This is a genomic window from Bizionia paragorgiae (assembly GCF_900107625.1).
Taxonomy (GTDB): domain Bacteria; phylum Bacteroidota; class Bacteroidia; order Flavobacteriales; family Flavobacteriaceae; genus Bizionia; species Bizionia paragorgiae.
This window is the reverse complement of sequence record NZ_FNQK01000014.1, coordinates 22,230-79,197: the sequence shown is the minus strand read 5'-3', so window position 1 is coordinate 79,197 and position 56,968 is coordinate 22,230. Positions and strand designations below refer to the sequence as shown.

Below are 56,968 nucleotides of genomic sequence, written 5' to 3'. Positions count from 1 at the left end.
TTTAGTATTAAACTCTTTGTCAAAGAACATTGTTTTAACAAAACAAAAAAGTAGTTTTACAACTACTTTTTTGAATTATTTCTTCTTTTTGTGTCGATTAGCGCGTCTTCTCTTTTTACGCTTATGCGTTGCAACCTTGTGTCTTTTTCTTTTTTTACCACTTGGCATAAGATCTTGGTTTTAAATTAATAATTCGTTTATATGTTACTTTACGTCTACATTAGTTTTTACACCTTCTACAAATACTTTTGCAGGTTTAAATGCAGGTATATTATGTGCAGGGATTTTGATGGTAGTATTCTTAGAAATATTTCTACCGGTTTTCTCAGCTCTAGTTTTAATAATAAAACTACCAAAACCTCTTAAATATACATTGTCACCACTTTCTAAAGACGTTTTTACTTCTTCCATAAAAGTCTCGATTGTAGCTTGTACATCTCCTTTTTCAATTCCTAATTTTTCAGAAATTTTTGATACTAAATCAGCTTTAGTCATTTTCTTTTCGTGTTTGCGTTACTATTAATTATAAGGGAAGGCAAATATATGAATTTAATATTCAATATTTCAAACCTAATCCATTAAAATTTAATGCTATAAACGATTACATTTGTGCATCGTATTTATTTATATAATGAACCTACAACAAACTCTAATAAACTGGTACTTAGTTAATAAGCGTGACTTGCCATGGCGAAACACTACCAATCCCTATTACATTTGGCTATCAGAAATTATTTTACAACAGACACAAGTTGCTCAAGGTTTGCCTTATTACACGTCATTTGTGACCAATTTCCCTTCCGTTTTTGATTTGGCGAAGGCCGATGAAAGCAGTATTTTAAAATTGTGGCAGGGTCTCGGTTATTACTCTAGAGCACGAAATTTACATGCTTCTGCTCAATATATAGTGAGCGAATTAAATGGAGAGTTTCCAAACACCTATTCAGAACTCTTAAAACTAAAAGGCGTAGGTGATTATACCGCTAGTGCCATTGCCTCTATTAGCTTTAATGAGAAAACGGCGGTTGTCGATGGAAATGTATACCGATTCTTATCGCGTTTTTATGGTATAGACACTCCTATTAATATATCAAAAGGATTTAAAGAGTTCAAGGCCCTTGCTCAAGACCTTATTCAGTCTGTCGATCCTGCCACCTTTAACCAGGCGATTATGGAATTTGGGGCGCGACAGTGTAAGCCTAAAAGTCCCGATTGTACGGTCTGCCCTTTTAATCAAAGCTGTGTGGCGTATGCAAAAGGAACTATCGCAAGTCTGCCAGTTAAAATTAAAGCTTCCAAAGTGAAGAAAAAATACTTTAACTATCTCGTTGTGCTTTCTAATGATAATAAAACACTGCTCGAGCAACGTCAAGGAAAAGGGATATGGCAAAATTTATATCAGTTTCCATTAGTAGAAACTGATAAACCGGCAAATTACGACATGATAGTAGATACTGTGAAATCCTTAGATTATGTAAATGAAGAGACCTTTGAGTTGTCCTTATATAATACGAGTGATATTGTGCATAAATTATCTCATCAACATTTAAATACCAAATTCTGGATTCTTACCTTAAATAGTAACTTACCACAGGGCGTTCCTGTGCAAAAAGTGGAAAGCTTTCCGGTTCCTATATTAATTGGTAACTTTATAGAGGACTTTAATTTTTAAAGGTTTAACATGGCGAATCATATTTTTTTATTAAATTTAAATTTATGAATTGGAAAGCCGTAATTTTGCGGATTAAATTAAATACTATTTATGTCAGGAACGTTAAATAAAGTGATGCTTATAGGGCATTTGGGTGATGAAATTAAAATGCACTATTTTGAAGGCGGTGGTTGCGTTGGTCGATTTCCATTAGCTACTAACGAGACGTATGTAAGTAAACAAACCAATGAGCGCGTTACCAATACCGAATGGCACAATATTGTATTGCGTAATAAAGCTGCTGAAATTTGTGAAAAATATTTAAGTAAAGGCGATAAAGTGTATATCGAAGGCCGACTTAAAACACGTAAGTGGCAAGACGACTCCGGAAACGATCGCTATTCGACCGAAATTCAAGCAACAGATTTCACTTTTTTAAGCACTAAAAAAGAAAGTGAGCAAAATGCTGCTGCGTCTCAAGAGACGAAACAAGAAACTAAAAGTAACGTGCCGAAAAGCACGGAGCCTACTTCAGCTTCACCATTGACTTCTACTAATGATGGTGAAGACGATTTACCATTTTAATACTAAATTTTAACGCATTGGATCCCGAACCCACGAGCTTATTAGCATTTATTTCATCAATTGACTTTTCGATTGTTTCAGGTTTTGTATTGTTAATAGTCTTACTTATTTGTTCTGCTTTGATTTCTGGAGCCGAAGTTGCTCTTTTTTCGTTAACCAGAACGGATATTAATAATGAAGAACACAAATCGTCTAGAGCCATTGAAATAATTACGCGACTTTTAGAGCGTCCCAAAAAGTTACTTGCAACCATTTTAGTAGCGAACAACTTTATTAATATTGGGATTGTAATTCTATTTGCCTTCCTAGGGAATTTTATGTTTGAAAGCATTACAAATTCCGTACTAAAATTTGTTGTTGAAGTCGTTGTTGTTACCTTTTTAATCTTGTTATTTGGTGAGATTTTACCAAAAGTTTACGCGAGTAGAAACAGCTTAAAGTTTGCTATGCTTATGGCAATTCCGCTACGTGTTTTAGATGTTCTGTTTTCGCCATTAAGTTTGCCTATGCGCTCTATTACCTTAGGAATACATAGTAAATTAGGAAAACAGAAGGCCAATTTAAGTGTCGATCAGTTGTCACAAGCCCTAGAGTTAACCAGTGAAGATGATACCACAAAAGAAGAGCAAAAAATTCTACAAGGTATTGTCTCTTTTGGTAATACAGATACAAAACAAGTGATGCGACCAAGAATGGATATTTTTGCCCTTAATGTAGAGCAAAAATATACTGAGGTTCTCCAAGAAATCACCGAAAACGGTTATTCAAGGATTCCTGTATATACCGATAATATCGATAATATTAAAGGTATACTTTACGTTAAAGATTTACTGCCTCATATCAATGATGATACTTTGGACTGGGTATCTTTAATTCGAGAACCGTTTTTTGTTCCAGAAAATAAAAAATTGGATAATTTAATGGCCGAATTCCAGGAGAAGAAAGTCCATTTGGCAGTGGTAGTCGACGAATACGGGGGGACATCGGGTATTGTCTCTCTAGAAGATATTATTGAAGAGATTGTTGGAGATATCAGTGATGAGTTTGACGATGAAGATGTGATCTTTTCTAAGTTGGATGATAAGAATTTTGTTTTTGAAGGTAAGACGGCTTTAAAAGATTTTTATAAAATTATAAAGATTGACGACTCTAGTATTTTTGAAGATAAAAAAGGGGAAGCGGAAACCTTAGCAGGATTTATTTTAGAAATCTCTGGGGGCTTTCCAACCCAAGCGGATGAAATTAGATTTGAAGATTATATTTTTATTATTGAAGCTTTAGATAATAAAAGGATAAAGCGTTTAAAAGTGACCTTGCCCGATACGAGTGCAACTGAATAAAAAATTGAGGATTAAAATGAATGCTATAAAAAAGAGGAGTTTTTTAAAGGGCGGTGTGATTGCTATGGTTTTTATTAGCTTGTTTGCTTGTGAAGAAGAAGTAACACCTAAGCCCAGTGCTTTTTTGCGATTAGACTACCCTGAAGCGATCTACCAAACAGAAGAGGTCGACGCGCCTTTTAGTTTTGATAGGAATCAGTTGGCCGAAAATGTCACTATAAAAACCTTAAAAGCACCAACACGTAGTTATGGTGTAAATATTGACTACCCAAAATTAAAGGGGACGATTTATCTGACTTATAAAGACGTTGAAGGTAATGAGGACTATCTTAAAAACTACTTAATAGATGCACAGAACTTTACGCAAGAACACACAAAAAAGGCAGATGCTATAGCTGGTGAGGTTTACGAAAACAAAGCTAAGAATGTATATGGTATGTACTACGAGGTTAATGGAGATGCTGCCTCACAAGCACAGTTTTATGCTACCGATAGTACGAGTCACTTTTTAGTAGGTTCACTATATTTCTATGCCAAACCGAATTTCGATTCTATTTATCCGGCTGCTAAATACCTTCAGAAAGATATAAAACGTCTTATGGAAAGTATTACTTGGAAGGACTAATTAAGTTTATATTACACGCCTAAAACCGAGTGGGGTTTTAAGGTTGTAACCAATAAAAAAGGCTTCGCATTGCGAAGCCTTTTTCTATAAATAATGCTGTATTATGCTTTTTTTGCATCTGTAGAGCAGCACTCTTTTTTGCAATCCTTAGCACAAGCCATTGATTTCTCTGTGCTATTAGCACCGTCTTTACTGGCTTTTTTTTCACACTCCGCTTTGCAAGCCGCTTTTTCTTCAGCTGTTTTACCTTTACAACAGTCTTTTTCAGCTGTATTTTCTTTAGAGAATTCGGTAACGGTTTTTATATCTTTTACTTTATACGTGTCAGACACTCCTGTTACAGTAGACTCTAAAGAGGCTGGTGTTACCTTAGCGTCGTCGTATTCTACCATGGCTAATTCTCTGTCAAAATCAACTTTAACCGACTTTACGCCTTCCATCTTAGAGATTTTTTTCTCGATGGTTTTTGCGCAGCCCATAACACAAGTCATACCTTCAATTTTGAATTCTGCTTTTGCATAGGTAGCATTCGGGTCTAAAGCAACTGTTTCTTCTTCAGCGTTTACCGTAGTTTCTGTCCCTACCGTTTTTACTTCTGGCTGTGCTTCATTCTTGCAACTAAAAGCAAGTAATGCAAATACAGCGATAACTATACTGTTTTTTAAGTTTTTCATAATATCTATTATAGATTAATATCTCTACTACAAAATTAACATTATAATTTATTTATTGACTTAAATAACAGATTTTTGCAAAATATAAAACTAAATGCCAGTCATGAGAAATTCAAAATGGACTTACCTTATTATCTTATCTGTAATTTGGGGGACGTCTTTTATATTAATTAAAAAATCTTTAGTTGGGTTAACACCTTTTCAATTGGGGGCGCTGAGAACCTTAATTACAGGTTTCTTATTATTGATTGTAGGTTTTAAAAATATAAAAAGTATTGAAAAGGGGACCTGGAAATGGATTACCTTATCCGGGTTTTTGGGATCGTTTTTTCCAGCCTTTTTATTTGCGATTGCCGAAACAGAAATAGACAGTGCTGTCGCCTCCATTTTAAACTCTTTAGTACCCTTAAATACGATTTTAATGGGGTTTGCAATTTTTAAAATCGCTTCTACAAAACGACAAATTGCGGGTGTAATTATCGGCTTTATCGGGACGGCAATCTTAATATTAAAAGGCGCGGAGTTAAACCCTAATCAGAATTATCTTTTTGCGGGGTATGTTATTTTATCGACTTTAATGTACGCGGCGAATGTGAATATTATAAAACGGTATTTGCAACATGTTAAACCCTTAACGATTGCTGTTGGGAATTATACGACTATTATTGGTCCGGCATTAATAGTATTACTGTTTACAGATTTTTTTAGTAGTACCACCTTTGCTAAGCCAGAGCTTAAAATGGCACTCGTTTATGTGAGTATCCTAGCCTTTTTTGGTACGGCAATGGCCAAAGTATTATTTTTTAAACTGGTCCAGTTGTCAACGCCAGTTTTTGCGTCCTCAGTTACTTATATTATGCCTTTAGTCGCTTTGATGTGGGGGTTATTGGATGGTGAGGGCTTTAGTTTAGCACAAGGCTTTGGTAGTGTGTTTATTCTCATTGGAGTGTATTTAGCGAATAGAAAAAAAGCATAAAAAAAACCGATACTTGTAAAAGCATCGGTTTTAAGGTTTACTATAAGCGATTGATTAATTAAAATCGTCAGCCGAAATTTCTTCATTTATTTTAACAGTGTTTGCTTTTAAAATAATGATTTGCGGTCCGTTAGTAATTTGTTGTTGATGAGGAATCATAACACCATTCACTACCTTGTAATCAGAGATATCTTCGGTAGAGGTTAGTGATTGTCCTTGCATTTCTTTAGTCGATTCGTTACGAATTAACAGTTTGCTTTCTACATCGTAATATTTAAACGACGTGTCGTCCCCTTTAGTCACTTTTACCTTATAAGCGTCTTTGTCTTCTACGGTTACAATAGATTCTAGAGTAACTTCTGAAGGCTTAAGGTGTAATTCTTCGAACAGTCCAATTTCAGCTTTCTTTTCAGCAATTTCTTTATCCGATAAAGGTTTTCTTTGACCTTGTTGTTCTTGGTAACCTGTAGTACCGTTAAACTTTTGCTTCATTAATGTCCCCATTCCTTCTACGTTAACTTCCATAGAGAATTTGTTTGGAGTCATTCTTTTAATGATTGCTTTTGGAGCAAAAGGCGCTCCTTGGATAGTCATATCAGCTTCTACTAAAAGCGTGTTTACTTTTTCTAAGTTGTCTTTACCTCCAATAGCAGTGATATAATCGCTGATTACTGTTTGAGCGGTAACACCTGCAGGGATTGGTTTAGAAAATACGGGTTTGTCTACAGGGTTAGCGTAAGTATCGAAATACTTAATTGTTAATCCTGTTTTTTCTAAGTTTGGAATCACTTCACTACCTTTTCCTACAACAATAACTCTCGCGTTATCGGTAGAGAAGTATTTGTTAGCTACACGTTGTACATCGTCTATAGTTACCGCATTAATTTTTTCTAAGTACGTTTTATAGAAATCTTTAGGCAGGTTATTTACTTTAATGTTTAGAGCATAACGTGCTACTGTGCTTGGGCTTTCTAAAGCAAGTACAAAGTCACCAACATATTTTGCTTTAGCATTACGTAAAGCTTCAGCAGTAACAGGAGTTGTTTTAATACGTTTAATTTCTTTTAAGCTTTCTACTACAGCGCTATCGGTAACAGCATTTCTTACCGAGGTACCTGCTGTAAAACGAGATGCTCCATAACGGTCTGTTCCTACGCTAGAACGCGCACCATAAGTATAGCCGTGTTCTTCACGTAAATTCATGTTTAAGTAAGAGTCAAACCCGCCACCTAAAATTTTATTAGCAATTAAAACAGCGTGGTAATCTGGATCGTCCATTTTTAGAGAGACGTTGTTTGTTACCGATATATTAGACTGAACCGCGTTTGGCATATCGATAAAGCTAATTTGGGTGTACTGTACATTGTCTAATGGCTTTGGAACAGTGGTGATAATCCCAGCGTCTTCTTCCCATTTTTTAAAGTATTTTTTAACCTGCTTTTTAACCGTATCAAAATCAATATCACCAACAATTACTAGATAAGCGTGGTTAGGGTTGAAGTATTTTTGGTAATAAGCACGTATATTATCGATAGTGATATTGTTTAGTGTTTCTTCGGTAACAAATTCTCCGTAAGGGTGGTTTTTACCGAAAGATAAAGCACCACCTACACGAGAGGCGATAGCATCTACACTTTTAGTGTTAGATTTAATGCCTTCGATAGCTTTAGCTTTTTCTTTTTCGAATTCTTCTTCTGTTAAAAGTGGGTTAATAGCAGCATCGGCCATTAATTCCATAATACGCTCCGAATATTTTGAAAGCGCACTTGCTGAGGCACCTTGCGCATTAAAGCTAAGACGCGCTCCTAGGAAGTCGATTTCTTCGTTAAAATCATCTTTAGAAATGTTTAGTGTTCCATTTCCTAGCATAGCACCTAAGATACTAGAGACTCCTGCCGTTTTACCTTCAGCGTGAGGTTTGTTATCAATACGTAATGTATAAGATACACGTGGTAGTTTGTGGTTTTCTACGACTAGTACTTTAAGTCCGTTTTTAAGTTCAAATTCACCTGGGACTTCCAAAGTGATTTTTGGAGCTGGTCCTGGTTTTGGTTGCACTGATCTATCTATTTGTGCTGTTGCAGAAAGAGATAATAAAAACAATGCTATAAGTGTTGTTATTTTAGTTTTCATTGGTGTGTTTTTGATTTAATATCAGTTTTAAATGGTGCTTTCGTTATATATAAAGGAAAGCGTCTGTTTAAAAGTATATCTTACTCGTCGTCTTTTTGAGGTAAATACTCTAAGATTAAGCGTTGGTTTGGTTTTAAGTATTTTTTTGCTGCTGCTTGAATCTCTTCTCTTGTAATCGATTTGTAGATTTCGATCTCAGTATTAATTAAATTTACATCACCATATAGCATATAGTAACGTGCTAAAGAGTTTGCGATTCCAGAAACGCTAGAGTTTGCGTTTACAAAGTTGTTTTCAAACTTATTAAGCAGTTTTTGGTGATCTTTTTCGGTGATTAATTCATTTTGGATTTTTACAACTTCTTCGTCTATTTCAGCTAAAAGAGTTTCTAGAGTTGTATCTCCTAATGGTAAACCGAATAAAATGTAAGTCCCGTAATCTTCTTGACTTAAGTTAAAAGCACCAACTTGTAATGCCATTTTTTTATCGTCTACTAGTTTTTTGTATAAAACTGAAGATTTCCCGTCACTTAAATAACTAGAAATCATATCCAATACATAAGCATCACGCTCGGTCATTGCTGGCGTTCTGTAAGCAGTCATTATCGCAGGAATCTGAATGTTACTATCGTAAGCCTTTGCTTTTATAGTTTCGGTAATAGGATCTTCTTTCGGGAAGTTTCTAACAATATCCTCACCTCTAGGAATCGGTCCGAAATAGTCTTCTATCATTTTCTTTGTTTCGGCAACATCAATATCACCAGCGACAACTAAAACGGCGTTGTTTGGTACATAGAATTTTTTGTTAAAGGCTTGAAACTCTTCTAAAGAAGCGGCATCAAGGTGTTCCATTTTACCAATTGTTGTTCCTTTATACGGGTGTTTTTTAAACATATGAAGTTTAACATTCTCAATAAACTTACCGTAAGGTTGGTTATCTACTCGTAAACGTTTTTCTTCTTTAACAACCTCGTTTTGCGTATCTACACCAATTTGGTTAATGATTGGGTGTAACAAACGCTCGGACTCCATCCATAATCCTAATTCTAAATTGTTAGAAGGGAATACTTCGTAGTAGTACGTTCTGTCGTCTGTTGTATTTGCATTATTACTACCACCATTAGAAGATACGATAGTAAACCATTCACCTCTAGGGATGTTTTGAGTACCTTCGAATAATAAATGTTCGAAAAAGTGAGCCATTCCTGTGCGTTCTGGGTGTTCATCTTTTGCACCTACGTGGTACATAACAGAAGTAGTAACTACAGGTGCAGAATTGTCTTGATGTAAAATAACGTGCATGCCATTATCTAAATCATACTCTTCAAACTTTACTTCTTGAGCGTGCATAGATATACTGGCTAAAAGCAAAGCTGCTAACGAGAATACATTTTTTTTCATTTTTGAGATTGTTTTAGTTATTCAATATAAATATAGGTCTGTAAAAGGTGCTTTTTGTTACAAGCGTTTACCAAAAATAAGAATTGTTAGGGGTTTTGAGTGGCTTAGTCCTTAAAAAATAAATAGTTATAGGTTAAAAACCAATTTATTTTCCGAACTTTAAAACACATCAAATAAAATAAACACCATTAATAGTATGAAAAACATAGCACTACCCGTAAGATTTGGAATTGTAATGAGTGCTTTATTAATAGCATTCTTTTTAATAGTATCATTGTTTGGATGGCATACCAACCCCTTGTTTAGTTTGTTTAATGGGGTCGTTACTGGTTTTGGTATTTACGAAACGATTAGGTATTATAAATTGGAGCAGGGCGAAAACTTTACCTATACAGGAGGAATTACAGTGGGGTTAGTATCTGGATTTATTGCGACCCTACTATTTACTGTATTTTTCTTGTTTTATGCCACGGAAATTGATTCTTTGTTTTTAAGTAAACTACTAGATCAATATGGTGGTGATTACAGTGTAGGGGTTGGTTTGGTTACTTTTGTGGTGGCTATTATGGGCTTTGCGACAACGGTTGTATTAACCTTAACGTGTATGCAGCTATTAAAAAACAGTAATAATATGCCGTAAATTACATAAAACGTTTGTAGATTAATTAATTAGAGTTATATTTGCACTCATTTTATCAATTTAATTAAATAAAACGTTACGCTATGTACGCAATTGTAGAGATAGCAGGGCATCAATTTAAAGTTGAAAAAGACCAAAAAGTTTACGTAAACCGTTTGGCAATAGAAGAAGGGAAAGAAGTATCTTTCGACAAAGTTCTTTTAATTGCTGATGGTGATAATGTAACTTTAGGCGCCCCAGCTATAGGTGGAGCACAAGTAAGTGCGAAAGTCTTAAAGCACCTTCAAGGTGATAAAGTTATTGTTTTCAAAAAGAAAAGAAGAAAAGGATACCGTAAGAAAAACGGTCACAGACAAGCCCTTTCTGAAATCGTAATTGGAGATATTTTAACTTCAGGAGCAAAAGCTGCTCCGAAAAAAGAAGCCAAAGCTGAAGCGAAAGCAGATGCAAATCAAGATTTAAGTAACTTAACAGTTGCTGAATTAAGAGATATGGCGAAAGCAAAAGAAATTTCAGGTTACTCTTCTATGAAGAAAGCTGAATTAATTGCTGCATTAAGCTAATTATTAACATTATAAAACCTTAAGACAATGGCTCATAAAAAAGGAGTTGGTAGTTCTAAAAATGGTAGAGAATCAGAATCGAAACGTTTAGGTGTTAAGATTTTTGGTGGACAAGCTGCTATTGCTGGAAACATTATCATAAGACAACGTGGTAACACGCATCACCCAGGTGAAAACGTATACCAAGGAAAAGATCACACTTTACACGCTAAAGTAGATGGTCTTGTAAAATTTACAAGAAAGAAAGACAACAAGTCTTACGTTTCAATCGAGCCTTTTGAAGCTTAGAAACATATTCTTTTAAATATATTAAACGCTTTTTCTTAATTGAAAAGGCGTTTTTTTTTGTTCCTATAATTGGGTTTTGGGTGTGTAATTTATACGGCTGCCTATTAGGGGCCTTGGTGTTGCGTTAGGGATTATAGCATCTGTTGGAGCTCTCCCAATAGGTATTGGGAAGCGACTGCGGAAAGCCCGACCCTTGTGGTAACGCCAAAAAAATATCCCAAACACATAGCGTGCTTGGGATATTTATAAGTATTAAACGGGCTAACTGCCGGTTTCTAGTATCTGTAGTATTCTGGTTTGTAAGGCCCTTCAACTTCAACACCAATATATTCTGCTTGATCTTGTTTTAACTCGGTAAGCTCAACACCAATTTTCTCTAGGTGTAATTTTGCTACTTTCTCATCAAGGTGCTTAGGCAACATATACACTTCATTTTTGTAAGCGTCTCTGTTTGTCCATAATTCGATTTGAGCTAAAGTCTGGTTAGTAAATGAGTTACTCATTACAAAACTAGGGTGACCCGTAGCGCAACCTAAGTTTACTAAACGCCCTTCGGCTAGTAAAATAATATCTTTACCGTCGATAGTATATTTGTCTACCTGAGGTTTAATCGTATTTTTAGTATCACCATAGTTATCATTTAACCAAGACACTTGAATTTCGTTATCAAAATGTCCGATGTTACAAACGATGGTTTTATCTTTCATCGCTTTAAAGTGCTCGCCACGAACGATATCTTTATTTCCTGTAGTGGTAATAACAATATCTGCTGTTTTTACAACGGTTTCAAGTTTCTTAACTTCAAAACCATCCATAGCCGCTTGAAGCGCACATATAGGATCGATTTCGGTAACAGTAACAATACTACCAGCACCTTTAAAAGAAGCGGCTGTACCTTTACCAACATCACCGTAACCACAAACAACAACACGTTTTCCTGCCAACATAATATCGGTAGCACGACGTACAGCATCTACAGCACTCTCACGACATCCGTATTTGTTATCGAATTTAGATTTTGTTACACTATCGTTAACGTTAATCGCTGGCATTGGAAGTGTTCCGTTTTTCATACGTTCGTATAAACGGTGAACACCAGTTGTTGTTTCTTCAGATAAACCGTTAATTCCTGCTGCTAATTCAGGGTATTTATCTAATACCATATTAGTTAAATCACCTCCGTCATCAAGGATCATATTTAAAGGTTTTCTGTCTTCACCAAAAAATAAAGTTTGCTCGATACACCAGTCAAATTCCTCTTCTGTCATATCTTTCCAAGCGTAAACCGCAGTTCCTGCAGCGGCAATAGCAGCAGCAGCTTGATCTTGAGTAGAGAAAATGTTACAAGAACTCCATGTTACTTCTGCACCCAAAGCCTGTAAGGTTTCGATTAAAACAGCAGTTTGAATAGTCATGTGTAAACACCCTGCAATACGTGCTCCTTTTAAAGGTTGTGCGTCTTTGTACTCTTCGCGTAAACTCATTAATCCTGGCATCTCTGCTTCGGCTAATTCTATTTCTTTTCTTCCCCAATCAGCTAAAGACATGTCTTTAACTTTGTTAGGTACGTATGCAATTGTTTTTGTACTCATAATGTGTTTTAAGTTTTATTCGCTTTGCAACTTTGGGTTAAACTTAAAATAGCTTAAATTCGTCAACCAAAACTGAAAAGTAGCCATTGGGCTCTATTTACTATAAAATTTCAGACTGCAAAGATAATCAATAACATTCAGAATATTAAATGCCTCTTTATAAAACCATTATTGAAAACTCACAAACTACTGTTAAAATCTGGAAAATTGAGGAGTCCTATAGTGATTTATTGGCACCAATTACCTTAAGACCAGAGAGTGCGATCCGCTTGGCTGGAATGAAAAGCGAATTGCACCAACGCGGTTTTTTAAGTGTAAGACACTTGCTTGCCGAGTTTGGGTATACCGATGCCGATTTGTATTACGACGAAAATGGCAAGCCTCATTTAAAGGATGGGAAGTTTATTTCTATTACCCATTCGTTTACTTTTTCGGGGGTGATTGTTAGTGATCGCGAGGTGGGAATTGATATCGAAATGCAACGTGAAAAAATTCAGCGTATCGCCTCGAAGTTTGTGGCTTATGAATTTGAATATCTCAACGAGAAGGATGCTGATTATATTAACCGACTGACCGTGATTTGGGGAATTAAAGAGTCGCTTTACAAGCTTTTTGCCACACCGGGGATGTTATTTAAAAGCCATTTTCTAGTCATTCCTTTCTGTATGAAGGATCAAGAAACGGTAGCTTGGATTGATTATAACGGACTTAAAAAACGGTACAACACTAAGTTTTTAGAATTTGAAGGTTTTACCTGTGCTTATGCTTTAGGGTAAAGAAGAGTATCTCTAAATGTTTTTAATTATTTTATAGATACTAAAAACAGAATACAATTTATATCATAACACGAGTTTAACATTAAAATAGTTCAAATTATTGAGCTTGCACAGCTATGGAAATATCAGTAGAATTAACATTATCACCTTTACAGGACAGTTTCGAACCCGCTATTATTAGCTTTATAAAATCCCTGAGAGCTTCCGGTTTAAAAGTTATCGAGAATCCGTTAAGCACCCAAGTGTACGGCGATTATAATGCGATTATGTCGTTGCTTACTGTAGAAATTAAAAACGCTTTCGAATTGATAGATAACGGGGTGCTATTTATAAAAATTGTAAAGTCAGACCGACGCGATTATGAGCCACATTTTTAATCTGTTATTCGATCAGTATTCCGGTTACGATACTTTAGATATTGTTTTGGAAATCATAGCCGTTGTTTTTGGGGTGTTATCGGTATGGTTCTCTAAAGAAAATAAAATTTGGGTCTTTCCAACAGGAATTGTAAGTACTTCCATTTTTGTTTATTTGTTATATAAATGGGGATTAATCGGCGATATGTTGATTAATGCTTATTACTTTGCAATGAGTATTTATGGTTGGTATATATGGACCCGTAAAATAGATAAAGATAAGTATACGCCAATCTCATTCACGACAACAAAAGAGAAGTATGTTAGTGTCTTGCTTTTTATTCTTACACTAGGTGTGGTGTATGTAATTTATCAACTTTTTGATAAGTGGACAAGCTGGACAGCGTATGTAGATACGTTTACCACCGCTTTGTTTTTTGTGGGTATGTGGCTTATGGCCAAAAGGAAAATTGAGAATTGGATTTTTTGGATTATTGGAGATTTAATCTCTGTACCGCTCTATTTTTATAAAGGATTAACTTTTACGAGTATGCAGTATATAGGCTTTACGGTCTTAGCTGTATTTGGATATTTAGCATGGAAAAAGACTATAAACAACGCGCCTCAGACATTATAAAAGTGGTGCTTTTCGGACCGGAATCGACCGGAAAGACCACGCTTTCTAAGCAGTTGGCGACACATTATAATACGGTGTGGGTACAAGAATATGCACGCGAGTATTTGCAGAAGAAATGGGATGCCGAAGGTAAAATCTGTGAGCCTAAGGACATGCTCCCTATTGCCAAAGGGCAAATAGCAAATGAAAACCGCCAAGCGCAACTTGCCAATAAAGTGCTTATTTGTGATACGGATTTATTAGAGTCTAAAGTGTATTCTGAAGTGTATTACTCAGGGTATTGCGACCCTATTCTAGAAAAATATGCCTTAGAAAATACCTACGATATTTATTTTTTAACCTATATTGACACACCTTGGGAAAATGATGATCTGCGTGACAAGCCCGAGGAGCGCCTTGCTATGTTTAACACATTTGAACAGGCGTTAAAAACACATAATAGACATTACGTAGTGCTTAAGGGCGATGAGACCACGCGCTTGCAAACAGCCATTAAGCATATTGATAAATTAATTGCACGAGAGTATGAGTTTTTCTGATAAACACAAACAAGAGATAATAGATAAGGGGTTAACCTTACAAGCTGTTAACAAGCAAATAGAACGCTTTAAGTCCGGCATGCCTTTTATGAATTTACAGTCTGCAGCTTCCGTAGGTAACGGAATTTTAAGTTTGTCGGATCTTGAGAAAAAGAAGTTTTCTGAATATTTTAGTTCCCAGAAGGACCAGTTAAATATTGTAAAGTTTGTTCCCGCTTCGGGAGCCGCTACCCGAATGTTTAAATTTCTATTTGAATTTTTAAAGTCTTACGACCCTAAAAAGGAAAGTATAAATGCCTATTCCAATAAAAATAACCAAAACGAGTTACGCTTGTTTTTTGTAGGTTTAGAGAAATTCCCCTTTTATAACCTGTTATTAGAACGCACACGTGCGATTTATCCGGATTTTGATACCTTATCGAGTGACGAAAGAGGGGTGTTGTTAGTCAGAACGCTTTTAGATGAGGACAAATTAAATTACAGTTTTTATCCTAAAGGGGTCTTGCCTTTTCATAAGTATGAAGACTCTATAGCCACGGCCTTTGAAGAGCATTTGTATGAGGCGGCATTATATGCCACAACAAATCAAGTTGCCAAATTGCATTTTACGATTTCCAAAGCGCACCAAGCGGTTTTTGAAAAGGAATTTGAGGCGATTAAAAAAGCGGTAGAAGAGCAGACCCAAATCACCTTTAAAGTGTCGTTTTCTTATCAAGACGAAACGACCGATACAATCGCTGTGACACCCGATAACCAACCGTTCTTAGACGCCAAGGGGTCTTTGTGTTTTAGACCTTCTGGTCACGGTGCCTTACTATCTAATTTAAATGCATTTGAAGGTGATTTGCTTTTTATAAAAAACATAGATAATGTGGTGGTCTCTAGTTTTGTCGATGAGGTTGCCGAATACAAAAAAATATTAGCAGGCGTTTTGCTAGAAGCACAGCAGCAAGCCTTTAGTTATTTAGAAGAGTTAGAAAATGAGCTAATCTCTGAAGAGCGTGTGATTGAAGTGGCTCGGTTTTTACAGCGTAAATTGAATGTTATTATTTCGCCAGAATTCGAGAAATATTCTCTTAAATATCAAATAGAATACTTAGAAACGAAGCTTAATCGACCAATTCGAGTTTGTGGGATGGTTAAAAATGAAGGTGAGCCTGGTGGTGGTCCGTTTTGGGTTAAAGATGAAGGGGGACACTTGTCGTTACAAATTGTAGAATCGGCTCAAATTGATACAGAGAACAAACAACAACTGAGTATTTTAAAGAATGCCACACATTTTAATCCTGTGGACATCGTCTTGGGGATAAAAAATTATAAGGGGGAGACTTTTGACTTGTCTAAGTTTGTCGACCATAATGCCGCGTTTATAACAGCGAAAACCCATTTGGGGAAACCGTTAAAAGCTTTGGAGCTCCCAGGGCTTTGGAATGGTAGTATGGCACATTGGAATACTATTTTTGTCGAGGTGCCTACCGATACGTTTAACCCGGTGAAAACGGTTAATGATTTATTGAAAACTAAACATCAGGTGGTCTAATGTTCGATGCGGATGCCTTTATAAAAGAGTGCCAGTTTAAAGCCATTCGCAGTTCTGGAAGTGGCGGTCAGCACGTAAATAAAACGGCATCAAAAGTAGAGCTGTCTTTTAATGTCGCCGATTCCCAAGTGTTTCGCGACCGACAAAAAGAGCGGCTTTTATTGCGTCTTTCCAAGCGCCTTACAAAAGATAATGTTCTTATGTTACAATGTGAAGACACGCGAAGTCAGCATAAAAATAAGGAATTAGTGATTAAACGCGCCTTGGAGATTATTAAGGATGCATTGGTAGTTAGAAAAAAACGTATACCCACAAAAACACCCAAATCAGTAATAAATAAACGGCTTCAGAATAAAAGCCGGCGATCGGCAGTTAAAAGCAATCGTAAAAAACCCGATTTAGATTAATATTCCCAAATCCGCTATTGAAATCAAAAAAACGATAGTATATTTGCAGCGTTCTCAAAAAAGGGGTGCCTATATCGGCTGAGATCATACCCAATGAACCTAGAACAGGTAATGCTGTTTAGGGAAATCCATACCAATAAACGACGTGTTTATAGGTATTCATATTAACAAGTAATGAATAATGGCCTCTTTTTATTCGATTAAGTTTAATCGTAATGAAAAATCGATTTTTAGTATTAGGACTTTTTGTGTTTACCCTTGGTGCAACAGCTCAGGAAATACCACAAGACTCTGTTAAAATTGAAGCCTTAGACGAGGTGTTACTTTCGTCTACCAGGGCAAAAAGTAAAACACCAGTAGCCTTTACCAACATTACAAAAGAGGAATTAGAGTCCTTGAATTTAGGTCAAGATTTGCCTATTCTTTTAGATCAATTACCATCGGTAGTTACGACTAGTGATGCCGGATCTGGTGTGGGGTATACAGGAATTCGCGTGCGTGGAACCGATGCCACCCGTGTTAATGTTACTATTAACGGTATCCCGTATAACGACGCTGAGAGTCAGGGGACTTTTTGGGTGAATATGCCCGATTTTGTGTCTTCAGTAGAAGATATTCAATTGCAGCGTGGTGTAGGAACCTCCTCTAATGGGTCGGGAGCCTTTGGTGCTAGCTTGAATTTAAAAACCTTAAATCCTTCAGTCGAAGGTTATGCTACAACGAGCCACTCTGTGGGTTCTTTTGGCACGCGAAAACACAATCTGAGTGTAGGGTCAGGGATAAAAAATAACTTTTATGCCGAAGCACGCCTCTCTAATATTCAGAGTGACGGGTATATCGACCGTGCGTCATCCGATTTAAAATCCTTTTATTCAGAAGCCGGATTTATTAACGATAAAACGCAAATTAAAGCTTTGATTTTTGGTGGTGATCAAGAAACCTATCAGTCGTGGAACGGTGCTCCGGAAGCAGTGGTTAACGGTGACCTTGCCGGAATTCAAGAGTTTATAGAAACTAATTATTCGTCAGATGAAGAAGCCGATAACTTATTAAATGCTGGTCGTACTTATAATTCATACACCTATGAGAATCAAGTAGACAGCTATAAGCAAACACATTACCAGGTACACGCTTCACATCAGTTTTCTTCACAGTTCTCTGCGAACTTATCAGGGAATTTCACCACAGGAAAAGGCTATTTCGAACAGTTTAAAGACGATGAGGAGTTGGGGGATTATTTTCCTATGCATAGCAATGCTTCCGACGAAGGAGATGTTATTAGACGCCGTTGGTTAGACAATGAGTTTACCGCTATTGTATATTCTTTAAATTATAAAAAAGACCAACTTAACCTGTATTTGGGTGGTGGTTATAACAGTTATAAAGGGGATCATTTTGGAGAAATTATCTGGGATTCTTTTGCTTCCGAAATCCCAATTCGTGACAGGTACTATACGAGTATTGGGGAGAAAACAGATTTTAGCTCTTATGTAAAAGCCGAGTATAATGTGACCTCACGATTGTTTGCCTTTGCCGATCTTCAATACCGAACGGTAAACTTTAGTTCTTTTGGATTAAGCTCGGACTTAGAGCCGATTGATGTGGATAAAGATTATAATTTTTTCAATCCTAAATTAGGACTGTCTTATAAGATTGATAATTATAATAGTGTTTACGGGTCGTTTGCAGTGGCAAATAGAGAGCCTAATAGAGATGATTTAACGAAAAACCCTGTGCTACCAAAATCTGAGCGTTTAAACGATTTTGAATTTGGGTACAAACACCGTACAGCCTTATTTTATGCAACAGCAAACGCGTATTATATGTCTTATAAAGACCAATTGGTGTTAACTGGTGACTTGGATAATGCTGGTGATCCTATTCGCGAAAATGTTGCCGATAGTTACCGTGCAGGATTGGAGCTGCAGGTGGGGTATAAGGCTTCGGATAAATTTAGAATTGATGCTAATGCCACTTTTAGTAAAAATAAAATAGACAGGTTTAATTACGTGGTTTATGATACACAATACGACCCTAATACCTACGAAACAGTAGGGTATGCTCCTGTAGTTACAGAATATAAAGATACCGATATTTCGTTTTCTCCGGGGATTATTGCTGGAGGGGCATTTACTTACACCCCATTAAAAGAGCTTAATTTAAGTGTGATTTCTAAATATGTAGGAAAGCAGTATTTAGATAACACGTCGAGTGATTCTAAAAGTATCGATGCGTATTTTGTCAATAATTTTAACGCCTCGTATACCATTAATCCGAATTGGATTAAAGAGGTGTCTTTTAATTTATTGGTAAATAATATTTTTAATTCGGAGTATGTGTCTAACGGGTATACTTATAGTTATTACTACCGACCAGAAAACTCTGGAGACGATGCGATTACCGAGAATTTTTATTACCCTCAAGCGACAACCAATTTTTTATTAGGTATGACGCTTAAGTTTTAGTCTGTTAACCGCTATTAATTTTAAGAAAGCCTCCTTGAAAAAAGGGGCTTTTTTTAGTTGTTATACACGCGAACGATATTGCCGTTAACCTCAACAAAATAGCGTGTTAAGCCATACTGCCCGTTGACTCCCTGTCCCGGAGATCCAGTAACAATATTATAGGTGTTACCATCGTCACAAGAACAGGTGGCAAAAACACCGTCGACAGTTAGTTTTGAGCAGGATATTAATTGATGATTAGGGTCGCTAAGTTCGAAGGCACTATATTGATTACTACCAGAATAATACACGACGACCCCGTTAACACCATAATTAGAATTCAAAACCACATAATTTCCTGGGAATTGCATTTGATTGAATTGCGGTAAATTGGTGTTGATTAAGCCCTGAGTATCAAAAACGGCATTCGGAATATTAGGGTTGCCAGTAATGCCATCGTCATCATTTTTATTACAAGCTGTTAAGCTAATCGCTAAAACTGAAACGATTAATAGTATTTTTTTCATTGAATTATAAACCTTTATAAGTTCTGCAATTTACAATAAATGAGTAAACTGAATTAAATATTTTGTATATTTGCTTTTATAATCTCGTAACCTACGAGATTTTTTTGTGATACCTCAAAATTCGCTTTTGAGGTATTTTTTAGTAGCATAAAGTCAAGTTATTATTAAAACGTAAACATCATGAGTAAAGTATCTTATTATACAGCAGAAGGGTTAAAAAAGTTGAGAGCAGAGTTAAAGCATCTTAAAGATGTAGAGCGCGTAAATGCCTCAAAAGCTATTGCTGAAGCTAGAGATAAAGGGGATTTGAGTGAGAATGCAGAGTATGATGCAGCGAAAGAAGCTCAAGGCATGTTAGAAATGCGTATTTCTAAATTAGAAGAACAACTAGCGGGAGCTCGTGTTATAGACGAGTCGCAAATGGATACTTCAAAAATATTAGTGCTTTCTAAGGTAAAAATCAAAAACCAAACCAATGGGATGGAAATGAATTATACTTTGGTAGCCGACGGTGAGGCAGATTTGGCTTCTGGGAAAATATCGGTAAACTCTCCAATAGGGAAAGGTTTACTAGGGAAAACAGTAGGTGATGTAGCAGAAATACAAGTGCCAACCGGTGTGATAAAATTTGATATTATCGAAATATCACGATAAGTTCTCAAAGAAAAACACAAACAGTAATCCTGTATTTATTGAAAATATATCAATAGTACAGGATTATTTTTTTACCTTTAATTTCAAACAAAATTCAATATAAATGGCATCTATTTTTACCAAAATTGTAAACGGCGAATTACCGTGTTATAAAGTTGCAGAAACTGAAGATTTTTTAGCGTTTCTAGACGTTAACCCTAATGCAAAAGGGCACACTTTATGTATTCCAAAAAAAGAAGTGGATAAGATCTTTGATCTTGATGAGGTTGCTTATGCTGGTTTGATGCAGTTTTCACGTTCGGTAGCTATAGCTTTAGAAAAGGCGGTGGACTGTAAACGTATTGGGATGTCGGTAATTGGATTAGAAGTGCCACATGTTCACGTGCATTTAATTCCGCTAACGACTATGGACGATGCTCGATTTAGTAATAAAGTACAACTTACACCTAAGGAATTTGAAGCGCTAGCACTAGCTATCCAATCACATTTATAGGGTGTTTATAAGAAAAAGGTATTCTCTATTATACTTTTAGGTAAACGGAAAGCCCTATAGATGCGATTATTGCAACCACTATAACACCAATTAGAATCCAAGTAAACTGTTTTAATTTCGTGGAGGGGTTTTTAGGGGTAAACGCTTTGTTGTGATACTCGTAAACACGTTCAATATCTTCGGTCCACCGTTGTGGGTAGATAGGGGTTTCACAGATAGTGCAATGCATCTCCGTATAAATATCTTTGGTGATAGACTTATAAAATCGCGTGTCTATAAACTTCTGCTTAAACGTTAATTGTAACCCTTCCTTGCTAAAGCATTCTGGGCAATTGTTGATAAGAGAGACTTCTTTTACAGTAAATAATTGTTCTGGCATAATAATCCTTTTATAACGACTTTAATGTAATTTGCATGGTGGTTCCTTTACCAATTTCAGAGTGTTTCACCTTAATTTTTCCTTTGTGGAAATCTTCAATAATACGTTTTGCTAAAGAAAGGCCTAATCCCCATCCTCTTTTTTTGCTCGTGTATCCGGGTTCAAAAATAGTATTAAATTCCCTTTTAGCTAAACCTTTTCCAATATCTATAACTTTTATTTTTACTGTTTTTTCTTTAGCTTCCACAATAACAGTTAAATCGCCCTTTCCACGCATAGCGTCTATAGCATTTTTTACTAAGTTCTCTAAGGTCCAACTGTATAACTGCGCATTTAGTTGCACATATACTGGCGTGCTAGGGGCATGAAGTGAGAAGTTTATTAAATTAGAAGAACGCGTTTTTAGATAGTCGTAAGTGGATTGCGTTTCAGCGACAATATCACAAGGTTCTAAAGTCGGTACAGATCCTATTTTGCTAAAACGTTCTGTAATGGTTTGCAAGCGGCTAATGTCCTTTTCAATTTCTTTGATGTATTCGGGGTTAACCTGTTCTATTTTTAATAGCTCTGCCCAGCCTATAAGTGAAGATAATGGGGTTCCTATTTGGTGCGCTGTTTCTTTGGCCATTCCGGTCCATAATTTGTTTTGTGCAGCACTCTTATTGCTACTATAAAATAAATACACCACGGTGCCAAAAAGCACAATAATTAGGAGTAGGGCTAAAGGGTAGTACTTTAATTTGTTTAAAATCTCTGAGTCCCCATAGTATAATTGCCCTAGGTCTATTTTTTCTTTGGTAGTAGGGTCTGTGTATTCTAAATTTATTGGGGTGTTTTGTTTTTCAAAAGTGCTAATAAAATCTGCAAGATCTTTTTCTGATGTTATAGCGTCATCTTCTAAATTATGGACACTCAGCTTACCGTCACTGTTAACCACAAACATAGGGTTGGAGTTTTCAGAAGTAATAATTAAATCAATAACCGGATTGATATCTTCATCCAAAGCACTTTTTTGAAATTCTATCTGAGCAGTCGCCCAGGTATTCATTTTCTGAGCTTCCTCATCCTTAAACTCTTGAAAAAACATATAGGTATTCCAGAGAATAAGCGATATGATGACAAAGGACATTAATATAATTCCCCAACGAATTAACTGTCTGTGTTTTGAATAAAGCATACTTTTTTTTGGTGTTAAGATACTTAAAAGTATATAAAGATTATCTGTTAATAATATTGTGCAGCTAGTTCTTAAATCATTTTTAGTTGGTTTCAATAATGGTTACATTTGTCAAAAATTAAACGAAAAAATGATTTCTTTCGAGCCTAAAGAATTAGAAACGCCTAAGTTACACGGATATTTACTGAGTGCGGTTGCGCCGCGCCCAATTGCGTTTGCAAGTACGATAGACGAAAACGGGAATCCAAATTTATCGCCATTTAGTTTTTTTAATGTGTTTAGTGCGAATCCGCCAATATTAATTTTTTCTCCTGCACGCCGTGTTCGAGGAAATACGACAAAGCACACTTTAGAGAATGCTGAAGTCACTAAAGAGGTGGTTATAAACGTGGTGAATTATAATTTGGTACACCAAGCGTCTTTAAGTAGTACGGAGTATGCTCAAGGGGTTAATGAGTTTGAAAAAGCGGGCTTAACCATGTTAAAAAGTGATCTTGTAAAACCTTTTCGTGTGGCCGAATCACCGGTGCAAATGGAATGTAAGGTGAAAGAGATTATTAAATTAGGGACCGAAGGCGGAGCAGGGAACCTTATTATTTGTGAGGTGGTAAAAATGCATATTGATGAGGCGATTTTAAATGAAGTTGGTAGCATAGACCAAAATAAACTAGATCTTGTAGCAAGAGCGGGTGGAAGCTATTACAGCAGAGCAAAATCAGGATTTTTCGAAATTCCGAAGCCGCTATCCACACGAGGTATCGGTGTTGATGCCTTGCCAGAAGTCATTAAAAAAAGTCGTATCTTAACAGGTAACGATCTTGGGATGTTGGGTAATGTGGAAGCCTTGCCAGATATGGCGAGCATTGAAGCCTTTTCAAAAGAGCACAATGTTTCAGAATGGTCGGAAGAAGAGAAACACAAAAAGGCACAAGAGTTTTTAAGTGAAGGCGATGTGACCGCTGCCTTTTGCGTATTATTAGCGTAAGACGGTAGGAAATAAATAAGACGAATATTTAAATTTATATATAGAGTAATGGAAGTACAAGGAAAAGTAAAATTAATAGGAGAAACTCAAACTTTTGGTAGCAATGGGTTTAGAAAGAGAGATTTAGTGGTAACCACTGAAGAGCAGTATCCACAACACATATTAGTGGAGTTTGTTCAAGATAAATGTGATTTATTAAACAATTATCAAGTGGGACAAGATGTAAAAGTAAATATTAATTTACGTGGTAGAGAGTGGGTAAACCCACAAGGAGAGACAAAATACTTTAACTCTATTCAAGGGTGGAGAATTGAAGCTTCTCAAGGTGCTGCTCCAGCAGGAATGCCAGAAGTGCCACCAGCACAGGCTTTCGAACCAGCAAAGAACTTAAACGAGGAAGATCACGACGATTTACCTTTCTAAATGTTATTTAGAGCATAATATTAAAACCTCAGTGATTACTAATTGCTGAGGTTTTTTTATGTTTACAAAAAATACCTATGTACTTTTTAGAACCTAATGATGCTTTTCCCGATGTCGCTCTTGCCGACGATGAGGGGCTTTTAGCTTTTGGTGGTGAGCTCACTACCCAGCGGCTGTTGGATGCTTATAGCAAAGGGATATTTCCTTGGTTTGAAGACGATCAACCCGTACTGTGGTGGTCGCCAGATCCGCGCTTTGTCTTGTATCCCTCAGAATTAAAAGTGTCTAAAAGCATGAAGCAGTTTATGAGAAACTGTGCTTTGGAGGTTACCGTAAATCGAGATTTCCGTGCGGTGATTACCGAGTGTGCACTGGCTAAGCGCGACGGACAAGCGGGTACTTGGATTACTAGTGATATGATTGAAGCTTACGTAAGGCTTCACGAATTAGGCTATGCTAAATCGGTAGAGGTTTACAATGGCGACCTGTTAGTGGGAGGCCTTTATGGTGTGGATTTAGGTCGTGGTGTGTTTTGCGGAGAAAGTATGTTTTCCAAGCAAAGTAATGCCAGTAAAGCAGCGTTTATTAGCTTTATTCAAAACACCAATTACAAACTTATCGACTGCCAGGTGTACACCAATCACCTTGCGAGTTTAGGGGCTAAAGATATTCCTCGCGATCTTTTTTTAAGCTACCTTTAAGTTCTTACACTTGATGATACCTAAAACAGGTTACTTCGTGGTCGTTAACCATGCCAGTGGCTTGCATGTGTGCATAGACGACTGTTGATCCAACAAATTTAAATCCGCGTTTTTTTAAATCTTTACTCAGCGCATCGCTAATTGCAGTATTCGCTGGGGCCTCTTTATAATTACTAATCTTGTTTTTAATGGGCTTGTGGTTTACAAATCCCCAGATGTAATCACTAAAACTCCCAAATTCATCCTGGATTTTTATAAAGGCTTGAGCATTACTAACAGTAGCCTTTACCTTTAATTTGTTTCTTACAATACCGGCATCTTGCAACAGGTGATCTATTTTCTCCTGATCGTAGTTTGCGATCTTTTTATAATCAAACTGGTCAAAAGCCGCTCTAAAATTCTCGCGTTTGCGAAGAATGGTGATCCAACTTAAGCCGGCTTGAAAGGTTTCTAATATTAAGAATTCGAAAATGGTGGCGTCGTCATACACCGGTTTCCCCCATTCCATATCGTGGTAAGCTTCGTAAAGTGCGTCACCAACACACCACCCACAGCGTTGTTTATCCATAATCTAAGTTTTAATTCCGATGATTAGCACCGTTAATAATCTTACTTGAGCTATAAATTTACGACTATCGGTTAAAACGACCTCTTTTTTTTAGCGCTAGCCCAAAAGAAATAGTAAAATACGGTTGAAGGTAACATTTGTTACCTTTTAGATGCTAGTAAAGTGCTATTTTTGAACTATAATACTTTTCACTATGGAGACTTTAAAAAAGACTGATATTACAACTATAATAAAAGAGAGCTTTGAGCGCGCTATGCCTTATGCTAATTACCGAGAGCTTGTAAAGCAACTGGTTATAGATAACGCGTCTACTGGGGCATTACAAAATGAAGATATGGCGAATTATACCATGCTTAATGACAAACGTATGAAGCGTTGGGATAAAACCTTAAAAGTTAGCGAGGCAGATACCGAAGCTATTAAAAATAGCAGTTCTAAACAAACGTGGATTGTGCTTAGCGAAAGCTGGTGTGGTGACGCTGCACATTTATTACCGGTTATGAATAAAGTAGCCGAACTAAATGACGCTATCGATTTTAAAGTGGTTTTAAGGGATGAAAATGAGGATTTAATGAATGCGTTTTTAACTCATGGAGGAAAAGCTATTCCTAAGCTAATCATGGTAGATTCGGAAACCTTAGAGGTGTTAAATACCTTTGGTCCGCGACCTAGAGCAGCCACTAAATTAGTGTCTGATTATAAAGAAAAACACGGTAAAATTACCGAGGAACTAAAAACCGATTTACAAGCGTGGTATAATAAGGACAAAGGGCAGTCTACCATCGCGGAGCTTATTACCTTATTGCAATAGGATTATTTTCCTTCGAAAGAAAAGGTAATGGTGCCGATTTGTTCGGCTTTGCTACCGGTATTAAAACGTGCCTTTTTAGCGTATTCTAAAGCGCTATTTTCAAGACATTTGTTATTTGAATTAGACGACGAGTTAATGGAAGTTTCCTTAACTCGTCCGTTTTTTGCGACCGTAATATTTACGATTATCGTACCGTTGGCTTCACATAAGTAAATGGGTATCGGTAAGTATTCGGCGGTTCTATTTACCAACGAATAACGTACTGTGGTATTGGTATTCGTTGTTTTTTGTCCGCTTTCAGCGCGGCTTTTACTACTTTTCTTTTTTAAAACCGCATTCACGCTTTCAAAAGCGGTTAATTCATCCTGTTTAATCGCAGAGGTTCCTTGCTGCTCTGTTTCCGTTACTGTTTTGTTTGTTTCCTTTGTTGGCTGCTCTACAGGTTGACGCACATAATCTTTAGGTGGAGCAATAGGCTGATAAGTTTGCTTTGCCAATTGCTGTCTTTCGGCAGCGTTAAACGCTTTGTTAGTTTCTTTTTTCAAGCGTTCTATTTCCGGAATAGGCTCTTCTAGGGGTTCGACCATAGAGATATCCATCAAAGTTTCTGGAATTACTTTGTGGTATTTTATGATATTAAAATTCACTACCGTAAGCAAAAGGCTTGCGGTAATAAGAAAGGTAATGGCGAATGCCTTATGAGAGTTTTTAAATTTCAAAGTGTAATACGGGCTCTATCGGAGTTAGGTTTTACCTAATATACGTGAAAGCCGAATAAATAGATGTGAAAGGACTGTTATTCTTTAGGGAGATTCGCGATAAAATCGTCGATTGACAGGCCATTACTGACATCAAAATCACCAATTTTTGTCCGTCTCAGTGCACTAAGATGACCACCAGACTGAAGTGCTTTTCCAAAATCATGAGCTAGCGAACGAATATAGGTTCCTTTACTACAGACCACTCTAAAATCGACTGCAGTACCATTAATAGCTGTAATATCGAAAGCTTCAATAGTAATTCTTCGCGATTTTACTTCAACGGCTTCACCGGCTCTAGCATATTCATACAAGCGTTTTCCGTCTTTTTTTAAGGCTGAAAACACAGGAGGAAACTGGTCGATTTCACCAATAAATTGCTTGGTCGTTTCACGGATGAGTTCCGGGGTTATATGATCGGTGGGGAAAGATTCATTAACTTCAGTTTCTAAATCATAAGAGGGCGTCGTGCCTCCCAAAGTAATGGTTCCAGCATACTCTTTTATCTGACCCTGAAAGGAATCAATTTGCTTGGTCATCTTTCCAGTGCAAATCACCAGTAAACCACTCGCTAGAGGATCTAAAGTTCCTGCATGACCGACTTTTATCTTTTTGATGTTGAAAGCCTGACGGATTTCCCAACGCAGTTTGTTCACCACCTGAAAGGAGGTCCATTCTAAAGGCTTATCGATAAGTAAAACTTGTCCGCTTAAATAATCTTCTTTCGTCATATTATTTGGTAAGTGAAAAAATAATAGCTAGTATACCGACAATCACACAGTAGTAAGCAAAATAGGAAAGCTTGCTTTTCTTAACTAGAGAAATCATCCAGGTACAAGCAAATAATCCTGAAATAAAAGCGGCTATAAAACCTAAAGAAAGCGAGGTGAAGTTTTGTGCCTCATAAGTAAGGTCACCACTAAGAATATCTTTTGCGATTTTTCCAAAGATTAACGGAATCACCATTAAAAAGGAGAATCTAGCGGCTTTTGTTTTATCGTTACCTAATAACACTGAAGTTGAAATGGTAGCACCAGAACGCGATATCCCTGGTAGCATAGCGATAGCTTGAGAAATACCTATCACAAAGGCATTTTTAAAGGTTACCTTTTTATCGGTGTCTTTGGCTTTGTCAGCTAAAAATAAAAGCACTGCGGTTACTATAAGCATGCAACCCACTAATAAGATGTTATTGCCAAAAAGAGCTTCTAATTCTTTTTCAAAAAATAAGCCGACAAAAACAGCGGGAAGCATAGACAAGGCAATTTTAGAAACAAACTGTAAATCGTCGTTCCACTCGAATTTTAAAACCCCTTTTATAAGGCTTAAAATATCTTTTCTAAAAATAACAATGGTACTTAAAGCTGTAGCAAAGTGTAGGACTACAGTAAACAATAAACTCTCTTCTGGAACCGATTGATCGCCAAGAATTGCTTTTCCTAGTTCTAAATGACCGCTTGAAGAAACAGGTAAAAACTCCGTTAACCCTTGTATAATTCCTAAAATTATAGAGTCTATAATATTCATTAGTTGTAAGTATTAAAATGGTGTAAGGTGTGGGGGTTACTTTTTATTGGGATTTAAAAGTATCGCATAAATCTGGATTCCGAAGCCTATCAGTACTAAGGTCGGCGCTAAGCTGATACGTCTAAAATTAAAGATATCCTCGCTAAATACATTGGGGTCGTCACTACCTCCACCAGACATTAAAATGAACCCTAGGGCAATAACGATTAAACCAATAAACATAAACTTGTAGTTACGCTTTCCAAAAATAAATGTCGTGTCTTCTGTTTTGTCTTTAAGAGGTTGTTTTGCCATGATATTCAAAATGCTTTATAATACAAGGTAAATACCCTGTATTAGGTGTTGTTATTGCGGGTGCTAAATTAGATAATACTTTGCGGATTGCAAAGGCAATTACTTTTTTAACGCCTTGCCTTTTAATACAATCGGTCTGTATTGAGGTTTAAGAAACGTTGCGTTGCGAAAAATGTTGAAATCCATGTGATTAAAATACCTAATGCAAATACAAATCCGAAAAGCCCAGCAAGCAACACAGGGTTGTTTAATAAGGTTAATTCCGGGAACATTTTGTCTACATAATATAAAACCACAGCCATACCAATCAAGGCAATAATAGCCCCAACAATTCCTAGTTTTACACTGCGCCAGATAAACGGGCGACGAATAAAACGCTTGGTAGCACCCACCATTTGCATGGTTTTTATAGTAAAACGTTTTGAGTAAACCGCTAATCGGATCGAGCTGTTAATTAATAAAACAGCAATAAGGGTGAATAAACCGCTGATTAATAGAATCCAAAAACTTATTTTTTTAACGTTGTCATTCATTAAATTCACCAAGTCATTATCGTAATTCACATCATCGACAAAGTTTTTAGATAAGGCTTCTTTAGAAATCACATCTAGTTTTTCGGAGGTTACGAAATCAGCTTTTAAATGCACATCGATAGAATTTTTTAAGGGGTTAATCCCTAAAAAATCCATAAAATCTTCTCCGCTTTCTGCTTTCATAGACTCTGCAGCCTGCTCTTTAGAAACAAAGTCTGTAGATTTTACGTAATCGGCCATCGCCAAACTCTTTTCTAGCTGTTTAATTTCAACATCTTTTGCGGTGTCTTTTAAGTAAATGGTCATAGTAACCTGCTCCTTAAAATGGTCGGCAACTTTTTTTGCGTTAATCACCAAAAGCCCTAAAAGCCCCAATAAAAACAGGACCAAAGCAATACTTAGTGCCACAGAAAAATAGGACGATATTAATCGGCGTTTTTGATATTTGTCAAAAGATGAGCTCATAAAAAAAGATGTAATTTATAGCGTAAAAATAATAAAGAATTTAGACTATTGTAGCGATCAGCGTTAAACTTTTAATAATGTTTATGTGGCTTTCACTTTTAATAGCATATACTTTAGCGGCTTACATTTTAGATTTGCCACTTGCAGACGCTTTTAATAGGCTATTTAGTAGGTAATTCTTAAATTTGCGCCTTCATTAAGTATAAACAAGCATCATGCAATATCATTTTAACGACATAGAAGCCAAATGGCAAAAATATTGGGAAGAAAACCAAACATTTAAAGCCTCAAATCAAAGCGATAAACCAAAGTACTATGTACTGGATATGTTTCCTTACCCTAGTGGCGCTGGTTTACATGTCGGACATCCGCTAGGTTATATAGCGAGTGATATTTATGCGCGTTACAAACGTCATAAAGGGTTTAATGTATTACATCCTCAGGGGTATGATAGTTTCGGATTGCCAGCAGAGCAATACGCGATTCAAACGGGGCAGCACCCTGCCGATACCACGCGTGTTAATATTGAGGGTGGTGTGGATAAAGCCGGAAATAAAATTGAAGGCTACAGAAAGCAATTGGATAAAATTGGATTTTCTTTCGATTGGAGCCGCGAGGTGCGTACTTCAAATCCGGAGTATTACAAATGGACACAGTGGATTTTTATTCAACTTTTTGAATCTTACTACTGTAAAAATGACAACAAAGCAAAACACATCGATGAGCTTATCGCTATATTTTCTAAAGAAGGAAATGGCGGTGTTAATGTCGAGTGTGATGATAATATTATACCGTTTACTGCTGAAGAGTGGAATGCATTTTCTACCGAAAAACAGCAAGAGCTGCTTTTACAATACCGTTTAACCTATTTAGCAGAAACCGAAGTGAACTGGTGTGCTGCCTTAGGGACGGTTTTAGCAAATGACGAGATCGTAAATGGAGTGTCAGAACGTGGTGGTCACCCGGTGACACGTAAAAAAATGACACAATGGAGTATGCGTATTTCTGCCTATGCAGAGCGTTTATTACAAGGTTTGGACACTATCGATTGGACGGAGTCACTTAAGGAAAGTCAGAGAAACTGGATAGGGAAATCTGTTGGTGCCTCAGTGACCTTTAAGGTGAATAACCACGACGAAACCATAGCGGTGTTTACCACGCGACCAGATACTATTTTTGGTGTGAGTTTTATGACCCTAGCGCCAGAGCACGACTTGGTACAAACCATTACCACGCCAGAGCAAAAAGAAGCTGTAGACGCCTATATTGAAGCGACGGCAAAACGTAGTGAGCGCGAGCGTATGGCCGATGTAAAAACCATTTCAGGGGTGTTTACTGGGGCGTATGCCGAGCATCCGTTTAGTAAAGAACCGATTCCGATTTGGATTGGAGATTATGTGCTGGCAGGTTACGGAACAGGAGCGGTAATGGCCGTGCCTTGTGGTGACCAAAGAGATTATGATTTTGCGAAACACTTTAATATCGCCATTCCTAATATTTTTGAAGGGGTGGATATTTCCGAGGGTGCTCATGCTGAAAAGGAGCAGACCGTGATTGCAAATAGCGATTTCCTTAACGGAATGAATTATAAGAAAGCCACGAAACGTGCGATTTTCGAATTAGAGAAATTAGGACAAGGAGAAGGGAGAACCAATTACAGATTGCGTGATGCTGTGTTTAGCAGACAGCGTTATTGGGGAGAGCCTTTTCCTGTGTATTATAAAAACGGCATGCCGCAAATGATCGCTAAAGAACATTTGCCAATCCGTTTGCCGGAGGTTGAAAAATATTTGCCTACCGAAACTGGGGAGCCGCCATTAGGTCGTGCCGATGTTTGGGCATGGTGTACCGAAAGCCATACCGTTGTGTCTAACGATAAGATAAACCAAACGACCGTTTTTCCTTTGGAATTAAATACAATGCCAGGGTGGGCGGGAAGCTCGTGGTATTTCTTCCGTTATATGGAAGATACGATGCGCGATTCGGTTTTTGCTAGTGAAGAGGCACTTAACTACTGGGAGAATGTCGATTTATATATTGGAGGTAGTGAGCATGCTACAGGGCACTTACTATACTCGCGTTTCTGGGTGAAGTTTTTAAAAGATCGCGGATTTGTAGCTGTAGATGAGCCGTTTAAAAAGCTGATTAATCAAGGAATGATTTTGGGGACTAGTGCTTTTGTTTATAAATTAAGCATGACTCATGGTGCAGATAATAGTGAAAGAGTGCTGAAAATTATTGATGACAATAAAAACAACTTTTTTGTTTCTGAAGCCTTTACCAAAGCTTTCCCTGTCGATGAGAAAATAGATACACTTACTAATGACGAGTTGTCTAAGGAAATAGCTGGTTTTAAAAATGCTATCCCTGATTTTCTTAAGGGTAAATTCCCGGAATATCACGATGTGATAGATACTTTAAAATACGGTTTTCAAAAACTTCATGTTGATGTCAACTTGGTAAATGCTTCCGATGAATTAGATGTGGAAGCCTTTAAAAACCATCCTATATATTCTGATTATCAAAAGGCAAACTTTATCCTAGAAGACGGCGTTTATAAAGTAGGCCGCGAGGTTGAAAAGATGTCTAAGTCTAAATACAATGTGGTAAACCCCGATCAAATTAGTGAGCAGTACGGTGCTGATAGCTTGCGTTTATACGAAATGTTCTTAGGGCCTTTAGAGCAATCTAAGCCTTGGAATACCGCAGGAATTACTGGGGTGCATAACTTCCTTAAAAAATTATGGAAGCTATATGTCGGTGAAAACGGATTGTTGGTAACCGATAGTGAGCCGACAAAAGAGAATTTAAAAACCTTACATAAAACGATTAAGAAAGTTGAAGAGGATATTGAAAACTTCTCTTTTAATACGTCAGTATCGACCTTTATGATTGCGGTTAACGAGTTATCACAACAAAAATGTAATAGCAAGGCCGTTTTAGAGCCGCTATTGGTATTATTATCACCTTATGCACCACATATTACTGAAGAGTTATACAGTATGATGGGTAACGACGGTTCGATAGCCACAGTTGCTTTCCCTAAGTTTGAAGCCAAACACTTGGTGGAAAGCAGTAAAAACTATCCGATTTCTTTTAATGGTAAAATGCGTTTTACTTTAGAATTACCTATGGATATGAGTAAAGAGGATATCGAAAAAGCGGTGATGGCTCACGAAAAGACTATTGCACAATTGGACGGACGTACGCCTAAAAAGGTGATTGTCGTTCCAGGGAAAATTGTGAATATCGTTGGGTAATCCCCTTGAAGTATAAAATGACGACCGAAGGTCGCAAACTATAGATTTATAAGAAAACCATCCCCTTCGGATGGTTTTCTGTTTTTATGGCTTTTCTATTTTAGGTGTATGCGGCTGTCAGTTATTAAATGATAAAAGCCCCAGTAAACTGACATAATTTCTTTCGTTTATATTGGCGTACTTTTTGCTATATTTAACACGTAATTAAAAACACAATACTATGCAAGGATTTATGGGATACTATGTGCTTATTGGAGTCATAGCCTTAATCAGTTGGTTGGTAAGTAGCCAGCTAAAACGAAAATTCGAAAAATACTCAAAAATACAATTACGTAATGGAATGAGTGGTGCCGAAATCGCAATGAAAATGTTAGCCGATAACGGAATTAGAGATGTTGAGGTGATTTCTACACCAGGACGTCTTACCGATCATTACAACCCAGTAAATAAAACCGTTAATTTAAGTGAGGCGGTTTATAACCAACGTAATGCAGCGGCAGCCGCAGTGGCAGCTCACGAATGTGGTCACGCAGTGCAACATGCTACCGCTTACCAATGGCTAACCATGCGCTCTAAATTAGTGCCTATTGTTAGCGTTACATCAAACATCTCACAATGGGTGATTATTGGTGGTTTAATGCTTGGTGCTGCCGATGGTTTAGGACTAGGGTTCTATGTGTCGGTTGCAGGATTGGCTATGATGGGCTTTGCAACCCTTTTTGCCTTTGTAACCCTACCGGTAGAATACGATGCGAGTAACAGAGCTTTGGCTTGGCTAAAAGCTAAGAATATTGTGACTCCAGAAGAATATAAAGGTTCTGAAGATGCTCTTAAATGGGCGGCAAGAACCTATTTGGTAGCTGCTATTGGTGCGTTAGCCTCATTATTATATTGGGCCTTACGTGTCTTTGGAAGTCGCGATTAATACCGTTTAAATGATTTTATAGAGAGTAGATTATTTGTAAAATTACAAATAGGATACTCTCTTTTTTATTACCTTCAAACCCGAATTAGAAACTTAAAAGAAATATGGAAAACCAATTTGATACGCAGATGCCTTCTAAAATAGTCGTTGGCGCTTTAGCTCAAGAGGAGCGCGTTGCTTTTTACAGAAAAACCTATGCCCACGTGGAGGTGGTGTCGCAGTATTTGTGTTGTTTGAATACCTCTTGCTTCAAAGTGATGCGATTGTCGATTTCGCTTTGTCTATGACCGAAGGGTTTAAATGGCTGATTATGTTAGGCGGGTTTATGTTTATAACGAACTACGCAGAAGGTGTAGCCTTGAGATCGGCAGATAAATCAAAACAATATCTAGCTTTTGGATTGTACATTTTAGCCGAAGCGTTTATTTTTATTCCACTAATTTATATTGCGGCCTTTCATTTGGATTCAGGTCCAGAAATACTGCAACAAGCAGCAATTGTGACACTCGCCTTGTTTAGCGGATTAACAGCTGTGGTGTTTGTGACTAAAAAAGATTTTTCGTTCTTAAAAACAGGACTAACCATTGGCTTTTTTATAGCGATTGGTTTAATAGTAGCTGGAACTTTATTCGGCTTTAATTTAGGACTATGGTTTTCTGTAGGGATGTGTTTACTAGCCGGAGGGTCTATTTTATACCAAACATCGAATCTGATGAACAAATACGCTACCGATGAGTATATTCCTGCGTCTTTAGGATTGTTCGCTTCCTTAATGTTGCTGTTCTGGTATGTACTGTAAATATTTATGTCTAGGGACTAGGCGTTTTCATAATAAATCAAAAAAAAGGGCTTAATTTTAAATTAAGCCCTTTTTTTTATATGTTAATCTGACGCTGTATTTGCTGGTCTAAAGAAATAAACGTTTCCGTCCGCGATACCCCATTAATGGTTTGGATATCTTTATTTAGTAAATGCATTAAATGCTCATTGTCCTTACAGAGAATCTTAATTAAAATACTCCAATTCCCAGTGGTGTAGTGGCATTCTATGACTTCCGGAATTTTCTTTAATTGCTTTACGGCTTCAGGATTACTCATGGCTTTATCCAAATAAATACCAATAAAAGCCATGGTTGTATACCCTAATATTTTGGGATTGATAACAAATTTCGAACCTGCAATCAGTCCTGATTTTTCAAGTTTTCGTAACCGCTGGTGAATAGCCGCTCCAGAAATCCCTACCTGACGAGCGATTTCTAAAATGGGTGTCCGCGCATCTTCCATTAAAGCACGGAGGATGGTTTTGTCTATACCATCAATGGTTATGTTTCCTGAGTTTGTTTTCAAAGACTTGATTTTTGTGGTTGTCGTTATAAAGTTAACGGATTATATCCTAAATAAGGGACTTCAGTTTCTTTAAAACGAATATCGTAATTTTCTAATTCTTTTAAAATCGGTGTGTACACCTCTTTGGTAATCGGAATTTGAACCCCTGGAGTTTTTATTTTTCCGTTTAATATGGCTAGGGTGGCAATAGCGACCGGTAAACCAACTGTTTTTGACATGGCAGTATAGGTTTGGTCTTCACCAAGCGTAACCATAGTAGAGTCTATTTGGTATTTTTTACCGTCTTTTTCATAGCCAAACTTATGATACATCACAATCATATCCTTATCCTTTTCATCTAATGTCCAATGTTCTACCAGTATTTTTTGAAGGATTTGTGCTGGCGTTGCTTTTTTAAGGCCCACCATTTTTGTAGCTGAAAATAAATCCAATTCTAAGAACTTATCCCATATCATATCATCTTGATCAATGCGTAAAGCATGTCTGAATTTAAGCTCTACAGAGTCCGTTGGGCTGTAAGCTAAAAAGGAGTTGATAAAATCGCGGTAGCTCATGTTTTCGCTATCATCGATAGTGTAGCTATCATCGGTTAAACCTAGAGTCACAAAGCAGTTCCAAGCACGGCTAAAACCAACGCGTCTTATGGTTCCTCTAAACAATGTTTTTACATCTTGCAAGCCGTAAATCTCTTGGTATTTTAACGAATCGCGATTGGCATAGCCTTCAAAGCGTCCGAAACCTTCAACGTCTAAGAATTCTGTACGTCTAAATAAACGGTTGTAAGGGATGTATTTAAAAGTGTTTTCTTGTAAGAATTTTGCGGCTCCACCTTGTCCGGCAACAACCACGTTTCTCGGGTTCCAAGTAAACTTATAGTTCCATAGGTTGGTATCACTCTCCGGAGCGACTAATCCGCCAGTAAACGATTCGAAAAGTAGCATTTTACCACCGTTATCTCTAATGCGATCAATAATTTGCATCGCACTCATATGGTCTAAACCAGGGTCAACCCCAATCTCGTTCATAAATACCAAACCTTTATTTACCGCTTGAGTGTTTAAGGCTTGCATTTCGTCGCTAACATAAGACGCAGTAACCATATTTTTACCAAAGGTAATACAGTCTTTTGCCACTTCAATATGAAAACGCGCAGGAAGCATAGAAATGACAATATCGGCTTTCTGAATGGCTTCTTCACGAGAGGCTTTATTAAAAACGTCTAAGGTAATAGCCGTTCCATTTTTATGATCTCCAATTAATTTTCGAGCGTTATTTATGTCTAGATCACCAATAGTGATGTGTAAGTTTTCTTTTTCAGAGTGATCTAAAAGGTATTTTATTAAATAGGAAGTAGATTTTCCAGAACCAATAACTAATATATTTCGCATAGTGGAATTTTTGAGTAGTTTTGTATTGTTTTAAAAGACGAATGTAACAAAATGTTAGTGTTATAAAAACTCAAACAATATATTTCTATGAACAGAAAACTATTTATTAGCGCTTCAGTACTGGGTGTTATTGCCGTAATTGTAGGGGCATTTGCTGCCCACGGATTAAAACCTTTAATTTCTTTTGAAGCCATGCAATCTTTTGAGACTGGTGTGCGTTATCAAATGTATCACGCCTTTCTTTTACTTTTCGTAGGGCTGTCTGCATCCCTTCCGGAAACGGTGAAAAAAGGCATCCTTTATTTGGTGTTATTAGGAGTGGTATTGTTTTCTGGATCCATTTACGGATTGGCTACCGATACGCTAACATCATTTAACTTTAAATCTATTGCACTAGTGACTCCTGTAGGAGGATTATTGTTAATATCGGCTTGGGTAGTGATGCTAATAAGCTTTGTAAGAATTAAATAGAATTAATTATTTATTTTTACGCCTATCTTTATAATTATGATTAATTTTGTACCTTAAAACAACATACACAAATTATGGTAAACCATACACAATCTACAAATACGGTTTCGTTGGAATCATACGGAATTAAGAACGCTAAAGTAAGATACCAATTGTCATCTGACGAGTTACACGCTATTACCATTGAAAAAGGTCAGGGTGTAGAATCGTCTACAGGTGCATTGGCTGTTAACACAGGCGAATTTACTGGACGCTCTCCTCTTGACAGGTTTATTGTTAAAGACGAGGTAACTAAAGATCGCGTTTGGTGGGGAAATATTAACATCCCTTTCGATGCTGATAAGTTTGATAAATTATACGATAAAGTAACAAACTACCTTTCTGAAAAAGAAGTTTTTGTAAGAGATAGTTATGCATGTGCTGAAGAGGCATACCGCTTAAATATTCGTGTTATTACCGAGTTTCCTTGGAGTAACATGTTTGCAAATAATATGTTTTTACGCCCAACGGCAGAAGAGTTAAAAGACTTTACTCCAGAATGGACTATCGTTAATGCGCCGAGTTTTATGGCTGTTCCTGATGAAGATGGAACGCGTCAGCATAACTTTGCAATATTAAACTTCACGAAAAAAATCGCTTTAATTGGTGGAACTGGATATACTGGGGAAATCAAAAAAGGTATTTTCTCTGCATTAAACTTTATCCTACCAGTTTACAAAAACACATTGCCAATGCACTGTAGTGCTAATGTTGGTAAAGAGGGTGATACAGCTATTTTCTTTGGTTTATCAGGAACAGGAAAAACAACCTTGTCTACAGATCCAGACAGAAGTTTAATTGGTGATGATGAGCACGGATGGACAAGTGAAAATACAGTATTTAACTTTGAAGGTGGTTGTTACGCTAAAGTGATTAACTTATCTCAAGAACAAGAGCCAGAAATTTTTGGAGCAATCAAAAAAGGCGCTATTCTAGAGAATGTAATTATGAATGATAAAGGGGAGGTTGACTTTGCCGATACCTCGATTACTCAAAATACACGAGTAAGTTACCCAATTCACCATATCGATAATATTAAAGTACCTTCTATGGGTACCAACCCAAAAAACATCTTCTTTTTAACAGCAGATGCTTTTGGTGTACTGCCTCCAATTTCAAAGCTAACTCCTGGTCAAGCGGCATACCACTTTATTTCTGGTTATACTGCAAAGGTTGCTGGAACAGAAGCGGGAATCGATGAGCCGCTACCAAGTTTCTCAGCGTGTTTCGGAGCCCCTTTTATGCCATTACACCCTACAGAGTACGCAGAGATGCTAAGTGCTAAAATGAAGGAAACAGGCGTTCAAGTATGGTTAATTAACACAGGGTGGACCGGTGGTCCTTACGGTGTAGGTTCACGTATGAAATTAAAATACACACGTGCTATGATTACCGCTGCTATGGATGGTTCTTTAGAAGAAGCAAACAAAGACGGATACCATACACATTCTGTATTTGGAGTACAACAACCTAAAGTATGTCCGAATGTTCCTTCTGAAGTGTTAAGTCCTAGACAAACTTGGAATAACGACGAAGGTTACTACAAAACAGCAAACCAATTGGCAAACTCATTTAATGAGAACTTTAAGAAATTTGCAGATAATGCAAATGATGAAATTCTTGCAGGAGCGCCAAAAGTGGTATAATTACAACGATATCTCATAAAAAAAGCGACCATTTGGTCGCTTTTTTTTATGCTTTGCAATTGATAAACAATGGCGTTTATTTTTTATTTACCTTTTCTATGTACTTCTTTAAAGCCATAGTCATCGATGGTGTTTCTGGTGTCGGTGCAGCGATATCAACACGTAATCCGCGCTCTTCTACAGCCTTGATTGTCGTATTACCAAAAACAGCAATGCGCGTGTCATTTTGTTTGAAATCTGGGAAGTTATGGAATAACGACTCGATTCCCGACGGACTAAAGAAAACGAGGATGTCGTAAGATACATTCGCTAAATCGGATAAATCACTGATTACCGTTCTGTAAAAAACAGCCTCTTTCCAGCTTACTCCTAACTCATTTAAAGTTTCAGGAACCTCCGGTTTTAACTTATCGGTAGTTGGTAATAAGAAGGTTTCGTCTTTGTATTTTTTAATTAAAGGCGATAATTCTGAAAACGTACGTTTACCAACATAAATTTTACGCTTTCTATACACAACATATTTTTGTAGGTAATAGGCAACAGCTTCCGATTGACAGAAGTATTTCATCGTGTCAGGCACTTTGAAGCGCATTTCTTCGGCTATTCTAAAAAAGTGGTCTATAGCATTTCTACTCGTTAAAATAACGGCAGAGAACTTAGATAAATCTATTTTTTGTTGTCTTATTTCTTTAGATGGCACGCCTTCTACGTGAATGAAAGATCTGAAATCAATCTTTACCTTTTGCCTCTCAGAGAGTTCAAAATAAGGAGAGTTTTCAATTTTAGGTTCTGGTTGTGAGATTAAAATCGTTTTCACTTTCATAATATACTAGCTTTTTTTAGTTTCTATGTAGTTGTAATTAATTTATACAAAACCACATATGGTGAAATTTCGAGTGCGCAAAGGTACAAAATAAAATAAAACAAGTTATTTTTAATTGTATTTAGATGTGTTTTAAAAAAATAGGACAGGCCTATGATGTGCACAATAAACAGAAGTATAGCGATTATATACAGGTAATTAGGTTGCGGATGAACGCTAAAAATTAAAATAGCGTTAATAGGTACCAAAAGTAAACCAATGAAATTTTTGAAGTTTAATTTTAAAAATAAATAGTCGTAAACGATGGAAGTAATGTTTAGAATCTTGCTTACCACACGTTCTAAAATTGTTTTGACTAGCATAAATGCACCTAGCCCCAAGCCGATTTTTAAATAGAGATCGCTGGCTGTGAGGTCTAAATCCGCCCACAGATTGTAGAACACCACAACGCTTAGGGTTAATTGCACAATAAGATTACCAAATAAAATAGATTCAAAACCATTTATAAACTCCGAATGCTTATTATAGGCATTCGAATACTTGTAATTGACAAGGATATAGCTAAAATCGTGAAACCGTTTGGGGTAGGCCATGCGTGCTATAGCAATTAGTAGTAAACTAAAGACTAATAAAATCGTAAAAATTTCGTTTGATACCAGTTCTCTTAACATGCCATAAAATTATTACAATTTTTATTGCTTAATGACTAATATTAGTAAATATTTAAAAATAAATAAATTTCAAAATACTACATTTGCCAAAAAGAACGCTATTAATGAAAGATGCTATTGTCATTATTCCCACTTATAATGAGATTGAAAATATAGAGGCTATAATAGCGGCTATATTTTCGCAAGACAAGGCGTTCGATATTTTAATAGTGGACGATAATTCGCCTGACTTAACAGGTGTTAAAGTTAAAGAACTTCAAAAGCAATACGGCGATCGCCTGTTTTTAGAAACCAGACAAGAGAAATCAGGATTAGGCACCGCTTACATTCACGGTTTTAAGTGGTGTTTAGAACGCGATTACGAGTATATTTTTGAAATGGACGCCGATTTTTCCCACGATCCAAAAGATTTAGTAAAATTATATGAGGCCTGCCATGAGAATCATGCCGATTTAAGTATCGGTTCGCGCTATGTAAAAGGTGTAAATGTTGTAAATTGGCCATTAGGGCGTGTGCTTTTATCTTATGGAGCATCAATGTATGTCCGCCTCATTACAGGTATGAAGATTAAAGATACCACAGCCGGCTTTATATGCTATAAGCGGAGCGTGTTAGAGACCTTAGATTTAAACGCGATTAAGTTTGTAGGTTATGCCTTTCAAATTGAAATGAAATTTAAAGCCTATTTAGAAGGGTTTAATATCGTTGAAGTTCCCGTTATATTTACCGATCGTGCCAAAGGGGAGTCTAAGCTTAGTCCAAATATTATTTCTGAAGCGATCTTCGGAGTACTGACAATGAAAATCAAAAGTTTTTTTAAAAAATAAAAACCATGAACGAAAGAGTGACACTTATTAAAAATGCTAAAGTGGTAAATGAAGGCACTATCGAAACAAGAGATATCTTAATCGAAGGTGAGTTTATTACCAAAATTGCTGAATCTATAAGTCCGAAAAATGGAGACGTTCTTATTTTTGACGCCGAAGGACAATATGTATTACCGGGTATGATCGACGACCAAGTGCATTTTAGAGAGCCTGGTTTAACGCATAAAGCCAATATAGAAACCGAATCGCGTGCCGCTATTGCCGGAGGGATTACCTCGTTTATCGAGATGCCTAATACCGTGCCGCAGACAACGACGATAGAGAAATTAAATGAGAAGTTTGCTATTGCGAAAGCGACTTCATCGGCGAACTATTCGTTTATGTTTGGTGGGACTAATGATAATTTAGAAGAGATTAAAAAACTCGATCCGAAGCAAGTGGCCGGATTAAAATTGTTTTTAGGCTCGTCTACAGGCAATATGTTGGTCGATAACCCCGAGGTTATAGAAGCGATTTTTTCTAGTACCGATTTGTTGATTTCTGTACATTGTGAGGATGAAGCGACCATTAAAAAGAATATGGATACCTATACAGAGCGTTATGGAGATGATATTCCGATGCATTTTCACCCGATTATTAGAAGTGAGGAGGCCTGCTATTTGTCGTCTTCAAAAGCTATCGAATTAGCGAAAAAAACAGGGGCACGATTACATGTGTTTCACCTGTCTACAGGTAAAGAAACCGCTTTATTTTCTAATAAAATACCTTTAAAAGATAAAAAGATTACTGCTGAGGTGTGTATTCATCACCTGTGGTTTAGCGATAAAGATTATGAAAACAAAGGGGCTTTTATAAAATGGAACCCTGCCGTTAAAACCGAAAGTGATCGCGCACAATTACTAGCGGCTTTATTAGATGATCGTATCGATGTGATTGCTACCGATCACGCGCCACATACCTTAGAAGAAAAGGAGAATGTATATACCAAAGCACCTTCTGGTGGACCGTTAGTGCAGCATGCGCTACCGGCATTGTTAGAACTACACCATCGCGATAAAATTTCGATTGAAAAGATTGTAGAGAAAGCCTGTCATAACCCAGCGATTTTATTCCAAGTGGAAAAACGCGGTTATATTAAAGAAGGGTATTATGCCGATTTAGTGTTTGTGGATTTAAACAGTCCGTGGACAGTTAAAAAGGACAATATATTGTATAAATGTGGATGGTCACCGTTTGAAGGAACGACTTTTAAGTCGCGAATCACCCATACCTTTGTAAACGGCGGATTGGCTTATAAAAACTTTAAGTTTTATGAGACCAAATACGCGAAGCAACTTACGTTCGACAGAAAATAGCAAATCCATGAAAAATGCACTTTATTTGGCTGTAATGGCACTGTTTTTAGTTTGCGGGTGCTATAATGTAGAGCCGCCTAAAAAGCCGGATAACTTGCTGTCTGAAGATCAGATGGTCAATGTTATTGTGGATATGGCTATCATGTCGGCAGCAAAAGGAGTCAACAAGAAAAAAATTGAAGTTAGCGGTATTGTCCCTGCTCAATATATCTATGATAGAAATACTATTGATAGCTTAAGTTTTGCTGAGAGCAATGTGTATTATGCTTTCGATGTAGAGACCTATAAACGGATTTATACCCGTGTAAAAGACACTTTAAATAAAAAACGGGAGTTTTATAAAAACATTGAGGATACCGAAAAAGTTGAAAAGCCCAGATTGGATACTATAAAACGTAATAAAGTCAATAAATTCCGAGGAAGTATCAACGATTCGATTATCATAGCGACCGATTTACAACCTAAATCTTAATCGCGATCATTTAAATATAGGGAGCAAGTGGTTTTTAAGCTGTCCTGAAGAGGGGTGAAAGAGACTCCTAAGGTGTCTTTAATTTTAGTCGTGTCATAATCTGATTGCGATTGTAGTGAGGCTACCAGATGACGTGTTAATTTACGGCGTTTGCCTGTGAGTTTGCTTTTTAACCAGTCTAACCGCCAAGCGACTTGTAAAAGCCAAGGTTGCGCTTCTTTTTTCGGAGGGGTAGCTCCTAATAATCCGGCGCTCGTGGTTAAAAACTTCTTGTAAGACCAAGTTTCCGAGACGCAAATAAAGCGCTCGTTAGTACATGCGCTACTCATAGCTGTTATCATACAATGTACCACATCGTTAACATCTACATACCCCATACTTCCCGAAGTGTAGTAAGGGACTCCATTTGCAACTGTTTTTATAAGTGATCCACTGCCATACTTCCAAATCCCAGGACCTATAATCACCCCTGGATTAATAATTACCGCATCGATCCCTTCTTGGGTGCCGCGCCAAACTTCTAACTCCGCTTCGTTTTTTGTTATGGCATAGACGCTATTATCTAGTTCGGGATTCCATTCCGTTTTTTCGCTAGCAGCCTGCCCTGACTTTGGCTTTCCTATTGTCGCTACCGAACTCACATAACACAATTTTTTTATGTCATGAGAGATACAGAAATTAACAATATTTGCGGTGCCTTCAATATTGGTCTTTTTTAACTGCTCAAACTTATCAGGCTCAAAGGAAACAAAAGCCGCACAATGGTACACGTAGTTAATCCCTTCAAAAGCTTCTGTTAGGCTAGGAATATCATTTAAATCGGCTTCCACCCACTCAATAGCACTAAAAAGCACCTCTGGGGTATCACTATAGTAAGAGAAAATCCGTTTTACCTGCTCAAACTTCTTTTTATTTCTGTAAATGGCACGTACTTTAATATTGCTATTTACCAATGTATATAGTAAATGCGCACCCACTAAGCCTGTTCCTCCGGTTACTAAAATCATAGGACTAAAGTAAAGAATTATTCAATATTGCTAACTATTTATACATTGATTTTTATCTTTGTCCCACTTAATACTAAAGTTATAAAAAATGGCTAATACATTTGTAGACGAATTACGATGGAGAGGAATGGTGCATGATATCATGCCGGGTACCGAAGAGCAACTGGATAAAGAAATGACAACCGCCTATATTGGTTTCGATCCCACGTCCGATTCTTTACATATTGGTAGCCTAGTGCCTATTATTTTATTAGTTCATTTGGAGAAAGCAGGTCATAAGCCTGTCGCTTTAGTAGGTGGTGCCACTGGAATGATTGGTGACCCGTCAGGAAAAAGTGACGAGCGTAATCTGTTAGATGAAGAAACCCTTGAGCGTAACGTAGCAGGAATAAAAAGCGTCTTATCGCGGTTTTTAGATTTCAACTCAACAGAGAAAAACGCGCCGCTATTAGTAAATAACTACGATTGGATGAAAGACTTTTCTTTTATCGATTTCGCCCGTGATGTAGGGAAACGTATTACCGTGAACTATATGATGGCAAAAGATTCAGTGAAAAAACGTTTTTCTGGTGAGGAAGGGAGTATCGGAATGTCGTTTACCGAGTTTACTTATCAATTAATTCAAGGTTACGATTTCTACCACTTACACAAAGCGCTAAATTGTAAATTACAAATGGGGGGTAGTGACCAGTGGGGTAATATTACTACGGGAACCGAATTGGTGCGTCGTATGAATGTCGGACAAGACGATGCGAAAGCCTATGCTATGACCTGTCCTTTAATTACAAAAGCCGACGGATCTAAATTTGGAAAAAGTGAAGGTGGAAACGTGTGGTTGGATGCCGATAAAACATCGGTGTATAAATTCTACCAGTTTTGGTTGAATACCTCAGATGAGGATGCCGAGAAATACATTAAAATATTTACCTTCTTAAGTAAAGAAGTTATTGAAGCCTTAGTTAAAGAGCATCAAGAAGCGCCACATTTACGTCTGCTACAAAAACGTTTGGCTGAAGAGGTGACGACCTTTGTTCACTCTAAAGAGGATTATGAAAATGCTGTAAAAGCTTCAGAAATTTTATTTAGTAAAACCTTTAATGAGGATATCAGAACGTTAAAGGAAAGCTTGTTTTTAGATGTGTTTGAAGGTGTGCCACAAGCAGAACTAAAGGCTTCGGAATTAGAAGACGGTTTAGATATGATCGCCGCGCTAGCCGATAAGACCAACTTTTTAGCTAGTAATAGTGAAGCGCGACGCGCTTTAAAAGAAAATGCAGTGGCTGTAAATAAAAATAAGGTGACCGCTGATTATAAACTTACGACTGCCGATTTAATAAATGATAAGTACGTGGTGCTTAACAAAGGGAAAAAGAATACCTATATTATTAAATTCGTTTAAGACCAAGACCGTCTTAAGTTTAGGATAGTACATACAAAAGCCTGATTGTAATTCAACAATCAGGCTTTTTTAAATTAGTTAACCAACTAAAAACTAATTCGGGTTATAATAACCATAGTCCATTGGTCGGATGTTCTAGTCGTACCTTACAGATTAAGGTAGAAAACATTAAAAATAATTAGGGTAAGTGATTGGAAGCTACTGTTTAAGCTCAAAACAGTATGGCTTGTTACAACACCATAAGGTTGCATCCTCTAATATCACTGCTATCAAAGCGACCTATAACTTCAAAACTACCATCGGGACGCACGCGACCAAGATCTTGGGTAGCGATAAAAGCACAGGAGTTTATATTTGCTAAATCTATAACATTAAGACCTCCGGTTTTTCCTGTAGCTTGGATGTGTAGTGCATCTTCAGGTTCGCGGGTAATGATGCGCATCCATGAGGGACACTCAAAAAGGCCGTGACCTTTGGAGTACGCCTGACTAAGGAGTTCGGTCATACCGTATTCGCTGTGAATGGCATCTACGCCAAACCCGGTTTTTAAGAGCGCGTGAAGTTCTTCGCGGATTAATTCCTTGCGACGCCCTTTCATACCGCCAGTCTCCATAATAATCGTGTTTTTTAAATCGAATTGATGCATTTCTATCAAATCTAATAAGGCGAAAGACACGCCGAGTAAAAGCACCTTTTTACCTTGCTTATCTAAGGAGATTAAAGTGTCTTTTAATGCCGATAGATTATTCAGATAAAAGCCGCTTTCAGTATGGTTGGAAGCTTTAATCATCGCATCGGCCATATAAATTAAAGAGGAGCCGTCGCGTTCCAAATAACTCGGTAGTAGTGCGAGTACCACATAGTCTTCAACAGGGCCGTAAAAGGCTTGGAATCCTTTGGTAAAGCTCTTTTCGTAGAGGCTTAAGTCGCTAACATAATGGGTACTCGTTGTAGAGCCCGTAGTGCCGCTACTCGTAAATAGTTTCGTTATGGGTGCTGTTGTGCTTAGCACCTCGTGAGATTTAAAAAACTGAATCGGTAAAAACGGTATCTGGGAACTCTGCTTGACATCGCTAGGGTGCGCGTTTAGTAAATCGCAAAACGATCGGTACACCCCATTATTGTGAAACTGAAAATTGAAAACCTGAAGTGCTAAAGCTTCAAAATCTTCAGGAGTTTTAATATCAAAAATAGAATCGGGTGTTCGCATGATACAGAAAGTGTAAACGTTTAAAGCTGATGTTTTTCAACATGCAAAAGTAAATAAAATATAAAAGAGCGTTACCATAAGATAACGCTCTTTTAAAATATCTAAACCAAGTGTTTATTTAATGACTAATTTCTTTGTGGTTAGCGCGCCATTTTGGTTGAGTTGCATAACGTAAACGCCAGAAGCTAAGCTAGAAATATTTAAACGGTTATTGTTTACTGTGGTGGCAATGACTTGCTTCCCTAACACGTCGTATAAAGAAACGGATATCGGACCTTGAGTAGCGGATTTAATATTTACAAATCCTGTGCTTGTCGGATTGGGGTATAGGGCAAAGCCTTCCGACTGATTAAAGTCGTCTGCCGATAAGCTTGCGGTTTTCACCAATACTACCTTATCGATTAGGATGCCGTTACCAGCCCCATTTCTTACCGAAAATATAATTTCTAAGGGTCCAGCGGCAGGGGTAAATACCGACTCGATTAATGTCCATGCTTCCGTGCCAGTAAATGTGGTGTACGCGCTGTAAGGGGAATAAGTACCATCATGAAACGCGGTTCTGATATCACCTTGTCCTTTTGCATAATACCTTAGTGTGTATTCTTCGTTAGTCGCGGTAATCGCAAGGTTTGTAAATCGCTTGTGATTGGTGCTCGCATTAAATAAGGCGAGTGCAGAGCTGCCCTCATAGGCAGTACTAGTGTATTCAGAAATTCCTGATGCCGCAAGGCTCGTTTTGCTGCCGTTCCAGCCGTTAGGAACGCCGGAAGTCCACGTTTCGAAACCACCATTGGTAAGTTCGTTTTGAGCAGCCGCCGTAAACAAAGTGGCTACTGCACATACTATAAAGTAAAGTGTTTTCAAGTGCTAGATTATTAATTAATTGGCGGCGAATATAGACATAAAAAAAAAGGCTTGTTAGAATTAACAAGCCTTTTAATGATTAGAAAATACTAATTTTATTTAATCACTAATTTCTTAGTTGTTGTGTTTCCATTTTGGTTAATGTTTACAATGTAAACACCAGCATTTAAGCTAGATACGTTTAATGACGTGTTGTTTAATGTTGTGTTGATAACTTGTTTTCCTAACACGTTGTAAACAGATACGTTAATAGCTTCTGTACTTGCTGTTTTAATAGTAACGAATCCAGAAGTTGTTGGGTTCGGGTATAAAGAAAACGCTGTAGCATTAGCAGTCACGTTATTTACAGATAATGTTGTAAAGTCAACATCAGAAGCGTAACGCGATAAGATTTGGTATGTACCATTAAAATCACCACCTAAACCTGTAACGATTGCTGGAGTAGCTTCAATAAGTGTTCCTATTAAATCTTCATCTCCAAAAGAAACTCTCATAATTCCTGTGTTAGCATCTTTTACGATATCGTAGTTTGTATTATCGGCAAAAACAGCTGTACCATCAGCATCAGGGAAAGTAACGTCTGTAATAGAAATTAACTCACTCTCATGATCTTCAGGAGAAGCTAAGAAAGTAGCTAAATCCATTACTTGAGGCGTCACTGTATTTCCTGTACTTGAAGACGCAACATCTACACTTGGAATTAATTGTAAAGTTCCAGCATATTCCGCTAATTCACCTGTTAAGCTAGTAATACCATCACCAATATTAAAAGTTCCAGTTAAAGTCCCTGCCGTGTCATCAATTAGAATACCTGCCGTTCCATCTTGGATGTATTTTTGGTTTCTAGTATTATCAGTAACGATATAAGAGATAAGCGCCTCACCAGTTAATTCGTAAAAGTCACCTACAGTTCCAACACGTAAAGCTGCGATATCAGAAACTTGAGTTACAGATGCTACAGAAAAGGTTACAGTTGATTGTACAGCAGGTACAAGTGGTGTATGGTTATTGTCTACTAATTCCATAAATACAGTATACGATTGACCATTAGCTACAGTAATAACTTCATCATTTGTATCGTATTTCATTGCTTGATCTGTTCCATTGATCGTCCAATGAATATGTCCGTCAAATCCACCCGTAGTTGCTCCTACAGTAAAGTTTTGTACGGCTATAGATAGGTTAGCACTTGTCGTTCCAGGAGCTAATTCCGTTCCGTCACCAGGTGTTAAAATTGCTAAGCTTGGAGTTGAGCTAGCTGTTGGTGTGTATGTTCCAATTGGAAATACAGAACTACAAGTCGTATTATCTGTACAGTTGTCTGTTGCGTTAATTCCACTATATGTCCAGTTTCCCACCACAAATGTTGAGCCGTCAGGACCTGTTCCGTCCACGCGGTAAGCCCATCCATCTAAGTAATCCCATGGCTCTCCACTACCGTCAACATTAATATCTCCAAAAGTGTCAATTACAGAGCCATTGTGAAATAACTCTAAAGCGTCATCTCCATTTATGCCTGCAGAAGAGTGGTCATAATCACCATTAATTCCAAAATAAGTCATTAAAGAACCTGGGCTGCTTCCTTCAGTAAAAATGTAAATAAAATCACCAGCTGTAGCTGAACCTGAAAAGGTTAGTTCTTCGCCGTCAGTTCCATCACCGTTGTTTGCAGATCCAAAACCATAGGCCGATAAGTCTGCAATGTCGTTAGCGACATATATTTCAATTAACTTCGGCGCACCTCCGGGTAAAGGACCGTCGAAAGCTCCAGTTATAATCATGTCTTGACCATAAGATAGTGTCGCCATGAACGTTAATAATAAAAAGTAAAGTTTTTTCATCGTATAAGTTTTTTAAATTTATCAAGGTCAAATATACGGATTATTTTGCGTTTTTATAGCTTGTTAACGAAACAACACGCGTGTTTTAACCTTAAATTAATATTGAGGCTAGTAACGGTGCGCGATGCAAGAATAAATTTTATAATATATTAAGAGTCAGTTAGTAATGTGTTAGCCTAGTGTTATTTTAAGGTTATTATTATTTATATAAATTGTAGGTGCCGTATTAATTTTATCTTTACGTTAAATTAAACAAAAAAGTAGTAGTCGTAATGAATAAAAAAGACATCAGAATTCTATTAGTAGACGATGAGCCGGATATTTTGGAAATTATCAGTTATAATTTAAGCAAAGAAGGGTACACCGTATTTACTGCTAAAAATGGGGTGGAAGGTATTAAAAAAGCCAAAAGAGAAAAACCGCACCTTATTGTCTTGGATGTGATGATGCCAGAAATGGATGGCGTAGAAGCTTGTGAGGCTATTCGTAAAATCCCAGAGCTTAAGCCAACTATAATTACCTTTTTAACCGCTCGTGGTGAAGACTATTCTCAAGTGGCAGGTTTTGATGCTGGTGCCGATGATTATATTACAAAACCAATCAAGCCCAAGCTATTAGTAAGTAAAGTAAAAGCCCTTTTAAGACGCCTAAAAACAGAAGAGGGCATCACCAATGTCACGGTGGGTGACCTCGTTATTAATAGAGAGGAGTATAAGGTAATTAAAGAGGGGGAAGAATTAACGCTTCCGCGGAAAGAGTTCGAACTGCTATCACTTTTAGCTTCTAAACCAGGAAAAGTCTTTAAACGCGAAGATATTTTAGATAAAGTATGGGGTAACGAAGTGGTTGTTGGTGGTAGAACCATCGATGTGCATATTCGTAAGCTCCGTGAGAAAATTGGTGACGATTGCTTTAAAACCGTAAAAGGGGTGGGTTACAAATTTGTAGAGTAATACTAGGATGTCTGTACAATTCAAAAAAACACATAAGTTCGCTATTAAATCAGCGCTGTTTATTGCCGGAGTGCTTGCCGTAGCTCTAGCGGTGATCTTATCGGTGTTTTATACGTTCCAAGTGCTACCGCTAATAATTTTTTCGGTATTTGCTTATTTGGTGGCGTATTCTATAATTCAATACCGGGTTCAGAAGTTTATCTACCGCCGAGTAAAAAAAATCTATGACGATTTAACGCTTTTAGAATCGACTAATTTCCGTCAGAAACGCGTTACTACCGATATGGCGACCTTAACTCAGGAGATTGATAAGTATGCCCGAGATAAAAAACTGGAGATTGAAACCTTAAAAGTCCGCGAAGAATACCGAAAGGAGTTTTTAGGTAATGTGTCTCACGAGTTAAAAACGCCGTTGTTTACAGTGCAAGGGTATATTCTAACCTTATTGGACGGTGCTATTGAAGATGAGTCGATTCGAGATAAGTATTTGGATCGCGCGAGTAAGGGGGTGGAACGTCTTATTTATATCGTTAAAGATTTAGATATGATTACCAAACTCGAGGTTGGCGACTTGCGACTAGACATCGAAACCTTTGATATTGTAGAGCTCATTGCTAGCGTGTTTGAAATGTTCGAAATGAAATCTGCAAAAAAGAAAATTACGCTGACTTTCGATCGGGTGTACAAAAATCCTATTCTAGTTTCTGCGGATAAGGAACGGATACAGCAAGTGCTGTCTAATCTTATTGTGAATTCTATTAAGTACGGAAGAGAAAAAGGAACTACCGAGGTAAGTATAGAAAACCTGGTAAAAAACAAGGTTATTATCCGAGTTACCGATAATGGTGAGGGGATTATAAAAGCAAATATCCCGCGACTTTTTGAACGTTTCTACCGTGTCGATAAGAGCGGATCAAGAAAAGAAGGCGGTTCTGGTTTAGGGCTAGCCATCGTAAAACATATTGTCGAAGCCCACGACGAAAACATCTTTATCGATAGTGAGTATGGGGTGGGTAGTGAATTCTCGTTTACCTTAGAAAAGGCAAAGTAATCTTTTATTTCAAGGCTGTATGTAAAGCTTTAGAATAAAAGCGGTGTTCAAATCTTATCTTGGTATGAGCACTTGCTAAGCAATTCCTGTTCTTTAAAAAAAATACAGTGCATTTAGTAGGGTGTTTTCTGATCTTCAAAAAAAGAGAATACTCAGCAAGCAAGGATGCGAATTTGCTAATATCGACACTAAACATAGTAAAGGTCGCAGATATTTCCTTAATTTTGTCGCGATAATTTTAAGAATAATAGAAATACGCAATTGTGGGAAGTAAAAATAAACTAAAGCGCTTTAGAGAAAACGAAACCTTTAAAAATGTCTTTCAGCCCTCTCGCGAGGAATTGGTAGAAGGTCAATTTGCACCAAAAGGAAAATGGCGCGAGACCTTTTTTAATAATGATAACCCGCTAGTTTTAGAACTGGGTTGCGGAAAAGGGGAGTACTCGGTAGCCTTAGCAAAAAAATACCCGAATAAAAATTTTATCGGTATCGATATTAAAGGGGCGCGTTTCTGGAGAGGTGCTAAAACAGGCATCGAAGAGCAAATTCCTAACGTGGCTTTTTTACGTACCCAAATAGAACTTATCGATCATGCTTTTGCAGAGCAGGAAGTCGACGAAATATGGATTACCTTCCCAGACCCACAAATAAAATATAAGCGTACCAAGCACAGAATGACGAATGCCGATTTCCTAGCGCGGTACAAAAAGATACTAAAAGCAGATGGCGTAGTGAACCTAAAAACGGATAGCGAGTTTATGCACGGCTATACCTTAGGCTTATTACACGGAGCAGGTCACGAGGTGTTATACGCCAACCATAATGTGTACAAACAAGAGGGGAGTCCGGAAGAAGTTACTAGCATTCAAACCTATTATGAAAGTCAGTATTTAGCTAAAAACAAACCAATTACGTATATTAGGTTTAAAATCAAGTAATATTGGAGATTACAATTACGTTTTGCTTAGGTTTAATATTTGCTTTAATAGGTGTTATTCCACCAGGATTGCTAAATATGACGGCCGCAAAAATTAGTATTAAAGATGGCCATACTCGTGGCCTTGTTTTCTCTAGTGGCGTGTGTGTGGTAGTGATTTTCCAAACCTATATTGCCTTAACCTTTGCGAAGTATTTAAGTAAACACCCCGATGTGGTAAACATCCTTCAGCGGGTGGCTTTAGTGATTTTTGTGCTCATTACCATTTACTTTCTCCTACTCGCCAAAAAAGAAGTCAAACCCCATAAAGAACCCAATATAAAAAGTAAAAAGAGCCGCTTTTTTCAAGGGGTCTTTTTATCGGCTTTAAATATATTTCCTATTCCCTATCAGGCGTATATGGGAACCACTTTGGCGGCAGCTTCCCTTATAAAATTAGATACGACCAACATCTGGTCTTATGTGTCTGGAGCCGCTTCAGGGACTTTTATCATGCTGTATGTGTATGTGTTTCTATTCGAAAAAATTAATAGTCGCAAAATAAAATCCCAGAAAAATATTAATTTGATTATTGGGAGTATCACAGGGCTTATTTCTATTTTTACCCTTATCAATATCATTAAAGACTCGTAATGGCTAAGAAAACACAACATTTTTACGATAATGTGTATGCCGTTGCCAGGCAAATTCCTTACGGCAGAGTGACTAGCTATGGTGCTATTGCCAGGTATTTGGGAGCTGCTAGATCTGCGCGTATGGTGGGTTATGCTATGACCAATTCTCATGGCAAGGACGTGCCAGCACATCGCGTGGTTAATCGCAAAGGGCTGCTTACTGGGAAGCATCATTTTCAGGGCACTAACCTCATGCAGCAGCTGCTAGAGAGTGAGGGGCTTACCGTTATCGATAATCAGATTCAGGATTTTGATACCGTGTTTTGGGACCCTTCAGTAGCTCTAGACTAAAGGGTTTCAGGTTGGAGTTTAACGCTTTTAATTTGGCCATTAGCTCTTCCGCGGAAGCGAAAAAAAAACACGTTATAAAACGCGGTTTTTAATTATAGTTTTCACTTATCAGCCTATAAAAAATAGTCACGCTTAGGGCTTCCTACTTCCGTTTGTATTAATTATATTTGCACTTTAGAATAAATCTAAATTGCACTATGAATTTAAAGAAACAAGACATACTAAAAGCACTAGAAACCATAACAGTACCTGGAGAGGGGCAGAATATGGTAGATAGTGGCGCTGTAAAAAATGTGGTGACTTTTGCCGATGAGGTGGTGGTAGATATCACAATTAAAAACCCAGCACTACAAGCGCGTAAAAAAACCGAAGTAGAAATCCTTAAAGCCATTCACGAATTGGTTTACGAAAAGGCGAAAGTGAAAGTGAATATCACGGTCGAAGCGCCAGCGAAACCAACGAATGAGATTAAAGGGAAGTCGATTCCAGGAATTCAGAATATAGTTGCAATCGCCTCAGGAAAAGGAGGTGTAGGGAAATCTACAGTGACGGCAAACCTAGCGGTAACCTTAGCAAAAATGGGCTTTAAAGTAGGGGTTTTAGATGCCGATATTTACGGACCCTCGATGCCTATTATGTTCGATGTGGAATTAAAACGTCCGCTATCAGTAACCGTAGACGGAAAGTCAAAAATGCAACCCGTAGAAAACTATGGCGTAAAAATGTTGTCTATAGGTTTCTTTACCAAGCCCGATCAGGCAGTGGTATGGCGCGGACCGATGGCAGCGAAAGCGTTGAACCAGATGATTTTTGATGCCGCTTGGGGTGAGCTCGATTTCTTATTAATCGATCTACCACCAGGAACCGGAGATATTCACCTAAGTATCATGCAGTCCCTACCAATTACAGGCGCTGTGGTGGTAAGTACACCCCAAAACGTGGCACTAGCCGATGCAAAAAAGGGAGTGGCAATGTTTCAACAAGAAAGTATAAACGTGCCGGTTTTAGGAATTATAGAAAACATGGCTTACTTTACACCAGCAGAGTTGCCAGAGAATAAATACTATATATTTGGTCAGGAAGGCGCAAAACACCTTGCCGAAGATCTTAACGTGCCACTATTAGGAGAAATACCGTTGGTACAAAGTATTCGTGAGGCCGGAGATGTGGGTAGACCAGCAGCCATGCAGTCGGGGACCCCTCTAGAAACCGCTTTTGAGAACATTACTCAAAATGTGGTTCAGGAAGTGGTAAATAGAAACACCGATTTGCCGCCTACCGAAGCAATAAAAATTACAACAATGGCTGGTTGTTCAGCAGTTAAAAAATAAACAATGACCACAGAAGAAATCAGACTTAATGTAGAAAAGGCCCTCGAAGAAATTCGTCCGTTTTTACAGAGTGACGGCGGCGATATCTCACTACTCTCTATCGAAGACGATAAGATAGTAAAGGTACAGCTACAAGGCGCTTGCGTAGGATGCAGCGTAAACCAAATGACTTTAAAGTCTGGTGTAGAACTGACAATTAAAAAATGGGCCCCGCAAATCGAGCAGGTCATTAATATAGAAGATTAGGGCGTGACCACAAGGGTCAGGCTTTCCACTATATCTTTTTTACAAGCCTATAAAAAAGGATGCCGCTGCAATCCTTCACGCAGATGATAATTGTCATCACCTTTTGGAAATTAAATTAAGAACTTTGTGGTGATAGCAAAGTAAAAATAGCCGTGTGCTATTTATTAAAAGACACTATGATAAAAACAGACATACTAATAATTGGTGCAGGACCAACAGGATTGTTTGCCGTTTTTGAAGCGGGATTATTAAAAATGAAATGCCATCTTATCGATGCCTTGCCGCAACCTGGCGGACAATGTTCGGAGCTGTATCCTAAAAAACCGATTTATGATATTCCGGGCTTCCCGGAGATATTGGCCGACGATTTGACGAAAAATCTTATGGAGCAGTGTAAGCAGTTCGAACCGGGGTTTACCCTTGGCGAGCGTGCCGATACCCTAGAGAAATTAGAAGATGGTACCTTTATAGTCACCACCAATAAAGGTACAAAACACCACGCGCCAATTGTGGCTATTGCCGGCGGATTGGGGAGTTTCGAGCCTAGAAAACCGATAATTCATAATATCTCCCACTACGAAGATAAAGGCGTGGAGTATATGATTAAAGACCCGGAAGTGTACCGCGATAAAAAAGTGGTGATTGCCGGTGGTGGGGACTCTGCTTTAGATTGGAGTATCTATTTAAGTGATATTGCCAAGGAGGTGACACTTATTCACCGTAGAAATGAGTTCCGTGGGGCTTTAGATTCTGTAGACAAAGTTCAGGAGCTAAAAGACCGCGGTAAAATTAACCTGGTAACACCTGCCGAAGTGGTCGGTATCCTAGGTCCGGATGAGGTTACAGGCGTCGTTGTAAAGCAATCGGAACATATCGAAAAAGAATTTGAGATTGAATGTGATCACTTTATCCCCCTTTTCGGACTCTCGCCAAAATTGGGCCCTCTAGCAAAATGGGGACTGGAGATCGAAAAGAATGCGATAAAAGTTAATAACGCCTTAGATTATCAAACCAATATCCCAGGGGTTTTTGCTATCGGTGATATCAATACCTACCCAGGGAAATTAAAACTAATTTTATGCGGATTCCATGAAGCAACGCTAATGTGTCAAGCCGCTTATCAGATTATAAACCCAGGGAAACGCTACGTGCTTAAATACACAACAGTAAGTGGTATTGATGGTTTCGATGGCACACGTAAAGAAGCACCAAAAGCAGTGGTGAAGAAGATTGAATAAGGAAAAGTTTAATGGAAGTTGGATATTGGAAGCTCGAATTTAGAGGCTCGAAGTTGGATGTTGGATGTTGGAAGATAGAAGTTTACTACTAATTTCTAATACCTCATCCCTAATACCTCATCCCTAATCCCTATTTTTATTATGGAACAAGACGTAAATATTACAATTATTGATAGAGAGGGTGTATCGCATACGGTTGCAGCACCTACAGATATGGCTATGAACCTGATGGAGGTGGTACGTTCTTACGAGCTGGCTCCCGAGGGCACGATTGGTGTCTGTGGGGGTATGGCGATGTGTGCTTCTTGTCAGTGCTACGTATTAAGTGATACCGAATTGCCGGAGATGCAAGATGATGAAGATGCGATGCTCGCAGAGGCTTTTTATGTAAAGGATAATAGCCGCTTGGGCTGTCAGATTCAAATGACACCGGAAATGGAAGGTCTTAAAGTAGAACTCGCCCCAGAGAGTTAAGGTTTTTTAATCTTTTTATTTTTTTCTTGACTACCAAAAAGTTTTACTTTTGTCATTCTGAGGGAGTAACGACCGAAGAATCTGAACTTGAATTGAAGTTTGAGGTCCTTTTTGTTCGAGGTTACATGAGACACAAGATTCTTCACTGCTCAGAAATCGAAGATTCGATGTAGTCAATGACATATAATTGAGCATTGCGTAACTATGACCTCGAGCTAATTACACAAGCATTGAGCAAAGCTGTAAAAGAGTATAACCACCAAATTCACCAAAATAAAACCTATTCCCTAATTCCTAATGCCTACTTCTGCTGTCAGTTCGAGTGGCGCGACGTAGGAGCGTTGTATCGAGAACCTTTTGTACGAAATCATTTCACTTTTGTCATTCTAAGGGAGGTACGACTGAAGAATCTGTACATGAATTATAGTTATGATGTGCTTTATGTTCGAGGTTATATGAGACGCGAGATTCTTCACTGCTCAGAAATCGAAGATTCGACGCAGTCAATGACAAATAATTGCTCATCGCGTAACTATGACCTCGAGCTAATTACACAAGCATTGGCGAATGCTGTAAAAAGGTATAACCATCAAGTTTACCAAAAACAAACCTAATCCCTAATCCCCAATCCCTAATACCTAATACCTTTTTCACGTCTAAATAAAAATATACTTAAAAACCACAGCGGCCTATTTTTAGTAATCGTAGTAAAACAAGTAAAAGCCGCAGCGGCTGGCAGCGGAGGATGGCCTAGCGCAGCGGTTGCCA

62 protein-coding genes are annotated in these 56,968 nt (G+C 37.6%); 40 read left to right on the top strand and 22 right to left on the bottom strand.

The genetic code is table 11. The features are described 5' to 3' along the window. Positions 1-204: 204 nt before the first annotated feature. Positions 205-495, bottom strand: coding sequence for an HU family DNA-binding protein (locus tag BLV64_RS10900; RefSeq protein WP_092135248.1), 291 nt, complete (start codon positions 493-495; stop codon positions 205-207). Positions 496-631: 136 nt separating this feature from the next. On the opposite strand from BLV64_RS10900, the gene mutY reads away from it, so the two are divergent. From mutY to gldD, 4 genes are all read left to right on the top strand, one after another. Next, positions 632-1,672, top strand: a complete 1,041-nt coding sequence (mutY, locus tag BLV64_RS10895) for an A/G-specific adenine glycosylase (protein ID WP_092135246.1) — start codon at positions 632-634, stop codon at positions 1,670-1,672. A 90-nt stretch (positions 1,673-1,762) separates the two neighbouring features. Then, a complete protein-coding gene (locus BLV64_RS10890) occupies positions 1,763-2,236 on the top strand; it encodes a single-stranded DNA-binding protein (protein ID WP_092135243.1) in 474 nt (157 codons plus the stop codon). A gap of 17 nt (positions 2,237-2,253) precedes the next feature. Then, positions 2,254-3,576 (top strand): gliding motility-associated protein GldE, encoded by a 1,323-nt coding sequence (locus BLV64_RS10885; protein ID WP_092135237.1) that lies wholly within the window; start codon positions 2,254-2,256, stop codon positions 3,574-3,576. 64 nt (positions 3,577-3,640) lie between these two features. Next, positions 3,641-4,201 carry a gliding motility lipoprotein GldD gene (gldD, locus tag BLV64_RS10880; RefSeq protein WP_449374824.1) on the top strand — a complete coding sequence of 187 codons (561 nt, stop codon included), beginning with the start codon at positions 3,641-3,643 and terminating at the stop codon, positions 4,199-4,201. Positions 4,202-4,302: 101 nt separating this feature from the next. Here the strand turns inward: gldD and BLV64_RS10875 are convergent, their stop codons facing one another. Next, positions 4,303-4,875, bottom strand: a complete 573-nt coding sequence (locus tag BLV64_RS10875; protein ID WP_092135231.1) for a heavy-metal-associated domain-containing protein — start codon at positions 4,873-4,875, stop codon at positions 4,303-4,305. Positions 4,876-4,978: 103 nt separating this feature from the next. Between BLV64_RS10875 and BLV64_RS10870 the strand changes: the two genes are divergently transcribed. Beyond that, the gene (locus BLV64_RS10870) at positions 4,979-5,851 is read left to right on the top strand and encodes a DMT family transporter (RefSeq protein ID WP_092135228.1); all 873 of its coding nucleotides are present in this window, start codon (positions 4,979-4,981) and stop codon (positions 5,849-5,851) included. A gap of 54 nt (positions 5,852-5,905) precedes the next feature. Here the strand turns inward: BLV64_RS10870 and BLV64_RS10865 are convergent, their stop codons facing one another. Continuing rightward, entirely contained in the window at positions 5,906-7,984 is a 2,079-nt protein-coding gene (locus tag BLV64_RS10865) for a M16 family metallopeptidase (RefSeq protein ID WP_092135225.1), read from the bottom strand. Positions 7,985-8,064: 80 nt separating this feature from the next. Then, positions 8,065-9,384, bottom strand: a complete 1,320-nt coding sequence (locus BLV64_RS10860; RefSeq protein ID WP_092135222.1) for a M16 family metallopeptidase — start codon at positions 9,382-9,384, stop codon at positions 8,065-8,067. A gap of 196 nt (positions 9,385-9,580) precedes the next feature. On the opposite strand from BLV64_RS10860, the gene BLV64_RS10855 reads away from it, so the two are divergent. From BLV64_RS10855 to rpmA, 3 genes are all read left to right on the top strand, one after another. Next, the gene (locus BLV64_RS10855; RefSeq protein ID WP_092135219.1) at positions 9,581-10,024 is read left to right on the top strand and encodes a DUF4199 domain-containing protein; all 444 of its coding nucleotides are present in this window, start codon (positions 9,581-9,583) and stop codon (positions 10,022-10,024) included. An 83-nt stretch (positions 10,025-10,107) separates the two neighbouring features. Next, complete coding sequence (gene rplU, locus BLV64_RS10850; protein WP_092135216.1) at positions 10,108-10,587, top strand: 50S ribosomal protein L21; 480 nt, start codon at positions 10,108-10,110, stop codon at positions 10,585-10,587. Positions 10,588-10,614: 27 nt separating this feature from the next. Then, positions 10,615-10,875: a 50S ribosomal protein L27 gene (gene rpmA, locus BLV64_RS10845; protein ID WP_092135213.1), complete on the top strand. Its 261-nt coding sequence runs from the start codon at positions 10,615-10,617 to the stop codon at positions 10,873-10,875. 275 nt (positions 10,876-11,150) lie between these two features. Here the strand turns inward: rpmA and ahcY are convergent, their stop codons facing one another. Continuing rightward, a complete protein-coding gene (ahcY, locus tag BLV64_RS10840) occupies positions 11,151-12,467 on the bottom strand; it encodes an adenosylhomocysteinase (protein WP_092135210.1) in 1,317 nt (438 codons plus the stop codon). 149 nt (positions 12,468-12,616) lie between these two features. Between ahcY and BLV64_RS10835 the strand changes: the two genes are divergently transcribed. From BLV64_RS10835 to BLV64_RS10805, 7 genes are all read left to right on the top strand, one after another. Continuing rightward, a complete protein-coding gene (locus BLV64_RS10835) occupies positions 12,617-13,243 on the top strand; it encodes a 4'-phosphopantetheinyl transferase family protein (RefSeq protein ID WP_092135207.1) in 627 nt (208 codons plus the stop codon). A 116-nt stretch (positions 13,244-13,359) separates the two neighbouring features. Next, the gene (locus BLV64_RS10830; protein WP_092135205.1) at positions 13,360-13,620 is read left to right on the top strand and encodes a YkoF family thiamine-binding protein; all 261 of its coding nucleotides are present in this window, start codon (positions 13,360-13,362) and stop codon (positions 13,618-13,620) included. Beyond that, positions 13,604-14,236, top strand: a complete 633-nt coding sequence (gene pnuC, locus BLV64_RS10825) for a nicotinamide riboside transporter PnuC (protein WP_092135202.1) — start codon at positions 13,604-13,606, stop codon at positions 14,234-14,236. The genes BLV64_RS10830 and pnuC overlap by 17 nt, the downstream gene beginning before the upstream one ends. Further along, entirely contained in the window at positions 14,197-14,775 is a 579-nt protein-coding gene (locus BLV64_RS10820) for an AAA family ATPase (RefSeq protein ID WP_092135200.1), read from the top strand. The genes pnuC and BLV64_RS10820 overlap by 40 nt, the downstream gene beginning before the upstream one ends. Next, a complete protein-coding gene (locus BLV64_RS10815; RefSeq protein ID WP_092135197.1) occupies positions 14,762-16,315 on the top strand; it encodes a DUF4301 family protein in 1,554 nt (517 codons plus the stop codon). The genes BLV64_RS10820 and BLV64_RS10815 overlap by 14 nt, the downstream gene beginning before the upstream one ends. Beyond that, positions 16,315-16,722 carry an alternative ribosome rescue aminoacyl-tRNA hydrolase ArfB gene (arfB, locus tag BLV64_RS10810; protein ID WP_092135195.1) on the top strand — a complete coding sequence of 136 codons (408 nt, stop codon included), beginning with the start codon at positions 16,315-16,317 and terminating at the stop codon, positions 16,720-16,722. Before BLV64_RS10815 ends, arfB begins: the two co-directional genes overlap by 1 nt. 215 nt (positions 16,723-16,937) lie before the next feature. Further along, a complete protein-coding gene (locus tag BLV64_RS10805; RefSeq protein WP_092135193.1) occupies positions 16,938-19,187 on the top strand; it encodes a TonB-dependent receptor in 2,250 nt (749 codons plus the stop codon). A gap of 53 nt (positions 19,188-19,240) precedes the next feature. Here the strand turns inward: BLV64_RS10805 and BLV64_RS10800 are convergent, their stop codons facing one another. Then, positions 19,241-19,693, bottom strand: a complete 453-nt coding sequence (locus tag BLV64_RS10800) for a hypothetical protein (RefSeq protein WP_092135190.1) — start codon at positions 19,691-19,693, stop codon at positions 19,241-19,243. Between the two features lie 180 nt (positions 19,694-19,873). Here BLV64_RS10800 and greA point away from each other — a divergent pair, with 180 nt between their 5' ends. Beyond that, positions 19,874-20,347, top strand: a complete 474-nt coding sequence (greA, locus tag BLV64_RS10795; RefSeq protein WP_092135187.1) for a transcription elongation factor GreA — start codon at positions 19,874-19,876, stop codon at positions 20,345-20,347. Between the two features lie 103 nt (positions 20,348-20,450). Then, on the top strand, positions 20,451-20,840 hold the full coding sequence (locus BLV64_RS10790; RefSeq protein ID WP_092135185.1) for an HIT family protein: 390 nt from the start codon (positions 20,451-20,453) through the stop codon (positions 20,838-20,840). Positions 20,841-20,868: 28 nt separating this feature from the next. Here BLV64_RS10790 and BLV64_RS10785 read toward each other — a convergent pair whose 3' ends face one another. Both BLV64_RS10785 and BLV64_RS10780 read right to left on the bottom strand, forming a co-directional pair. Further along, entirely contained in the window at positions 20,869-21,219 is a 351-nt protein-coding gene (locus BLV64_RS10785; RefSeq protein ID WP_092135182.1) for a hypothetical protein, read from the bottom strand. A gap of 10 nt (positions 21,220-21,229) precedes the next feature. Further along, positions 21,230-22,396 carry a sensor histidine kinase gene (locus BLV64_RS10780; protein ID WP_092135180.1) on the bottom strand — a complete coding sequence of 389 codons (1,167 nt, stop codon included), beginning with the start codon at positions 22,394-22,396 and terminating at the stop codon, positions 21,230-21,232. Between the two features lie 130 nt (positions 22,397-22,526). Between BLV64_RS10780 and BLV64_RS10775 the strand changes: the two genes are divergently transcribed. From BLV64_RS10775 to aat, 3 genes are all read left to right on the top strand, one after another. Continuing rightward, a complete protein-coding gene (locus BLV64_RS10775; protein WP_092135177.1) occupies positions 22,527-23,381 on the top strand; it encodes a flavin reductase family protein in 855 nt (284 codons plus the stop codon). A 48-nt stretch (positions 23,382-23,429) separates the two neighbouring features. After that, a complete protein-coding gene (locus tag BLV64_RS10770) occupies positions 23,430-23,804 on the top strand; it encodes a DUF3127 domain-containing protein (protein ID WP_092135175.1) in 375 nt (124 codons plus the stop codon). A gap of 77 nt (positions 23,805-23,881) precedes the next feature. Then, entirely contained in the window at positions 23,882-24,505 is a 624-nt protein-coding gene (gene aat / locus BLV64_RS10765; protein ID WP_092135173.1) for a leucyl/phenylalanyl-tRNA--protein transferase, read from the top strand. 4 nt (positions 24,506-24,509) lie between these two features. Here the strand turns inward: aat and BLV64_RS10760 are convergent, their stop codons facing one another. After that, entirely contained in the window at positions 24,510-25,073 is a 564-nt protein-coding gene (locus BLV64_RS10760; RefSeq protein WP_092135170.1) for a DNA-3-methyladenine glycosylase I, read from the bottom strand. A gap of 193 nt (positions 25,074-25,266) precedes the next feature. Here BLV64_RS10760 and BLV64_RS10755 point away from each other — a divergent pair, with 193 nt between their 5' ends. Next, positions 25,267-25,884 (top strand): thioredoxin family protein, encoded by a 618-nt coding sequence (locus tag BLV64_RS10755; RefSeq protein WP_092135167.1) that lies wholly within the window; start codon positions 25,267-25,269, stop codon positions 25,882-25,884. Between the two features lie 2 nt (positions 25,885-25,886). Here the strand turns inward: BLV64_RS10755 and BLV64_RS10750 are convergent, their stop codons facing one another. The 5 genes from BLV64_RS10750 to BLV64_RS10730 all read right to left on the bottom strand — a co-directional run bounded on the left by BLV64_RS10750 (position 25,887) and on the right by BLV64_RS10730 (position 29,461). Then, positions 25,887-26,603, bottom strand: coding sequence for a TonB family protein (locus tag BLV64_RS10750; RefSeq protein WP_092135165.1), 717 nt, complete (start codon positions 26,601-26,603; stop codon positions 25,887-25,889). Between the two features lie 77 nt (positions 26,604-26,680). After that, the gene (gene truB / locus BLV64_RS10745; protein ID WP_092135163.1) at positions 26,681-27,373 is read right to left on the bottom strand and encodes a tRNA pseudouridine(55) synthase TruB; all 693 of its coding nucleotides are present in this window, start codon (positions 27,371-27,373) and stop codon (positions 26,681-26,683) included. A gap of 1 nt (position 27,374) precedes the next feature. Next, positions 27,375-28,169, bottom strand: coding sequence for an undecaprenyl-diphosphate phosphatase (locus BLV64_RS10740; protein WP_092135160.1), 795 nt, complete (start codon positions 28,167-28,169; stop codon positions 27,375-27,377). A 36-nt stretch (positions 28,170-28,205) separates the two neighbouring features. Then, positions 28,206-28,463, bottom strand: a complete 258-nt coding sequence (locus BLV64_RS10735) for a DUF3098 domain-containing protein (protein WP_092135157.1) — start codon at positions 28,461-28,463, stop codon at positions 28,206-28,208. 122 nt (positions 28,464-28,585) lie between these two features. Next, positions 28,586-29,461: a cell division protein FtsX gene (locus BLV64_RS10730; RefSeq protein WP_092135155.1), complete on the bottom strand. Its 876-nt coding sequence runs from the start codon at positions 29,459-29,461 to the stop codon at positions 28,586-28,588. A gap of 215 nt (positions 29,462-29,676) precedes the next feature. Here BLV64_RS10730 and BLV64_RS10725 point away from each other — a divergent pair, with 215 nt between their 5' ends. The 4 genes from BLV64_RS10725 to BLV64_RS10715 all read left to right on the top strand — a co-directional run bounded on the left by BLV64_RS10725 (position 29,677) and on the right by BLV64_RS10715 (position 34,445). After that, a complete protein-coding gene (locus tag BLV64_RS10725) occupies positions 29,677-32,721 on the top strand; it encodes a leucine--tRNA ligase (RefSeq protein WP_092135152.1) in 3,045 nt (1,014 codons plus the stop codon). A gap of 220 nt (positions 32,722-32,941) precedes the next feature. Next, complete coding sequence (locus tag BLV64_RS10720; protein WP_245705906.1) at positions 32,942-33,646, top strand: zinc metallopeptidase; 705 nt, start codon at positions 32,942-32,944, stop codon at positions 33,644-33,646. A 104-nt stretch (positions 33,647-33,750) separates the two neighbouring features. Beyond that, complete coding sequence (locus BLV64_RS14740; RefSeq protein ID WP_245705905.1) at positions 33,751-33,933, top strand: hypothetical protein; 183 nt, start codon at positions 33,751-33,753, stop codon at positions 33,931-33,933. Further along, positions 33,891-34,445 carry a Bax inhibitor-1/YccA family protein gene (locus BLV64_RS10715; protein ID WP_245705904.1) on the top strand — a complete coding sequence of 185 codons (555 nt, stop codon included), beginning with the start codon at positions 33,891-33,893 and terminating at the stop codon, positions 34,443-34,445. The genes BLV64_RS14740 and BLV64_RS10715 overlap by 43 nt, the downstream gene beginning before the upstream one ends. Positions 34,446-34,521: 76 nt before the next feature. Here BLV64_RS10715 and BLV64_RS10710 read toward each other — a convergent pair whose 3' ends face one another. Further along, the gene (locus BLV64_RS10710) at positions 34,522-34,992 is read right to left on the bottom strand and encodes an Lrp/AsnC ligand binding domain-containing protein (protein ID WP_092135149.1); all 471 of its coding nucleotides are present in this window, start codon (positions 34,990-34,992) and stop codon (positions 34,522-34,524) included. Positions 34,993-35,015: 23 nt separating this feature from the next. After that, positions 35,016-36,380: a saccharopine dehydrogenase family protein gene (locus BLV64_RS10705; RefSeq protein WP_092135146.1), complete on the bottom strand. Its 1,365-nt coding sequence runs from the start codon at positions 36,378-36,380 to the stop codon at positions 35,016-35,018. Between the two features lie 87 nt (positions 36,381-36,467). Between BLV64_RS10705 and BLV64_RS10700 the strand changes: the two genes are divergently transcribed. Together BLV64_RS10700 and pckA are read left to right on the top strand one after the other, a co-directional pair. Continuing rightward, a complete protein-coding gene (locus BLV64_RS10700) occupies positions 36,468-36,851 on the top strand; it encodes a DUF423 domain-containing protein (RefSeq protein ID WP_092135143.1) in 384 nt (127 codons plus the stop codon). A gap of 74 nt (positions 36,852-36,925) precedes the next feature. Continuing rightward, a complete protein-coding gene (gene pckA / locus BLV64_RS10695; RefSeq protein WP_092135139.1) occupies positions 36,926-38,536 on the top strand; it encodes a phosphoenolpyruvate carboxykinase (ATP) in 1,611 nt (536 codons plus the stop codon). Positions 38,537-38,612: 76 nt separating this feature from the next. On the opposite strand, the gene BLV64_RS10690 is transcribed toward pckA, so the two are convergent. Continuing rightward, positions 38,613-39,359, bottom strand: a complete 747-nt coding sequence (locus BLV64_RS10690; RefSeq protein ID WP_092135136.1) for a uroporphyrinogen-III synthase — start codon at positions 39,357-39,359, stop codon at positions 38,613-38,615. Positions 39,360-39,382: 23 nt separating this feature from the next. Further along, entirely contained in the window at positions 39,383-40,030 is a 648-nt protein-coding gene (locus BLV64_RS14895) for a DUF4271 domain-containing protein (protein ID WP_092135133.1), read from the bottom strand. A gap of 104 nt (positions 40,031-40,134) precedes the next feature. Between BLV64_RS14895 and BLV64_RS10680 the strand changes: the two genes are divergently transcribed. The 3 genes from BLV64_RS10680 to BLV64_RS10670 are packed head-to-tail and all read left to right on the top strand — an operon-like array spanning position 40,135 to position 42,684. Continuing rightward, entirely contained in the window at positions 40,135-40,857 is a 723-nt protein-coding gene (locus BLV64_RS10680; protein WP_092135131.1) for a polyprenol monophosphomannose synthase, read from the top strand. 5 nt (positions 40,858-40,862) lie between these two features. Next, positions 40,863-42,212 carry a dihydroorotase gene (locus tag BLV64_RS10675; RefSeq protein WP_092135128.1) on the top strand — a complete coding sequence of 450 codons (1,350 nt, stop codon included), beginning with the start codon at positions 40,863-40,865 and terminating at the stop codon, positions 42,210-42,212. A gap of 7 nt (positions 42,213-42,219) precedes the next feature. After that, positions 42,220-42,684: a DUF4296 domain-containing protein gene (locus tag BLV64_RS10670; protein WP_177165325.1), complete on the top strand. Its 465-nt coding sequence runs from the start codon at positions 42,220-42,222 to the stop codon at positions 42,682-42,684. Here BLV64_RS10670 and BLV64_RS10665 read toward each other — a convergent pair. Further along, complete coding sequence (locus BLV64_RS10665) at positions 42,681-43,691, bottom strand: NAD-dependent epimerase/dehydratase family protein (protein ID WP_092135123.1); 1,011 nt, start codon at positions 43,689-43,691, stop codon at positions 42,681-42,683. The genes BLV64_RS10670 and BLV64_RS10665 overlap by 4 nt on opposite strands. Positions 43,692-43,779: 88 nt before the next feature. Here BLV64_RS10665 and tyrS point away from each other — a divergent pair, with 88 nt between their 5' ends. After that, the gene (gene tyrS / locus BLV64_RS10660) at positions 43,780-45,090 is read left to right on the top strand and encodes a tyrosine--tRNA ligase (protein ID WP_092135121.1); all 1,311 of its coding nucleotides are present in this window, start codon (positions 43,780-43,782) and stop codon (positions 45,088-45,090) included. A gap of 229 nt (positions 45,091-45,319) precedes the next feature. Here tyrS and BLV64_RS10655 read toward each other — a convergent pair whose 3' ends face one another. The 3 genes from BLV64_RS10655 to BLV64_RS10645 form a co-directional block, all read right to left on the bottom strand. Further along, the gene (locus BLV64_RS10655) at positions 45,320-46,300 is read right to left on the bottom strand and encodes a LuxE/PaaK family acyltransferase (RefSeq protein ID WP_092135118.1); all 981 of its coding nucleotides are present in this window, start codon (positions 46,298-46,300) and stop codon (positions 45,320-45,322) included. A 114-nt stretch (positions 46,301-46,414) separates the two neighbouring features. Next, on the bottom strand, positions 46,415-47,164 hold the full coding sequence (locus BLV64_RS10650; RefSeq protein ID WP_092135115.1) for a T9SS type A sorting domain-containing protein: 750 nt from the start codon (positions 47,162-47,164) through the stop codon (positions 46,415-46,417). 95 nt (positions 47,165-47,259) lie between these two features. After that, entirely contained in the window at positions 47,260-49,005 is a 1,746-nt protein-coding gene (locus tag BLV64_RS10645) for a T9SS type A sorting domain-containing protein (RefSeq protein ID WP_092135112.1), read from the bottom strand. A gap of 272 nt (positions 49,006-49,277) precedes the next feature. Here BLV64_RS10645 and BLV64_RS10640 point away from each other — a divergent pair, with 272 nt between their 5' ends. The 9 genes from BLV64_RS10640 (at position 49,278) to BLV64_RS10600 (ending at position 56,200) form a co-directional block, all read left to right on the top strand. Then, positions 49,278-49,958: a response regulator transcription factor gene (locus BLV64_RS10640; protein ID WP_092135110.1), complete on the top strand. Its 681-nt coding sequence runs from the start codon at positions 49,278-49,280 to the stop codon at positions 49,956-49,958. A gap of 7 nt (positions 49,959-49,965) precedes the next feature. Beyond that, positions 49,966-51,009: a sensor histidine kinase gene (locus tag BLV64_RS10635; protein WP_092135107.1), complete on the top strand. Its 1,044-nt coding sequence runs from the start codon at positions 49,966-49,968 to the stop codon at positions 51,007-51,009. A 263-nt stretch (positions 51,010-51,272) separates the two neighbouring features. Continuing rightward, entirely contained in the window at positions 51,273-51,947 is a 675-nt protein-coding gene (trmB, locus tag BLV64_RS10630; RefSeq protein WP_092135105.1) for a tRNA (guanosine(46)-N7)-methyltransferase TrmB, read from the top strand. A gap of 2 nt (positions 51,948-51,949) precedes the next feature. Beyond that, positions 51,950-52,579 (top strand): LysE family transporter, encoded by a 630-nt coding sequence (locus BLV64_RS10625; RefSeq protein WP_092135103.1) that lies wholly within the window; start codon positions 51,950-51,952, stop codon positions 52,577-52,579. Continuing rightward, complete coding sequence (locus BLV64_RS10620; protein ID WP_092135100.1) at positions 52,579-52,911, top strand: MGMT family protein; 333 nt, start codon at positions 52,579-52,581, stop codon at positions 52,909-52,911. The genes BLV64_RS10625 and BLV64_RS10620 overlap by 1 nt, the downstream gene beginning before the upstream one ends. A gap of 197 nt (positions 52,912-53,108) precedes the next feature. Then, positions 53,109-54,242 carry an Mrp/NBP35 family ATP-binding protein gene (locus BLV64_RS10615; protein WP_092135097.1) on the top strand — a complete coding sequence of 378 codons (1,134 nt, stop codon included), beginning with the start codon at positions 53,109-53,111 and terminating at the stop codon, positions 54,240-54,242. 3 nt (positions 54,243-54,245) lie between these two features. Then, positions 54,246-54,488 (top strand): NifU family protein, encoded by a 243-nt coding sequence (locus BLV64_RS10610; protein ID WP_092135095.1) that lies wholly within the window; start codon positions 54,246-54,248, stop codon positions 54,486-54,488. Between the two features lie 176 nt (positions 54,489-54,664). Next, on the top strand, positions 54,665-55,726 hold the full coding sequence (locus tag BLV64_RS10605) for an NAD(P)/FAD-dependent oxidoreductase (RefSeq protein WP_092135092.1): 1,062 nt from the start codon (positions 54,665-54,667) through the stop codon (positions 55,724-55,726). A gap of 141 nt (positions 55,727-55,867) precedes the next feature. After that, on the top strand, positions 55,868-56,200 hold the full coding sequence (locus BLV64_RS10600; protein WP_092135089.1) for a 2Fe-2S iron-sulfur cluster-binding protein: 333 nt from the start codon (positions 55,868-55,870) through the stop codon (positions 56,198-56,200). The last annotated feature ends 768 nt before the right edge of the window (positions 56,201-56,968 follow it).

Bases quoted from the DNA above. Each gene is read 5' to 3' on its own strand.
- BLV64_RS10740 (WP_092135160.1), bottom strand. From the start codon at position 28,169: ATGAATATTATAGACTCTATAATTTTAGGAATTATACAAGGGTTAACG.
- BLV64_RS10735 (WP_092135157.1), bottom strand. From the start codon at position 28,463: ATGGCAAAACAACCTCTTAAAGACAAAACAGAAGACACGACATTTATT.
- pckA (WP_092135139.1), top strand. From the start codon at position 36,926: ATGGTAAACCATACACAATCTACAAATACGGTTTCGTTGGAATCATAC.
- BLV64_RS10900 (WP_092135248.1), bottom strand. From the start codon at position 495: ATGACTAAAGCTGATTTAGTATCAAAAATTTCTGAAAAATTAGGAATT.
- BLV64_RS10815 (WP_092135197.1), top strand. From the start codon at position 14,762: ATGAGTTTTTCTGATAAACACAAACAAGAGATAATAGATAAGGGGTTA.
- BLV64_RS10870 (WP_092135228.1), top strand. From the start codon at position 4,979: ATGAGAAATTCAAAATGGACTTACCTTATTATCTTATCTGTAATTTGG.
- BLV64_RS10890 (WP_092135243.1), top strand. From the start codon at position 1,763: ATGTCAGGAACGTTAAATAAAGTGATGCTTATAGGGCATTTGGGTGAT.
- rpmA (WP_092135213.1), top strand. From the start codon at position 10,615: ATGGCTCATAAAAAAGGAGTTGGTAGTTCTAAAAATGGTAGAGAATCA.
- BLV64_RS10705 (WP_092135146.1), bottom strand. From the start codon at position 36,380: ATGCGAAATATATTAGTTATTGGTTCTGGAAAATCTACTTCCTATTTA.
- greA (WP_092135187.1), top strand. From the start codon at position 19,874: ATGAGTAAAGTATCTTATTATACAGCAGAAGGGTTAAAAAAGTTGAGA.
- BLV64_RS14895 (WP_092135133.1), bottom strand. From the start codon at position 40,030: ATGTTAAGAGAACTGGTATCAAACGAAATTTTTACGATTTTATTAGTC.
- mutY (WP_092135246.1), top strand. From the start codon at position 632: ATGAACCTACAACAAACTCTAATAAACTGGTACTTAGTTAATAAGCGT.
- ahcY (WP_092135210.1), bottom strand. From the start codon at position 12,467: ATGAGTACAAAAACAATTGCATACGTACCTAACAAAGTTAAAGACATG.
- BLV64_RS10760 (WP_092135170.1), bottom strand. From the start codon at position 25,073: ATGGATAAACAACGCTGTGGGTGGTGTGTTGGTGACGCACTTTACGAA.
- arfB (WP_092135195.1), top strand. From the start codon at position 16,315: ATGTTCGATGCGGATGCCTTTATAAAAGAGTGCCAGTTTAAAGCCATT.
- BLV64_RS10805 (WP_092135193.1), top strand. From the start codon at position 16,938: ATGAAAAATCGATTTTTAGTATTAGGACTTTTTGTGTTTACCCTTGGT.
- BLV64_RS10615 (WP_092135097.1), top strand. From the start codon at position 53,109: ATGAATTTAAAGAAACAAGACATACTAAAAGCACTAGAAACCATAACA.
- BLV64_RS10835 (WP_092135207.1), top strand. From the start codon at position 12,617: ATGCCTCTTTATAAAACCATTATTGAAAACTCACAAACTACTGTTAAA.
- BLV64_RS10670 (WP_177165325.1), top strand. From the start codon at position 42,220: ATGAAAAATGCACTTTATTTGGCTGTAATGGCACTGTTTTTAGTTTGC.
- BLV64_RS10610 (WP_092135095.1), top strand. From the start codon at position 54,246: ATGACCACAGAAGAAATCAGACTTAATGTAGAAAAGGCCCTCGAAGAA.
- BLV64_RS10725 (WP_092135152.1), top strand. From the start codon at position 29,677: ATGCAATATCATTTTAACGACATAGAAGCCAAATGGCAAAAATATTGG.
- BLV64_RS10620 (WP_092135100.1), top strand. From the start codon at position 52,579: ATGGCTAAGAAAACACAACATTTTTACGATAATGTGTATGCCGTTGCC.
- BLV64_RS10820 (WP_092135200.1), top strand. From the start codon at position 14,197: ATGGAAAAAGACTATAAACAACGCGCCTCAGACATTATAAAAGTGGTG.
- BLV64_RS10720 (WP_245705906.1), top strand. From the start codon at position 32,942: ATGCAAGGATTTATGGGATACTATGTGCTTATTGGAGTCATAGCCTTA.
- pnuC (WP_092135202.1), top strand. From the start codon at position 13,604: ATGAGCCACATTTTTAATCTGTTATTCGATCAGTATTCCGGTTACGAT.
- BLV64_RS10665 (WP_092135123.1), bottom strand. From the start codon at position 43,691: ATGATTTTAGTAACCGGAGGAACAGGCTTAGTGGGTGCGCATTTACTA.
- BLV64_RS10780 (WP_092135180.1), bottom strand. From the start codon at position 22,396: ATGCTTTATTCAAAACACAGACAGTTAATTCGTTGGGGAATTATATTA.
- BLV64_RS10690 (WP_092135136.1), bottom strand. From the start codon at position 39,359: ATGAAAGTGAAAACGATTTTAATCTCACAACCAGAACCTAAAATTGAA.
- BLV64_RS10600 (WP_092135089.1), top strand. From the start codon at position 55,868: ATGGAACAAGACGTAAATATTACAATTATTGATAGAGAGGGTGTATCG.
- BLV64_RS10855 (WP_092135219.1), top strand. From the start codon at position 9,581: ATGAAAAACATAGCACTACCCGTAAGATTTGGAATTGTAATGAGTGCT.
- BLV64_RS10775 (WP_092135177.1), top strand. From the start codon at position 22,527: ATGATTTCTTTCGAGCCTAAAGAATTAGAAACGCCTAAGTTACACGGA.
- BLV64_RS10800 (WP_092135190.1), bottom strand. From the start codon at position 19,693: ATGAAAAAAATACTATTAATCGTTTCAGTTTTAGCGATTAGCTTAACA.
- BLV64_RS10680 (WP_092135131.1), top strand. From the start codon at position 40,135: ATGAAAGATGCTATTGTCATTATTCCCACTTATAATGAGATTGAAAAT.
- BLV64_RS10635 (WP_092135107.1), top strand. From the start codon at position 49,966: ATGTCTGTACAATTCAAAAAAACACATAAGTTCGCTATTAAATCAGCG.
- BLV64_RS10645 (WP_092135112.1), bottom strand. From the start codon at position 49,005: ATGAAAAAACTTTACTTTTTATTATTAACGTTCATGGCGACACTATCT.
- BLV64_RS10785 (WP_092135182.1), bottom strand. From the start codon at position 21,219: ATGCCAGAACAATTATTTACTGTAAAAGAAGTCTCTCTTATCAACAAT.
- aat (WP_092135173.1), top strand. From the start codon at position 23,882: ATGTACTTTTTAGAACCTAATGATGCTTTTCCCGATGTCGCTCTTGCC.
- gldD (WP_449374824.1), top strand. From the start codon at position 3,641: ATGGTTTTTATTAGCTTGTTTGCTTGTGAAGAAGAAGTAACACCTAAG.
- BLV64_RS14740 (WP_245705905.1), top strand. From the start codon at position 33,751: ATGGAAAACCAATTTGATACGCAGATGCCTTCTAAAATAGTCGTTGGC.
- BLV64_RS10675 (WP_092135128.1), top strand. From the start codon at position 40,863: ATGAACGAAAGAGTGACACTTATTAAAAATGCTAAAGTGGTAAATGAA.
- BLV64_RS10830 (WP_092135205.1), top strand. From the start codon at position 13,360: ATGGAAATATCAGTAGAATTAACATTATCACCTTTACAGGACAGTTTC.
- BLV64_RS10640 (WP_092135110.1), top strand. From the start codon at position 49,278: ATGAATAAAAAAGACATCAGAATTCTATTAGTAGACGATGAGCCGGAT.
- BLV64_RS10770 (WP_092135175.1), top strand. From the start codon at position 23,430: ATGGAAGTACAAGGAAAAGTAAAATTAATAGGAGAAACTCAAACTTTT.
- BLV64_RS10790 (WP_092135185.1), top strand. From the start codon at position 20,451: ATGGCATCTATTTTTACCAAAATTGTAAACGGCGAATTACCGTGTTAT.
- BLV64_RS10655 (WP_092135118.1), bottom strand. From the start codon at position 46,300: ATGCGAACACCCGATTCTATTTTTGATATTAAAACTCCTGAAGATTTT.
- BLV64_RS10700 (WP_092135143.1), top strand. From the start codon at position 36,468: ATGAACAGAAAACTATTTATTAGCGCTTCAGTACTGGGTGTTATTGCC.
- tyrS (WP_092135121.1), top strand. From the start codon at position 43,780: ATGGCTAATACATTTGTAGACGAATTACGATGGAGAGGAATGGTGCAT.
- BLV64_RS10605 (WP_092135092.1), top strand. From the start codon at position 54,665: ATGATAAAAACAGACATACTAATAATTGGTGCAGGACCAACAGGATTG.
- BLV64_RS10865 (WP_092135225.1), bottom strand. From the start codon at position 7,984: ATGAAAACTAAAATAACAACACTTATAGCATTGTTTTTATTATCTCTT.
- BLV64_RS10860 (WP_092135222.1), bottom strand. From the start codon at position 9,384: ATGAAAAAAAATGTATTCTCGTTAGCAGCTTTGCTTTTAGCCAGTATA.
- truB (WP_092135163.1), bottom strand. From the start codon at position 27,373: ATGACGAAAGAAGATTATTTAAGCGGACAAGTTTTACTTATCGATAAG.
- BLV64_RS10875 (WP_092135231.1), bottom strand. From the start codon at position 4,875: ATGAAAAACTTAAAAAACAGTATAGTTATCGCTGTATTTGCATTACTT.
- BLV64_RS10730 (WP_092135155.1), bottom strand. From the start codon at position 29,461: ATGAGCTCATCTTTTGACAAATATCAAAAACGCCGATTAATATCGTCC.
- BLV64_RS10755 (WP_092135167.1), top strand. From the start codon at position 25,267: ATGGAGACTTTAAAAAAGACTGATATTACAACTATAATAAAAGAGAGC.
- rplU (WP_092135216.1), top strand. From the start codon at position 10,108: ATGTACGCAATTGTAGAGATAGCAGGGCATCAATTTAAAGTTGAAAAA.